Origin of the sequence: Natronomonas sp., assembly GCF_047616845.1 — an archaeon.
In the GTDB taxonomy this organism is placed as follows: domain Archaea; phylum Halobacteriota; class Halobacteria; order Halobacteriales; family Haloarculaceae; genus Natronomonas.
Genome location: NZ_JBLGBY010000009.1, coordinates 1 through 53,134, shown reverse-complemented (window position 1 = coordinate 53,134; position 53,134 = coordinate 1). Strand labels below are relative to the sequence as shown.

The window sequence follows — 53,134 nt, the reverse complement described above, 5'->3', positions numbered from 1 at the left end:
CGCCTGGCTCGAAAAAATGCCTGTCGCTCGCGGAGTAGCGTCAGCAGAAACGTCCGGACGGCGGTTCACGCGAGCGCAGCGAGCGTGAGCCTCGTTCGGACCAAACGAAGTAAACGTCCGGACGGCGATTTGAACGGCCGATAGACGGTCGCTCCCTTCGGTCGCGCTGCGTCTATCGTGCTCAAATCTCGTCGGGCCGCCTTCGACGAACTGGCGCCTCGCTGTCGCTCGGCGCATTGTTCGTCGAAGAACGTCCGGACGGCGATTTGAACGCCGGTCCCTGGCTCCGCAAGCCAAGAGGATAGTCCACTACCCTATCCGGACTCATCTGTTTATACCCCGGTTCGACGTATAGGGGTTACGATTCGACCCGCCACCCGTCGCGGCGGTTATCCGATATTTTATTACCGATAAGCGTGGAATCAAAATGAAATGGCCGCGGGTGACGCCGCCGGGGAGTCGACAGAGCGACTAACGGGGGGCAGCCTCGAGGGGGCATCGAACGTGTTGGTGCTTGCCCCCACGATGAGCGATCGCGCTCGTCGGTCGTACTTCGAGACGCTGCTTCCGGATAACCCAGCCGCACTGGACGTGTTGTCCGTCAACTATCGCAGCAGTCCCGACCAGTGGCTGGACGAGTGGCAACGATACGCGGGCGACCGGCCGCGACGGTGTGCAATCGTCAGCATCGAGGAATCAGCGGGTTCCGGCGCCGACGCCGGTAAGACACGGAGCGACTCCAACACGGTCATCCAGGCCAACAGCCCGACCGACCTGACGGGGCTGGGAATCACCATCAGTCAGTATCTCGACGGCAACGGCGGCCCCCAGACCGTCATCACGCTGGAATCGCTGACGATTCTCCTGCAGTACGTCGACCTCCAGCGGGCTTTCCGGTTCCTGCACGTGCTCGCGAACCGGACGATCGAAAGCGGTTCGGTCACCCACTATCACATGGATCCGACCGCCCACGACGAACAGACGGTGGTGACCCTGGAATCGCTGTTCGATGCCGTCGCCGAGTTCGACGACGGCGAGTGGATAGTCCGATGCCGGTAACGAGGGTTTTTGTCGGAAGGCGCGGCCACGAGCAGTATGCCGACACACGTCGTACAGCGCCGTTCGTACCGACAACGACAACGCTTTTCGGGTGGCCGCACTTGCCCTCCATAGCAATGGGCGCCATCGAGGATATCTATGCGGAACTCGAGGCCGACGTCGCCGAAGGCGAGTTTCGGGAGGCCGTCGAGCAGAAGGTCGAACAGATGGGTGGGTTGGCGGACGAGGAGACCGCCGCGATGCTCATCGCACACGACCTCGACGGCGGTGAAGTCGAGACCATCGCCGACATCAAACCCGGACTGGAGGAGGCGAAGTTCCTCGGCAAGGTGAGGAGCATCGGCGAGATGCGCACCTTCGAACGCGACGGTGAAGACGAGGACGGCTGCGTGCTCAATCTCGAAGTGGCCGACGAATCCGGCTCGGTTCGCGTCGCGCTGTGGGACGACGACGCCGTCGCAGCCGACGAGGAACTCGAAATCGGGCAGGTGCTACGCGTGAAGGGCCGCCCGAAGGACGGCTACAACGGCGTCGAGGTGAGCGCAGACCGCATCGAACCCGAGCCTGACGCCGACATCGAGGTCGACATCGGCGGCGAAGTGACAGCCGATTCGCTGTCGCTCGGCCAATCGGACGTGAACCTTCGCGGCGTCGTCCTCGATACCGATTCGATACGGACGTTCGACCGCGACGACGGCTCGGAAGGGAAGGTATCGAACGTGACGCTCGGCGACGAGACGGGCCGCGTCCGCGTCACGCTGTGGGACGAACAGGCCGACCTCGCGAACGAACTGGAAGCGGGCCAAAGCGTCGAAATCGTCGACGGCTACGTCCGGGAGCGTGACGGCTCGCTCGAACTGCACGTCGGTGACCGCGGCGCGGTCGAGGAACTCGATGAGGCAATCGAGTTCTCCCCCGACGCGACAGACATCGACAGCCTGGAACTCGACCAGACGGCCGACATCGCGGGCGTCATTCGGTCTGCCGACCCGAAGCGCACCTTCGACCGCGACGACGGCTCGGAGGGCCAAGTGCGGAACATCCGCGTCCAGGATAAGACGGGCGACATCCGTGTCGCGCTGTGGGGTGACAAGGCCGACCGTGACCTCGGCCCCGGCGACGAGGTGTTCTGTGCCGACGTCGAGATTCAGGAGGGCTGGCAGGACGACCTCGAAGCCTCGGCCGGGTGGCAATCGACCGTGACTCTCATTGACGGCGCCGAGCCGGATCGTGGTGAGGAATCCGCCGGCCTCGACCAGTTCGCCAACGGCTCCTCGCCAGCCGCAAGCGACGACGGCGGCGAGTCAGACGAGGATGACGCGGATGCGAGCGCGGACGCCGAGAGCAGTGGAGACGGCGACGACGAACCGGAAACGTTCACGGGAACCGTCGTCCAACCGGGCGACCCGGTCATTCTCGACAGCGGCGAGGAGACGCTCCACGTCGAAACCGATGCGGACGTCCACCTCGGCCAGGACGTAACGGTGCGGGGGCGCCGCGACGGCGAGACGTTTATCGCGGATGACGTGTTCTAGGCGGCAGTCGGCGCCGAAATCCGGTTTCGGGGGCGAAGACCACAAGCCAACGGAGCAACAGCACCGTCCCAACGCTGTAACCATCCTGTGTGTGGCGGTGCCTCGCAAAGATTAAGGCCGACTCGGCCCGCGTTGGGGATATGAGCGTCGAGTTACCGTTCGCTCCGGTCGATTCGGTCATCCGCCGCAACGCCGGGCAGTTGCGGGTCAGTGCCGAAGCGGCAGAGGAGCTCGCACGCCGGATCCAGGAACGCGGTGCCGAGTTGGCGGAGACGGCGGCCGAAGAAGCCACAGCGGACGGTCGAAAGACGCTGATGGCCGAGGATTTCGACGCCCCGGTCGTCGACAAGGACTTACTGGAGTTGCCCGTCGCGCCGATCGACCGTATCGCTCGCCTCAATATCGACGACCGCTATCGGGTGTCGATGGACGCACGCATCGCCCTGGCGGGCGTGTTGGAATCGTACGCGGACACCGTCGCCGCCGCGGCGGCCATCCTCGCCCGACACGCCGACCGTCGAACGATCAAGGCTGAAGATATCGAGACCTACTACGAACTCGAACCGTACTTCGAATGAGGTTCGGCTACCGCAAGGCCTGTCTCGAGCACGATACTGGCTCCCGACATCCGGAGACGGCCGACCGGCTTCGTGCCATTCGTCGCGGACTCTCGAAACGCCACGGCGTGGAGTATCGGGAGGGTCGCCTCGCGGAACGGGATGCCATCGAAGCGGTACACGACGCCGAGTACGTCGAAAACATCGAGACGTTCTGTGCGGATGGCGGCGGGACGTGGGACGCAGACACCGTTGCCGTCGAGGAGACGTGGGAGGCCGCCCGCGCCTCGGCCGGCCTGGCCTGCTGGGCCGTCGACGAATCCATCGACGGCGCCGACGGCCGCGACACCCCCTTCTCCATCGGGCGGCCGCCGGGCCATCACGCCGAACACGACGAGGCGATGGGGTTCTGTTTCTTCAATAACGCCGCCGTCGCCGCCCAGCAGGCCATCGACAGCGGTGATGTCGACAGCGCCGTCATCTTCGATTGGGACGTCCACCATGGCAACGGAACGCAGGACATCTTCTACGACAGCGACGACGTGCTGTACGCTTCGATACACGAGCGCGGACTGTTCCCGGGAACCGGCGACATCCTCGAAACGGGCGGCCAGAGCGCCCGGAAGACGACGCTCAACGTCCCGCTTCCGGGCGGCAGCGGCGATGTCGAATACACCGCCGCCGTCGAGGAACTCCTCGGCCCCGCCCTCGAACGGTTCGACCCTGACCTGTTCGTGGTGAGCGCGGGCTTCGACGCCCACCATCACGACCCGATTTCGCGGATGTGCGTCTCGACGGAGGGGTACGGCCATCTCACCAAGCGCGCACGTGAACTCGCCGACCGCCACGACGCGCCGCTTTCGTTCGTGCTGGAAGGTGGCTACGGCCTCGACGCCCTCGCGGATTCTGTCGGGATGGTACACGAGGTGTTCGACGGCCGCGACCCCATCGAACCGGACGGAGACGTCAACTCGAAGGCAAAACGCGTCATCGACGACGTGCGGGACGCCCACGAACTGTAGCGTCGACGGCTACGGCTTCGGGTCGAAATACGCAGCCAGTTCGACGCCGAACTCCGTGGCCAGTTCGGCAATCCCATCACCGACCAACAGCTCGTAGTCCTCGGTCAGCGCCGACTCGACGTGCGTCCCGAGGGAGACGTCGAACAGTTCCGATTGGACGAGGGCGTCGGGTGTCCGAGCATCGCGCGGGCGCTCGACGACGTAGTGGCCCGCCTCGTCGATGAACGGGCCAGTAACGTCCGCATCGTCGGCATAGGTGTCGTAAAAGCCCTCGGCGTGGTTCCGAACACCGACCGGCGGCCCGCGGTGCCGAGCGATTTTCGGGAGTTCCGTGACAGCACACTCCACGAAGAGGACGGCCGTCTCGTCTGCGAGCCGGGCGCTCCGAACCGGGTCGAATCCCGCTCGGTCGAGGGCACCCTCGACGCCGTCGAGTGATTTGTCGAGCTGGGGATACAGCTGGTCATCGACGATGTCGGGCGCCTCGAAACGGATGGCGACCGGCGTCGTGCTTCGGGCCGCGATGCGGTCGCGAACGTCGGCCGCCGAGAGGGGGTCTGGCGTGTGTTCCTCGAACAGCTCGATTCGAGAGTCATCGAGCAGTTCACGGGCGTAGTGGATCAGTCGGGCGACGTGTCGCGCCGAGCACACCGCCGCGACGTTGCGCTCGGGGTCGGTCGGGTCGATGACGACGAGCGGGTCGTCGAACGATTCCCGGGCGTGGGCTTCGGGGTCGAGCGAGACGGGCGGATTCCAGTCGGCTGCCGCCTCGATGAATTCGCGGAAGCCACCGTATTCGAGGACGAGCAGTTCGGTCAGAAAGCCCGAGAACCCCTTCGTCCGGAGGTCGCTGCCGTAGGCTCCGATGGCGGTCAGGAACGCTTTCGCGAGCCGAACGTCCTCAGTCAGGGGGTCGATGCGGCCCTCCAGATACTCGGTGTGGAACGGCGTGCGGTCGACCGCAGAGCGGATGTCTGTCGCATCGTCGAGCGCATAGCAGGGGACACAATCCACGTCGAAGCCGCGGTGTTGGCCCTTCACGTAGGGATGTTCGGCGTATTCCTCGTGGCCCTCGGGAAGGACGGTGTGGCCGACCTCCAGCCCGTAGCGTTCCAGGTGCTCGCGGGGGAGGTCTTCGGGAAAGCGAACGAAGAGGTCGACGTCGCGGTCGCCGGCCAGCCACGTCCCGCGGGCCGTCGACCCGACGAGCTTCGTGTCGGCGTCGACGGGCAGGTCGTCGATGGCTGCCTCAGCGCGCGCGGTGAGGTCGTCGACGACGGCTTCGAGGTCGGCCTCCTCCGATTCCTCGGGGACGACTCGGTCGCGAACCTCGCGGACGACCGACTCGAATGACATACTCGCGGTTGCGCCGTCGGCTGGTAAAGCGTGTCGGTGCGGGTTCGAAGCGAAAGCCCTATTTGTCGAATCGGATTATGAACGGGTGCAGAGGGCCGCCGTAGCTCAGTTGGTAGAGCACCTCGCTGTTAACGAGGTTGTCCCAGGTTCGAGTCCTGGCGGTGGCGCTTTCCGCTCGAACTCACGTCGACCAGCGTCGGCGCCGCAAAAATCGCGGCCGGCTACGTCCCGCTCGGCGTCGATTCGCCGCCCGCCGATTCCTCTCGAAGCAGTCCCAGCGCTCTGGCGACGTCGTTCGTCGTCGGAACGTCCAACGACTCCAGTTCCTCGAGCGCCTCGTTGGCTGACTGCTGTCTGTCCCGCGCTCGGCGTCGGTCGCCGTTCACTATCGCCTCGGCGGCCGCCCGCATATCGTCGGCAGCGCTGACGAGCAGGTCTGTCGCGGTTCGAGTCGTCTCGACGCATCCATGAAGACGTTCGCGGTCGACCGTGTCGGGCCGTTTCATCTCCTCGAACGCACGGGCGCCCTCCTCGGCGGCCGTCATCGAATCGGCGATGGCACCGTATCGCTCGCTTGCGCGTCCGAACGGCTCGATGGCCCGCTCGTACTCGCCGTCGTTCCAGAGCTGGATGCCCTCGTTGAATGCCTTCGTCCCATCGTTTCGCGTGTCCCAGGCGGCCTCGAAGGCGTCCAGCACCTCAGTTCGCGCCTCGTACTCGGGGAGGCGATCTTCGATGCGGTTCGACATGATGTACGCCGGCTCCGCGCCGTGGTCGAGCCCCAGGAGGTGGCCGATTTCGTGCTGTGTCGTGGTGCGCACGTCACCATAGGGGCGACCCAGCGCGACGACTTCGGCCGTCGCGGGGCGGTCGAGACGGTTCCCCTCATTCAGGAGCGGCGCACAGCCCAGCACGTTCTCCGAGCTGTGCTCCTGACAGCCGTCGAGCTCCTCGCGGCTGTTCAGGAACTCGATTTCAACGTCGGGGTCGGCGCCGACCATCCGGAATTCGACATCGAAGCCGGCGTACTGTTCGGCGTTCTTCGCCCAGAAGTCGAGCGCCTCGTCGGCTATCGCTTCGAGGTCGAGGTCGCTGTCGCTTCGGTCGACGACCTGGATGGTCGTCGTGCCTTCGAGTGGGTGTCCCCGCAGAGACGCCACATCGTCGGCGAAATCCTCGGGCGTAGAGCACCCGGCGAGCGCCGCCGCAGCGCCGACAGCCCCGGCGAGTACCGCACGCCGCCTGAATCCCATACCCACCCATAGCGACCGGACGCTTGAATACTAACTGGCTGTGGCTACCAGGCGTCTCGCAGCACGTCCTCCAGTTCCCGCGCCGTCGGATCGAGCCCCTCCGGACAGTACGGCATGAGGCCGTCAGTGTGGACGTCCTCGGCGATGTCCGGAAGGTCGGATTGCTCCATGTCGTCGATTTCGCGAAGCTGGCTCGGCAGCCCGAGCGCGTCCCGAATCGACACGATGCGGTCGACGACGCGTTCGGCGGTCGTCTCCGGCGTCGCAGCGTCGATGTCGAACCCCTCCGCAAGGAGGTCGCGGCCGCCGTCGACGTGGTCGAAGAGATAGCGGAGCGCATGCGGCGCGATGATGGCGTGGGCGCCGCCCTGCCGAATGTCGTAGCCGCGGGCGATACCGTGGCCGAAGGCGTGGATAAGCGACAGCGTCAGCCCGTCGGCGCGCGAACAGCCGTACTGGGCGAGGATGGTGCCGACGATGGCGTCGTGCATCGTCGCATCGTCACGGGCCCCGGAGCCGAGCGCCGGCAGCCCGCTATCGAGCAATCGAAGCGCCCGGACGGCCGTCCCGTCGGTAATCGGCGTCGCCGTGTTCGCATACAGCGTCTCGACGGCCTTGTCAAATCCGTTCATCGCCGACGCACAGAGCACGCCCTGCGGTGTCGTCCGGAACAGCTCGGGGTCGTAGAACAGCGCGGACGGCATGAGCCGCTCATCGTAGGCGCCACCGCGAACGAGCCCCTCGCGTCGGGCGGTGACGCCGGCTATCATCGAGAGGTCGGCGCCGGCCAGCGTCGTCGGCACCGCAACGACCGGGGGTAACTCACCGTCCGGGACGGCGATGGAACCGCTCTCCTCGAACGTCTCCCGAACCTCGTCGTGGGGCTGCTCTGATGCCGCGAGCACGCTGATAGCCTTCGCGATGTCGAGGCTGCTGCCGCCACCGAGTGCGACCAGGACATCGGCGTCGGTTTCGGCGACGCGGTCGGCGCCGTCGAAGGCCGTTTCGAGCGTCTTGTCGGGCGTCGTCTCCGCAAAGACATCGACCAGATACTCGCCGAGCCCCTCACGAACCGGGTCGATGACTTCCGGCGTCGTGCCGGTCGTCTGTCCGGCCACCACGAGTGCACGCTCCGTGCCCAGCGCGTCGAGTTCCTGGGCGAGGGCGTCGACGCAGTCCTCGCCGTAGCGGATGGTGCCGGGTTCGTATCCGAATCTGAACATACCGGGACATCGGCCGGCAGCGACATGTGTGTTGGTGTCTGGAGACGCCTTGTCGTACACACCCCGATTCGACGCGTACCGTTCGAGCGTCGCTGTCGGCCCCCGTTACGGCACTGTACACTCATACTTTAATCCGCAAGCGTGTCCAGATGTGCTCACGTAGCGGGTATTCTTCCTCACCATCTGCAGCAGAATTTTTCAGGCGATTCGAAACATCTCAGAATCGGCCGCTACAGCCACAATCGAAATTCAGTCTGTACGATTCTTCGAGGGGATTGCTGGGGAACACGCAGCGCGTGGTGAGTCACGATGGGTGAGTTCCACGGCAATCAGTAGCCCGTACGCGGATAGAAAGCGATACCCGGCAAACCTAAGAGGGGGGAGCGGATATGCGGGTATACAAGGGCCCTTAGCTTAGTCTGGTCTCAAAGCTCCCGGCTCATATTCCTGTCAGTAATAACGGGCTGGTGCCCGCAGGATGGGACACCGGGCGAGCGCTGGTTCAAATCCGGCAGGGCCCATTCAGTTTTGACACGGTGTAGCCTTCGAAAATGGACGTCTGAGTTCGTCTATTCAATCTTAAAGACGGTCGCACGCTCGTTCGTCGCAACGCCGTATCGCGCCTCCTCGGTAGTGGGTGGGCCATCGCCGCCGTACCGCGATTCGAGGCTCGTCCGAACGGCCTCGCGGACGCAGGCCCTGGCGGCAGCCCCGACCACGGTCGCGCTGCCGGCGAACGACGCCGATTCGCCGTCGGGAGCGGAGCCGACGACGACGGCATCGCTCGTGGTGCCCGGCACGCCTGCGACTGCCAGCAGCGTCGCGGATTTGGCTTCGACGGCCGTCGCGAGCAACCCTGTGAGAGCGCTCTCATTCAGAGCGCGCGTCGTGCCGACGAAGACGTTCACCGTTCCGGGGCGCCACTCCTCTCGCCCCCCGCGTTCGCCCGCCATTTCGGGTCGAGCCCCCGTCTCTATCGGCAGTTCGGCCGGGTTCGAGAGGCCGGCCGTGGCGACGGCTTCGACCGGCCCGCGACGGGCACCGCGAGCGTGTCGCTGGCTGACGCCGGTGAGAAGCGTCGGGCCCGGCGGCGCCTCGGGCAATCGCTCCTCGGCGTAGGCCGCGAGGTCGGTGCGGTCGAACCCCTCCGGAACGGTGAGATTGTGGGCAGCGTCGGCGCGACGGTAGCCACCGCCGACGCCGTTCGAGAGCCACCGTGTGTCCGGCCGGTGGAGCGTCAGGCGGTCGTCCGTGCGGTCGTACTCGAACATCATAGCACCTCGTCGAGCACGGCGAGCAGTTCCTCGGTTGCCTCGCGGCTCCGGACTGCGATTCGAATGTGGCTGTCCAGCCCCCGGAACGTGGTCGCATCCCGGAGGACGACGCCGCGCTCGGCGCAGGCCGACAGGAGAGCCGACGGGTCGTCGCCGACATCACAAAGCAGGAACGGCGCCTCGGAGGGGTGGACATCGAAGCCCCGCGCTTGCAGTTCCTCGCGGAGATGCTCGCCTTCGCGGGCGACGCGGTCGCGGGTCGCATCGATGAACGCCGAATCGCGCATGGCGTGGGCACCGACGGCAGCGGCGGGGCCGCCGAGCGACCACGCGGGACGGGCCGTCTGCAGTCGTGAGAGCAGGTCGCCCTCAGCGACGGCGAAGCCCGCGCGGAGTCCAGGCAGGCCGAACAGTTTGGTGAGCGAGCGGGCGACGATGACGCCCGGCCGACCGGCCAGCGACGCGCGGTCAGTGAAGCCGAGGAAGGCCTCGTCCGCGAGCAGGACGGTATCGCCGGCAGCACAGCGGTCGGCAAAGGCCGCGAGCGCGTCGGCGTCGTAACAGTCGCCGGTCGGGTTGTTCGGCGTGCAGACGATGGCCATCGCGTGGTCGCTTGGGTCGCGGTCGGGCAGGTCGTCGTGGGAGACGAACACCGGGTCGCCACCTGCGAGTTCGACCTCGCGGGCGTACTCGCCGAAGGAGGGGAACGGAACGAGGACGCTGTCGCCGGGCGAGACGGTGACGCCGATAGCGAGTCGCATAGCCGCGAGGCCGCCCGCGGTCGGGACGATGTGGTCTGCCACACTGTCGACGTATTCGGCGGCCGCGTTCCGGAACACTGGGTAGGCGTCGTTCGGATACGAGCGGGCCTCGTCGAACGCTGCCTCGTAAACGTCGCGGGTACCGTCGGGGACTTCGGGATTGATGTTCGCGCTCAGATCCAGCACGTCCGCGCGGTCGCTGGAGCCGTGTGGGACGCGGTCGATGTCGTCGATGCCATCAGGGTGCATCGGCCAGCACCTCGGCGACTTCGGCGTCACTCGGGCGATTGACGTTGACCGCGAGGCGGGCATCGTGGCTGATGTCGAGCGCCTCATCGCTCGTCTCGCCGACGACGTTCAGACCCGTTGGGGAGAGTTCGTAGCCGCCGTGGGCGCGGGTCGTATCGGCGCTGACGCCCAGCGCCCGCTTCAGCGCCGTGGGAACGCAGACGGTGAGCGAGCCGTCGTCGTGGGCGTCCAGCGCCCTATCGACCACGTCGCCAGCCAGGAGCGGGAGGTCGGAGACCACCGTGAGAACAGGCGGGTCGACGCGGTCGAGGGCGGTCGCGAGGTCGGCGACGTAGCCCTCGCCGGCGGTTTGGATGACCGGGACGCGATCCTCCAGATGGGCGGTCGTCTCGGGGGTGTGCGGCGAGGTGACGGCGTGAACCGTCTCGATGCGACTGGCGAGCAGGGCCTCGAGCACGCGGTCGACCATCGGTTCGCCGCCGACCTCGAAGAGGGGTTTCTCGCCGCGGTCGAGCCGCGTCCCCCTCCCGCCGCACATCAGAACTGCGTCCACGTGACCACCCCCGTATGGAGCGCGACGACGCGACCGAGTTCGTTGACGGCACCGAAGACGTCGCCGTTGACGCCACCGAGGTTCTCCTCGGCCCAGGAGACGACGCCGACGGCGACGAGCGGGCCGGCGAGGACGGCGACCAGCGCGGCCGGCGAAAAGCCCGTCAAGAGGGCTGCCGGGATGGCCGCGACGGCCGGCCCGGCGAGCAGCGCGGGACTGGCGTTTCGGGTGAACTGCGAACCGAGCCCTTCGTGACTCGCTGTGCCGATGCAGGCGACCGTCGCCATGCCGAGTTTCGCGCCGACCTCGCTGGCGATGACGATGCCGACAGCGGTGAGCGTGGGCAGCCCAGCGAGGCCGAGCGCAGCCAGGGTGAGGCCCGCGAAGACGACCGCGACGGCGACGATAGCGCCGACGCCGGTCGTGGTGTCTTTCAGCACCTCACGGCGCCCGTCGGCGTCGTGGACGACGACCGCATCGCCGAGGTCTGCGACGCCGTCGAGATGTGCGATACCGACGAGGGCCACGACGGCGAGCAGGTAGGCGAACGCCGCGCTCGTGCCCGAGAGGACGAAGAACGGAATCGAAACGGCCGCGCCGATGAGGTAGGCGACGAGCGGGAAGGCGGCGGGGAACTCCTGGAAGCGCAGCCAGTCGCGTTCGGTCGTCTCCACCGGCAATCGGGTGAGGAAGGCGACGCCGCCGCGGAGACCGCTTCCGAGGTCGCTCAGAGCCACAGTATCACCCCGAGCAGTGCAACGGCGGCGTAGGCGGCCAGCCCGGCCGCCCGAATCGCCGCCAGGGCGTCCTCGCCGTCCGAAACTGTCGGGAGGTCGGCCACCTCGTTGAGGACGTACTCGTCGGGCTTTTCGAGCCGGACGTTCAGCGCCGCGGCCAGGGCGCCCATCGGCCAGCCGGCGTTCGGCGACGGCGTCGTGACCGCATAGCGGCGCGCCCGGAACGGGGCCTCGGGGTCGCCTGCAGCGACGCCGAGCAAGAGGGCCGTCACCCGCGCGGGGACGAACATGACGAGGTCATCGAGCCGGGCGCTACCCCAGCCGAAGGGGCCGGGATAGCCGAGCATCGAATCCAGCGTGTTGACGGCCTTGACGAACGCCGCCGCGGCCGCCGCGGCCGGCACCGAGACGAACGCGAAGAGCGCGAAGGCCGAAAGCGGCGCGACGAGCCCATCGGAGAGGTTCTCCGCGAGGCTCTCGACGGCCGCACTGCGGATTTCGGCCGGCGAGAGGTCGTCCGTGTCGCGACCGACGAGCGCCACCAGTGCCTCACGGGCGGCCTCGGGGGCGGCCTCGCTGTCCGCGATGACCTGGCCACCGATGTCGAGCAACAGGTACAGACTCGACGACGACCAGAGAACGAGCCCGGCAAGGACAGCGACGATGACGCCCGGAAATGGCGTCACGAGCGAGAGCGCGCCGTAAACGAGGAGCGCAACGAGAGCGGGCAGCGCAACGGCGAGGACGGCACCGGCGAGCTTGGGTAACGGATACTCACGGTTCGCGGCGTGATCGACCGCACGGCCGAACAGCGTGACGGGATGGTACTCAGCGGGCGGCTCCCGGAACGCTCGGTCGAGGCCGGCAGCGAGCAGGACGGCGACGGTGATGGCCAGCGGGACGCGGGTCACAGTATCGCCTCCAGGCGGCCTGACAACGACGGCAGCGGCGTTTCGGCTATGTCGACGTACTCGGCGCTGACCGCTGTCGCGCCGCCGTCGGTGGCTGCCTCGTCGCCGACGTGGACGGCGAGGTCGGTGTCGAGGCGCCGTGCGACTGTCTCGAAGGCGCGGGCGTCGGGCTTGCGCCAGCCGCAGCCGACGCTCGTGACGACGGCGTCGAAAGCATCCGTGAGGTCGGCCCGGACGAGCGTCCGGCGGACGAGTTCGGGAACGCTGCAGTTCGAGCAGAGGCCGACTGGGCCGTGGTCGGCAGCGGCCTCGATAGCCCGGCGGGCACCCTCGCGACGGTTGATGTCGGGGTCGAACGCGGCGACGACAGCGCGACGAGAAGCGTTGTTCGGCGCGTCAACGCCGCGGGAGCTGAGTGCGGCCGAGACGTGGGCTGGAAGCGGTACCTCGGCGCCATCGGGTGCGTCGATGTGTACCTCCCGGTAGGCGGCCCCGAAATCGTCGGGCACGGCGACGCCGCGCTCGCGAAGCTCCCGAGCGACGGCCGCCGCGGGGTCGTCCGGCGTGTCGGCGTCGACGAGGGTTCCGAAGAGGTCGAACGATACTGCCACTGTCGGCTCCTATCGCCGGAGCCGACTTGAATCACGCGGGCCGATACGGCGGAGGGGTGGATGCGCAATCCTTAACAACACTCGGAGCTGTCTTAATATATGACAGTCGTCAGCGTCTCGATGCCGGAGGCATTGCTGGAGCGGCTCGACGAATTCGCCGACGAGCACGGCTACACGGGCCGCAGCGAGGTCGTTCGTGAGGCCTCCCGGGATCTGCTCGGAGAGTTCGAGGAGCGAAAGCTGGAGGGCCGCGACCTCATGGGCGTCGTGACCGTCGTCTTCGACCACGATACCTCAAGCGCCGAAGAGCGGATGATCGAAGTGCGACACGAATACGAAGACACCGTCGTCTCGAACGTCCACAACCACGTCGGTGACCACTACTGTATGGAGCTTTTCGTCCTCGAAGGGCAACTGGAGGAGGTTTCGGCGTTCGTCGGCAAGATTCGGGCGACGACCGACGTGCTCTCGGCCGATTACTCCGTCATCCCGGTCGACGACTTCGCCGCCGGCATCGAGGAGTAGCGCGATGCTCCACACCGAAGCGCTCGGCCTCCTCATCGGTGCCATCGCCCTCGGGGCCGTCCACGGCATCGAACCGGGCCACGGCTGGCCGGTCGCAGCCACCTACGCCCTCGATAAGCGCCACAAGTGGCTCTCGGGGTTCGCCGCGAGTCTCACTATCGGCGTCGGCCACCTCATCAGCAGCATCGCGATGGTCGCCGTCTTCTTCTACGCGAAGGCGTATTTCAACCTCACACAGGTCAACGACCCCATTCAGGCCGGTGGGGTCGCCATCGGCGGCCCGGTCAGTATCGTCGCCGGCATCCTCCTCATCGCGCTCGGCGTCCGGGAGTACAGACACGGGCACGGACATGGCCACTCGCATGGGGAGGAACACAAACACGACCACGAGCATGCACACGACCAGGCGCACAGTGACTCGGCCGAAGGCGGCCTGTTCGCCCGATTGAAGACGGCGCTTCCCTTCAGCGGTGATAGCCGCACATCGCACGGCCAACCGACCGACGAGCGCGGCTTTCTCGGCATCGCGTGGTTCGCGTTCCTGCTCGGATTCGCCCACGAGGAGGAGTTCGAGATCATCGCGCTGTGTGTCGGCTCGGTGCACTGTCTCGAACTGATGACCGCCTACGCCATCACGGTCATCGTCGGCATCGTCGGACTCACGATGCTTCTCATCGCCGGCTATGAGCGCTTCGAGGATGAAGTCGAGCAGTACACGCCGTATCTGCCGGCCTTCTCGGCGGCCGTCCTGGTCGTGATGGGCACCGGGTTCATCATCGGGCTGTTCTGACCCCGACAGCGCCTTGTCGGGGGAGCCACAATCGATGGCCATGACAGCGGAGACACCGGGCAAGGGCCACACGCCAGAAGCCCGCGATATCGAACCGGCAGCACCCGAGGAGTTCGGCCTCACGCAGGTGTGGTGGGGCGACGGAAAGGGCAAGACGACGGCGACGCTCGGGATGGCCTTCCGCGCGGCCGGCCACGGCTTCCGCGTGCACGTCCTCCAGTTCATGAAAGGCGGCGCCGCAAGCGTCGAGGACATCCGCGGCGAGTACAACGCGATGGCCGCCATGCCCGGCCTCACATACGAGAACCTCGGCCACTACGGCTGGCACGCGATGAACGACGGCACCGACGAGCGCGACCACGAAGCAGAGGCCGAAGCAGGCGTCGAACGCGCCCGTGAACTCCTCGACGGCGCTCACGACGCCGACCTCTCGGAACCAATACCGCTCGGTTCTGAACCAGAGGAAGGAATGCACATGCTCGTCCTCGATGAGCTGCTGTACGCGGCCGACCGTGGACTCGTCGCCCCCGAGACCGTCGTCGAGTTCGTCGAGTCGAAGCCCGACGGCCTCGAACTCGTCATTTCGGGGAGCCACGAGCGCCCGGAGTATCTCATCGAGCACGCTGACCTCGTCACGAACGTCCGCAAGGAGAAACACCCCATCGACGCCGGCCAGCGCGCCCGGAAAGGCACCGAATTCTGACCGGCAAAATCGCACGCAAGCGGCGACAGACAACCGTCCGACGCGTGACGGACAACGGCACAAAACACATAACGGCCCCCCTCCGAACGATGGGTGGAGGATGGGTGGGCGCACGCTCCGTCCCCCTTTGCGCTCCCCCCTTTCGGAACCGGATCGCGCTGTCGCTACCCGGTCGATAAAATAAGAGAACAGCCGACGGCCAGCGCCGGGTCGTCAGTCCTCGCGCGCGTCGACGACGAGGACGGGCACGCGCGTCTCCCGAAGCGTGCGTTCGGTGACGCTACCGAGCAGCGCGCGCTTGATGCCCGAGCGGCCGTGCGACCCCATTACGACGAGGTCGATGTCGTTGTTCTCGGCGTACGTCGCGACCATCTCGTGTGGTCGGCCCGAGGAGATGTGTTCGACGACCTCGATGCCGCGGTCGCGGCCGTGCTCTGCGACGTAGCCGGTCGCCGCGTCGGCTTTGGCCTTCACCTCCTCCATCTGGTCGAACTGCCCTTGCTCGATGCGGTCGAGCTGTTCGGCGCCGAGCGCCAGGCTCATCGAATCGATGTCGACGACGTAGAGGGCGTGCAGCTCCGCCCCGTACTTGTCGGCGAGGTCGAGCGCGTGCTCGACGGCTTGCTCGGCGGTGTCGCTTCCATCAGTCGGGACGAGGATTTTGTCATACATGGGTCAGTCGTCCGCGGGGGTCTCGCCCCCGTCGGATGCAACGACGTCTTCTGCGGTCTGCTGTTGGCCCATCGGCTCCGGGCTGTGACACTGCCGAACCAGCCGCTTGGTTTCAAGCGGCGGTTCGGGCGTGGCAAGCGAAACGGCGATGGTCACGATGAACACCAGCGGCGTGCCGACGAGCGCTGCGCCAATCGGCGGCACGTACTGTGCGTAGATGGGCACGATTGCGCCACCCTCGCCGGCGACGGCCGCCAGCGAGTCGATGTAGTTCGGCAGCACGCTGTTGATAATCGACGTGATCCAGAGCAGCAGGCCGACGGTCATGCCGGCCAGGGCACCCTGCCGGTTCGTGTTCTCCCACCAGAGACCGAGGAAGAACATCGGGAACAGGACGACGCCGGCCAGCGAGAACGCATACCCGACGAGTTCGCCGATAAGTGCCGGCGGGTTGAACGCCGTAACCGTCACCAGCGCGCCGATGGCGATAATCGTTAGACGGCCGATAAGGATCTGCTGGCGCTGGCTCGCGTCGGGGTTGATCAGTTCCGTGTAGATGTCGTGGGCGACCGCCGAGGAGGCCGTGATGAACAGGCCTGCGGTGGTCGCAATCGCGGCAGCCATCGCGCCGGCCGCGACCAATCCGACGAACCACGTCGGCAGATTGGCGAACTGCGCGGCCAACACGACGATGACGTCACCTTCCGCACCGGACATGCCGCCCTCGGCAGCGTAGGCGCTGACACCCTGCGTCTGCTCGAAGAGGTTGACGCCGAACGCCGCCATCGCGGGCGCAGCCCAGTACAGGAGCAGGATGAAGAACAGGCCCCAGACGGTCGACCAGCGAGCGGTTCGCTCGCTTTTGACCGTGTAGAACCGCACCAGGACGTGCGGGAGGCCACAGGTACCGAAGATGAGCGAGAACGCCGTCGCGACCCACAGGTAGTAGCTCGCACCCCGGAACGGCTCGGAGAACTCGCGCCCGAGGTCGTTGATGAGCGCACCGTATTCGATCTGCGGCAGAACCGTCGAGTAGCCCTGCGTGAAGCCGACGACGTAGACGCCGGCGAGGAACGCGACGATGAGGATGACGTACTGGACGGCCATGTTCTTCGTCGCACCCAGCATGCCGGACAGCGCCAGGTAGCCGACGGTGATGGTCATCATCACGACGATCATCGGGACGATGTCGAGGCCGAAGACGTACTGGCCGACGAGCCCCATCCCACGGGCCTGACCGACCGAGTAGACGTACGCGATGAGCAGCGTCGTAAAGGCTGCGAGCGCGCGTGCAGTCGAGGAGTTGAATCGGTCACCGACGAAGTCGGGTGCAGTGTACTTCCCGAACCGACGCATCTGTGCGGCCAGGAAGATGAGCAGGATGAAGTAGCCGGTCGTCCAGCCGACGATGAAGGCCAGCCCGTAGAAGCCGGCGAGGGCGACGAGCCCCGCCAGGCCGAGATACGATGCGGCCGACATCCAGTTGGCACCGATAGCCATCCCGTTCTCGATGTTACCGATGCCACGCCCGGCGACCCACATCCCTTCGGTGTCTGCCACCTTGAAGACGTAGCCGATGACGAGGAACGACGCCATCATCAGGAACACGAGGATGGCGGGCAGGAGCTTGAATGAGATGTCGAGCGCCTCGGCCTGCAGCGGAATCATTCGTCGACACCTCCGTCAGTTGCGGTTGCGTCGGCGGCGGCGCCCTCGCTGCCGACGGTGCCGTGTTCGATGCCGTACTTCTCGTCGAGTTTGTCCCGCTGGCGGGCGTAGAAGGCGGCCAGCACGAGCGCGCCGGTCGGCGCGCCGAACGCGACGAGGAAGTAATGCAGCGGGAAGCCCAACGCAGGCATCGTCGCCGTCATCGTATCCGGCGCGACCTGCGTCAGGGTCACCGGCCCGAAGACGATGAGCGCCCACACGACGAACGTCCCCCAGACGAGTTTGAGGTGGTCGCGCATGAACGGCGTACTCGGGCTCAGCAGGTTCACTTCCGAGCTGAGATAATCGGTTTGTTGGTGATCCTGTGCAGCCTGTGAGACGGTGCCGCCGTCCGTTCCAACGTCCTTGGCGGACGTATCGGCGGTTTGGCTCGGTTCGTGTGAGTTATTGTCTGTCATAGTTCGTGGTCGTGTTGGCGTGTCTCCGTCGTCACTCTGGAAAACGGGGGATGCTCTAGTCGCCCCGAACCTTCTTCGCGATGTCTTCGACGACCTCGGGGTTCCGCAGCGTGCTCGTATTCCCGAGCTCCTCGCCGTTGGCGATATCCTCAAGCAGTCGGCGCATGATCTTCCCGGACCGAGTCTTCGGAAGTTCTGGGGTGAAGATAACTTTCTCGGGCCGGGCGATGGGGCCGATGGCCTCCTCGACGCCCTCGATGATGCTTTGGGCCATCTCCTCGCCTTCCTCGTAGCCGTCCTCGAGGATGACGTAGGTGTAGACGGCCTCGCCTTTCATCTCGTGGTCGCCGCCGACCGCCGCGGCCTCAGCGACGCCTTCGACGCCGACGACGGCGGATTCGATCTCCATCGTCCCGAGGCGGTGCCCGGAGACGTTGATGACGTCGTCGACGCGACCCAGGATGGTGATGTAGCCATCGTCGTCGATCTTCGCGCCGTCCTCGGGGAAGTACACCCAGTCGTCCGCGTCGGGGTCGGAGTACTCCTGCCAGTACTCGTTGATGAACCGCTCGTCGTTCTTATAGAGCGTCCGCAGCATGCCCGGCCACGGCTTGTTGACCGTCACGTAGCCGGCCTCGCCGGGGGCGACCTCGTCGCCGGATTCGTCGACGACGCGGGCATCGATGCCCGGCAGCGGCGGCCCTGCAGAGCCCGGCTTCATCGTCCCGATGCCGGGCAGCGTCGTAATCATCATCCCGCCCGTTTCGGTCTGCCACCAGGTGTCGACGATGGGGCAGGACTCGTTACCGATGTGTTTGTAGTACCACTTCCACGCCTTGGGGTTGATCGGTTCACCGACCGTCCCGAGCAGGCGCAACGAGGAGAGGTCGTGCTGTTCGGGGTACTGGCTGCCCCACTTCATGAACGCCCGAATCGCCGTCGGCGCCGTGTACAGTTGGTTGACGTCGTAGCTCTCGACGATGTCCCACAGGCGGTCTTTGTCGGGATAATCCGGCGTCCCCTCGTACATCACGCTCGTCGTGCCGAGCGCGAGCGGCCCGTACACGATGTAGGAGTGGCCCGTAATCCAGCCGATGTCGGCGGCACACCAGTAGGTGTCGTCGGGCTTTACGTCCAACACCGCGTGTGACGTCCACGCGGCGTAGGAGAGATACCCGGCTGTCGTGTGCTTGACGCCCTTCGGCTTGCCCGTCGTCCCGGACGTGTACATGAGGAACAGCATGTCCTCGGCGTCGCGGGTGACCGGCTCGACTTCGGCGCCGACGTGCTCGGTGACGAGGTCGTCGTAGTCGTGTTGGTCGTCCGTGAGTTCGTGTTCGAGTTCGTCACCCAGCCGGTCGACGACGACCGTCGAGGTGTCGTGGTCGACGCCGCCGAGGCCCTCGTTGGCCTTCGAGAGGTGGTCGAGGGCGTCGCCGCGGCGATAGTAGCCGTCACAGGTGACGAGATACTCGGACTCCGCGGAGTTCATCCGCGTGGCGAGTGCGTCCGCCGAGAAGCCGGCGAACACCACTGAGTGCGGTGCGCCGATGCGAGCACACGCAAGCATCGCAATCGGCAGCTCCGGAATCATCGGCATGTACATCGTCACGACGTCGTCTTCCTCGACGCCGAGGTCGCGCAGCGCCGCCGCGAACTCGTTGACCTCGCGGTGGAGCTCCGCGTAGGTGAATTCGCGGGTCTCGCCGAGTTCGCCCTCCCACTGAATCGCCGTCTCGTCGCCACGGTCGTCGAGATGCCGGTCGAGACAGTTCGCCGAGGCGTTGAGCTCGCCGTTCGTGAACCACTCGTAGAACGGCTCGTCGTCGTCGTTCAGTACCTCGTCGTAGTCGGACTCCCAATCGAGCAGCTCCGCGGCCGCCTCCCAACACTCCGGCCAGTTCTCCTCGAACTCCTCGTAGATGGAGGGATCCGAGACGTTCGCCTGTTCGACGAACTCCTCGGGCGGCTCGAAGGCCTCCTGCTCTGCGAGCCGTGCCTCCAGTTGTGTCTCCTCTGGGTCGGACATTCCATTCAGTGAACTGTCTGGCCCACTAATAAGCGGGGAATCTAAGCATGACAAACGCCGGGTGACATCGGCCGGCTGCCAAGCCCCGGATCGGGGCGTACAGCCGCCGAAACGGGGGTGAGCCGACCCCAATCATCAATCGTCAAGGACGTGTCGGCCCCGTTTTGACCTCTGGAAGAGCACACAACAGCCGCGGTTCGACGCCGATTCGAACTGTTTAGTCTATGGTCGGAACGCCGGCACCGATGTGGTCGCGCGTGTGTTCGAAGAACGACGACAGCAGTTTCCGTTCGGCTTTCCGGAGGTGGTTGTGCAGCGTCGGGGAGGAGACGCCCATCGATTCGGCGACCTCCTCGGCCGTCGACCCGCGGGGCCAATCGAAGTAGCCGGCGAAGTACGCCGCCCGCAGCGCCGCCCGCTGTTTGTCGGTGAGGTTCTCGTCGAGGGAGTCTTTGAACTCCGCGACGGTCTCGACCGGCTGGTCGACGGCCTGTTTCGCGCGCAGCGACGTGTCGGGAAACGCCGCCTGCAACCCCTCGACAACGCCGCGAACGTCGGCCTCGCCGGCGATTTCGGCCCGAATCGTCGCCTCGCCGCCCTCGAACACTGCCGCCCGGATGGTCGCGCCGAAATCGGTCAGCGACAGCGACGGCGAGTTCCCCTCGACGGTGAACTCAAGCAGCGAGCGGTCGCCGTGTTCGCGGATGTATCGGGCGTCGGCGACGCCGTCGAACGCCATCGCCGTGTCGAGAACGGCATCGGGCGGGGCGCCCGACAGCGTCACGTAGAACAACAGCGACCCCTCAGAGACGGGGACGACAGCCTCCAGCGTACAGGTACAGCCGTGGTCGCGGGTGGCCGCAACGAGGAACGCGTCATCGTCGGTACAGCCGAATTCGAGTTCGACGACGGTGTCGGCAAGGAGGAGGTTCCGGCGCTCGATGGCCGTCACCGCGTGGCCGATGCGGTCGCCGAGGTCGGACAGCAGCGTCCGTTCGCGGTCGCCGAAGGCGGTCGTGCGGTCGGTGAAAACGACGAGGGCACCGTAGGTCGTCTCACCGTACGCCAGCGGGACGACGCCGGCGGAGTGGGCGCCGGCGACCGCACTCGCTTCGAAGGGGCCGACGACCTCCGGGTCGAACTCACCGCCCGACACGCGTGGGGCGCCAGCCTCAAGCGCCGTTTGCAGCGCCGTCCCATCGATGTCGACAGCGCCGGGCGTGTCGGCTGCCGGGCCGGCCCACTCGCGCGGTCGGATACGGGGGTCACCAGGGTCGGTACCGCCGATCCACGCACCGAGATAGGCATCACTGTCAGCGAGCGACTCACAGACAGCAGCCTCGATTTCCGCCCGCGTCGACGCCTCGATGAGCTCCCGGCCCGCGGCGTTGATGTCGGCGACGAGCGCCTCCAGCCCCTCCAGGGTTTCACATCGGCGCGCGAGCGCGCGCTCCCGCCGGACGCGGTCGGTGACGTCGGTCGCGGTGGCGACGACGAAGGCGACCTCGTCGCCGTCGCTGATTGGCGCGACGGTCTGTCGGACGTGGACGCGCTCGCCGCTCTTCCGGCGGGTGGTCAGCTGCCCCGTCCACGTCTCGCCGTCCAGCACCGTCTCGCGCAGTTCCTCGTAGAAGGCGTCGGTGCTTTCGCCGGCGCTGAGGAGGTCGCCGGCCGTCCGGCCGACCGCCTCGCCGCGAGTGTAGCCCGTCAACTCCTCGAACGCGGCGTTGGCGTACTGAATCTCGCCGGAGACGGCCGCGAAACAGATAGGCTGGCCGGCGGCCTCGACGGCGCGCTGGAAGGCGCCGGCCGCGAGGTTCCCGTCGGCGTCGGGTCGCCGGATGACGACCGTGAATCCGTCGAGCGTGTCGCCGTCTCGGAGCGCACAGACGAGTGCGGAGAGTCGGACGCGCTCGCCGTTGGCCCGCTCGAACCAGCAGTCGGCGACGACGACGTCGTCGCGGCCGGCGTCGGCCAGCAGTTCTTTCGGGCGGGCGCGTTCCCGCGCGTCGTCGGTGAACAGCCGCCCGAATGACGTGCCCGTGAGCGCGCTGGGGTCGTAGCCGAGCAGTTCTTCGACGGCGCCGACACAGCCGACGATTCGACCGTCGGCATCGAGGTCGACCGACCCGGCACCGGTTGCGCCGTCGAACGATGACGGGGCATCGGGGCGCCCGCCCGCGGCGTCGGAGAAGGCGGCCGCAACGTCGCTGTCGTCGGCCGGTTCGACGTAGGGGTCGAGGGCGGCCAACCGCTCCCAGCCGCCCACCTCCCGGACGACGCGTGGATCAACGTCCTCCTCGACGAGCAGTCGGCGGGCGAAGTACCGGCGGAGGTCTTCGCTTGATAGCCCCTCGAAGCGGTCGTCGCCGGTGTGTTCGGCCACCCGTGTGGACACCTCCGAGACGAGCATCTGGACGCGCCGCGGCGTCACATCGATGAGTCGAGCGTCGGGGTCGGTGCCGGTCGTCGCCGCGTATTCGTCGATTTTGTGTGCCAGATTCGCGGGCAGGTGGGTGCGGCGGGCCGTGGAACCGTCCTCGTCGCGGACGGCGAGAAAGTGGGTGACGGCGCCCTCGAAGTGCCGGCGGTCGACATCGCTCGGGCGGAGTTGCACCTGCTCGGCCGGCCGGACGCCCGCCTCGGCAGCCAACCGCACCACGAGTCGCTCGCGGGTCGTCGTTGCGGCCTCCCGAAGCCGGTCGTACGCCCGTTCGTCCAGCACGTCCATTTCGCAGTACGAATGAATCGCGAAAACTTAGCCCTTTGGGAACCAGGAACGTGATTCGGGGCATCACCCAGAATCCTGGAATGGCCGCTTCGGGCGCGCTTTCTGCCGAATCAGTGGGAATCCACAGCCAGCCGTCTTGGTTTCGTAATCGAATCCTGCTACGAAATCAGTCATGCTATTCGAGGTACGACCGCGTCTCACCGGCGAGCCGGGCCCGGAGTTCGCCGATAACCTCGGGGTTCCGGAGCGCGCTGATATCGCCGAGTTCCTCGCCGGTCGCGATGTCCTCAAGCAGCCGGCGCATAATCTTCCCCGAGCGGGTCTTCGGGAGTTCGGGCGTGAAGACGACGTGGTCGGGGACGGCTATCTCGCCGATAGCGTCTTCGATGCCGTCGATGACCGCCCGACGTAGGTTCGCGTCGCCGGCCCGGTCGCGCTCGGTGCTGACGTAGGCGATGAGGTCGCCGTCGGCGCCGACGACCGCGGCCTCGGCGACGCCATCGACGGCCACGATTGCGGATTCGACCTCCATCGTCCCGATGCGGTGGTCGCCGACGCTGATGACGTCGTCGACGCGGCCCAGCAGCGTGACGTAGCCGTCCTCGTCGACCGTAGCGCCGTCGCCGGGGAAATACGTCCATTCGTCGGCCTCGGAGTTGGAGTAGGCGGTCCAGTACTCCGTTTCGAACCGGTCGTCGTCGTCACCCGCCAGCCCGCGGAGCATCCCCGGCCAGGGTTTCTCGACGACCAGATAGCCGGCCTCGCCGGGGTCGACCTCCGCACCCGAGTCGTCGATGACGCGGGCGTCGATGCCCGGCAGCGGCGGCCCCGCAGAGCCCGGCTTCATCGTCGAAACCCCCGGCAAGGTCGTTATCATCATGCCGCCCGTTTCGGCCTGCCACCAGGTGTCGACGATGGGACAGGACTCGTCGCCGATGTGTTTGTAGTACCACTTCCAGGCGCGCGGATTGATGGGTTCGCCGACCGTCCCGAGCAGGCGCAACGAGGAGAGGTCGTGCTCCGCTGGGTGGTCGGCGCCCCACTTCATGAACGCACGCACGGCCGTCGGCGCGGTGTAGAACACGTCGACGCCGTAGCGTTCGACTAGCTCCCAGATACGGTCTTTTTCGGGATAATCCGGCGTCCCCTCGTACATCATCGTCGTCGCACCCAGTGCAAGCGGCCCGTACACGATGTAGGAGTGGCCCGTAATCCAGCCGATGTCGGCCGAACACCAGTAGGTGTCCGACGGTTTGATGTCCAGTACCGCGTGGGACGTCCAGGCGGTATGAGAGAGGTAGCCGCCCGTCGTGTGGCGGACGGCCTTCGGCTCGCCGGTCGTCCCGGAGGTGTACATCACGAAGAGGTCGTCCTCGCTGTCGCGGGCGACCGGCTCGACGGTCGCGTTGCGGTGGGCCTCCACGAGTGCGTCGTAGTCGTGTTGGTCGTCGGCCAGCGAGTGGGGCAGGCCACCGCCGAGGCGGTCGACAACGACGGTTTCGACATCGTGGTTGACGCGCCGCACCGCGCGGTCGGCCTTGCCCTTGTGGTTCAGGGCGTCACCGCGACGGTAGTAGCCGTCACACGTGACGAGATACTCCGAATCGGCGTTCTCCATCCGCGCCGCGAGCGCGTCCGCCGAGAAGCCGGCGAAGACGACCGAGTGTGGCGCCCCGAGGCGGGCGCACGCAAGCATCGCAATCGGCAGTTCCGGAATCATCGGCAGATACAGCGTGACGATGTCGTCTTCGCCGACGCCAAGGTCGCGGAGCGCGGCCGCGAACTCCTCGGTTTCGCGTTTGAGGTCGCCGTAGGTGTACGTCTCCGTCTCGCCGCGCTTGCCGACCCAGCGGAGCGCGGCGTGGTTCTTCCGCCCCGTCTCGACGTGTCTGTCGATGCAGTTGTGGGCGGCGTTGAGCTGGCCGTCGACGAACCACCGGTATCGCGGCGCCGACGAGGAATCGAGCACGTCGTCCCAGCGGCGCTCCCAATCGAGGCGTTCGGCCGCTCGCTCCCAGCAGTGAGGCCAGTTCTCCTCGAACGTCCGGTAGATATCGAGGTCGGTGATGTTCGCCTGTTCGACGAACTCCTCGGGTGGTTCGAACTGTTCTCGGCGTTCGAGCCACGCTTCCAGTTCGACGTCGACCCCGTCGTCCATCGTCCGTTTCTGGGGGAGTCATCCGGATAAACGTTCCTCCCGCATCGGGTTTACACCGGCCACGTCGGGCCACCCGCACGTTCAGCTCCAGAGATACCTACCAAAATAGGCATAGGCCTCTTTATTATATCGCGGGTCTCTCCGTTCAGCGAGTCAACATGAGCACCAAACAGACCCCCTCGAACACCGAATCGCTCCGTGACCTGTTCGTCGAAGTGACCGGCGACAAGTCGGTCACCGACGAACAGGAAGGCGACGACCGCCGCGAGGCCAGCGACGAGGCAGAGTCACTGGCCGGCCGCACCGAACAGGAGAGTCTCGACGCGACCATCGAGATGCCCGACGAATCGTTCTGATTCTCATGTAACCGTCCAACCCAGGGGTGGGGTAGCCCCTCGGACGCGTAAGCGGTATGTCCACGCCGCGCCGAGACGGAGAGCGTGACGCGTGCCCGAACGCTTCTCGTCGCCGGCACCGCAAGCCACGTCGGCAAGTCCACCGTCGCAGCCGGGCTCTGCCGACTGTTGGCCGACCGCGGCATCGATGTCGCGCCGTTCAAGGCCCAGAACATGTCGAACAACGCGCGTGCGGTCGCACGCGCCAACGGCGAGGGGTTCGGCGAGATCGGCATCGCCCAGTACGTCCAGGCCCGTGCCGCCCACATTCCGGCGACGACCGACCACAACCCAGCCCTCCTGAAACCCCGCGGTGAGGGCGAGTCACAGCTCGTCATCGACGGCGAAGCAGTCGGCCATTTCGCGGCGGGCGATTACTACGAAACCCACTGGGACGACGCCCGCCGCGCCGCCGTGGCCGCCCACGAGCGGCTAGCGGCAGACCACGACGTAATCATCGCCGAGGGCGCGGGCTCTATCGCCGAAATCAATCTCCAGCACCGCGACCTGGCGAACCTCGAAACTGCACGCTTTGCGGATGCCGACGTGCTGCTCGTCGCCGATATCGAACGCGGCGGGGTGTTCGCCTCCCTCGTCGGAACCCTCGAATTGCTGCCCGATGACGTCCGCGACCGGGTCGTCGGGTGCGTCATCACGAAGTTCCGCGGCGACGTTTCGCTTCTGAAATCCGGCCTCGAAACGTTCGAGGAACGAACTGGCGTGCCCATCCTCGGCGTCCTGCCGTACGACGACCCCGGCCTGCCCGAGGAGGACAGCGTCTCGCTCCCCGCATCCGGCGAGACGACCGTCTGGGGCGCCGACGACGGCGTGCTGGAAGCCCAATCGGTCACCATCGCCGTCCCGCGCTTCCCACGGGCCTCGAACGTCACCGACGTCGAACCCCTCTCACGCGTGCCCGGCGTCCGCGTCCGGTTCGTCCCACTCGATACTCGCCTCCGGGAGGCCGATGCGGTCGTCCTCACGGGCACGAAAAACACCGTCGACGACGCCCTCGCGTCCCGCGACGCCGGCCTCTACGAGACGCTCCGGGCGTTCGACGGCCCCATCGTCGGCCTCTGCGGCGGCTACCAGCTCCTCGGCGAGCGACTCACCAACGCCGCCGTCGAAGGAACGGGTGAGGAGGACGCCATGCCGGGCGTCGGACTCCTTCCCGTCGAAACGCGCTTTTCACCGGCCAAGACCGTCGAGCCAGTCGACCGAGAACTCCGTGGCTGTGGCCCGCTCGCCGGCGCCGACGGCGCCGTCTCCGGCTACGAGATTCACATGGGCGACACGCGCCTGCTCGACGACATCGACCGCCCGTTTCTGGCCGGCGGCGCGGCCGTCGACGGCATCATCGGTACCTACCTCCACGGACTCTTCGAGAACCGCAGCCCCCGCGAGGCCTTCGTCGACTCCGTCTACGAATCTGCGGAACGAGTTCGACCCGAAACGGGGGGCGAAAACGGGTCGCCGTACGACCGCGCCGCCGCGCTCGTCTCGGAACTCGACCTCGACCCACTCGGATTCTGACGCGTCCCTGCCCATGCCATCTGGCCGCCTCCCACAACTCTTTGCGCTTGCGTGAGAACCCCCGGATATGTCCGAGCAGTTCGGCAACGAGAAAGTCAACCGCGTGTACCGCGAGGGGATGCACGAGGGCAAATCGCCCGACCACCCCGTCAGCTACGAAGACCTCCGTGAGGCCGCCCACGAGGCGATGGACGAGACAGCCCGCGCGTACATCCACGGCGGCGCCGGCGCCGAAGAGACGTTCCGCAAAGAGCAGGACTTCTCGGAGTGGCGCATCGTCCCGCGGATGTTGCAGGGCGTCTCCGAGCGCGACCTCACGACCGAGGTGCTCGGCCAGGAGATCGACTACCCCGCGATGGTGACGCCGCTCGGCGTCCAGTCGCTCGTCCACGAGGACGGCGAACTCGCCACGGCCGCCGCCTGCGACGAGCTGAACGTCCCGTTCATCCTCTCGTCGCTGTCCTCGACTTCGATGGAGGATGTCGCAGAGGAGCTCGGTGACACGCCGAAGTGGTTCCAGTTCTACTGGTCGTCCGACGAGGACATCGCGCGGTCGTTCCTCCAGCGCGCCGAGGACGCCGGCTACGACGCCATCGTCGTCACCGTCGACGCGCCGACGCTGGGCTGGCGCGAACGCCTTATCGAGCGCGGCTACTACCCCTTCCTTGAGGGCGAGGGCGTCGCCAACTACTTCTCCGACCCCGAGTTCCGCAGCCAGCTCGACGAGCCGCCGGAGGACGACCCCGAGGCCGCCGTCGACCACTTCCTTGACGTCTTCGGCGACTCCTCGCTGACCTGGGACGACCTCGAGTTCGTCTTCGAGAACACCGACCTGCCCGTCCACATCAAGGGCGTGCTCCATCCCGAGGACGCCCGGCTCGCGGTCGAACACGGCGCCGAAGGCGTCGGCGTCTCGACACACGGCGGCCGTCAGGTCGACGGCTCCATCACGGCGCTTGAGGCACTGCCCGCCATCGTCGACGAGGTCGGCGACGAGGCGACCATCACCTTCGATTCGGGCATCCGTCGCGGGTCGGACATCTACAAGGCGCTCGCGCTCGGGGCCGACGCCTGTCTCATCGGCCGGCCGTTCATCTACGGGCTGGCGCTGGGCGGCCAGGACGGCGTCCACCACGTCCTCGAGAACCTCATCGCTGATTTCGACCTGACGATGGGGCTGTCCGGCCGCGACAACACCCAGTCGGTCAACCGCAACACGCTGCGCCACGAGACGGAGCTGCGGCGATAGCGGTTCTATCGACACGGCCGACGGCCCCCGCACAGCCGCCGCAGAACGGTATCTCAGACCTCGCCGACGACGACGTAGAAGGGGACGACTTCCCGGCGGCGATACGCCTCCTGTTGTACCTGCCGTACCGCCTCCCGACCCATTTCGCGCCACTCCGAACGGAGTTCATCGAGTTCGGCCTCGCTGCCCGCCATCGTCTCGCGGCGCTCACGGAGGCCCGCGCCGCTCGCTTTCCGGCCGACCGCCTGCACGTCGGCCTCGCTGTACGGCGGTTCGACCACGAGCGTCTGGTCGTAGCGCGTCGTCGTGACGTCTGAAAGGCCGACCGACCGGAAGACGCCGGCCGCGTCGGCGCCCAGTGCCACGTCGGTGTCGATGCCGCGGAGATACAGCTCTCTGGCGCGGGCCGCGAGCGCGCCCTCGGCACTGACCGTTGACTGCACCGAGACGGCGCTGTTGTCCGGTTCGATGCAGGCGATGCGGTCTTCGGCGACGCGGGCGAACTCCCGCACCGCCCGTTCCGGGTCGGGGAGGTTGATGAGCAGCGCCTGACACACGACGAGGTCGAAACTGTCGTCGGGGAACGGTAATCGATGGGCGTCACCCTGCACCGCCGGCGCGTCGAGTTCGGCCAGCAGGTCGGCATCGCGGTCACAGCCGACCACCTCGCCGGGGCACTCCTCGGCGAGGACGCGGGTGAGCGCACCCTCGCCACAGCCCACGTCGAGGACGCGCTCGCAGGTGTCGAGGTCGAGCGGGTCGAGCGCCTCGCGGCTATCGGCCCACATGCCGCGACGCGTCTCCCGCAGGTAGTCGGCGGAGAACTGCCGCATTATCCGTCGTAGGACGCTACGGGATTAAAAAGACACGAACCGACCTAGTCGCCGGTGGCTCGCACCGCGTCACGGGTCAATCGGACGATACCGTCGAGTCGGTGCTGGCCCTCAGCGCGGACGGCGATGACGATGCCACGCTGGGGGCCGACTCTGACGTCGACGTCGACGACCGTCTCGTAGACGCGAATGGTGCTCGTCAGTTCCTCGTCGTGGATGTCCCGGTAGGCGCCGCTGCCGAGACTCGCCAGAAGCGACGTTTCGAGCGGCCCCTTGCCGCTGCGTTTCTCTTCGAACTCCTCGGAGACGTACACCGAACCGGTTCGGTTCTCGTCGCGGCCGTCGTACCACCCCACCGCGAGTACTGTGTCGCCGATCTCCTCTCGAAGGGAGTCGGCGGCAGCAGCGGCTGCATCACCGAACAAAGGGATTCCGGCCTACGCCTCGTGGAGCTCGCGAACGCGCTCGATGTTCCAGGCGAAGGACTTGCCATCCTCCGTCGGCGTCTCCAAGACGAGCGGCACGTCGGCGACCGCATCGTGGTTGATGAACGCGCGCATCCCTTCCTCGCCGATGAGTCCCTCGCCGATGTGGGCGTGTTCGTCCTTGTTCGTCCCGCAGCCGTGTTTCGAATCGTTGAGGTGGACGCATTCGAGGTGTTCGAGGCCGACCTGGTCGTCGAAAGCCGCGAACGTCTCGTCGACACCCGCCGCCGTCGACAGGTCATAGCCCGCCGCAAACATGTGGGCCGTGTCCAGACAGACATCGAGCGGCTGGTCACAGCGGTCGAGCACGCCCGCCAGTTCGTCGAACGTGCCGCCGAGTTTCGTGCCGCTGCCGGCGTCCGATTCGATGAGCACCGTCACGCCGTCGGGAATGTCGAGTGCCTCCAGAGCGGACGCGGCGTTGTCCAGACCCCCATCGACGCCCGCGCCGGTGTGGGCGCCGAGGTGGACGTTGACGTACGGAACCCCGAGTGTCGCGGCCGCGTCGACCTCCTTCTGCATCGAATCGATGGATTTCTCGCGGAGGTCGTCTTTCGGCGTACAGAGGTTCACCAGATACGAACTGTGGATGACCCACGGCCCGACCCCGTGTTCGGTGGACAGCGAGCGGAACTCTCCGGCCTCCTCGTCGCCGATGTTCGGGTCTTGCCAGACCCGCGGCGAGTGGGAGAATATCTGCCCACAGTTGCCGTCGTACTCCAGTTGCTCCTCGACGGCGTTGTAGACGCCGCCCGCGATTGACGTGTGTGCGCCGACTCTCAGCATTGTCACGCTCTCAGCACAGCACGGGCATAGTGGCTTCGACTCGCCGCAGCGACGCCCAGCTCACTTCAGTGGGTCGTTACGGTTCCGAACCCACTCGTCGTTGCCGTATTTCTGGTCGCAGATCTCGCGAGCGCGCTCCTGTTCGGTGTCCGTCCACTCGGAGTCACCGCCCCGGTCGACTTCGGCGCCGGCCCACTCAGCGAGCGACTCTTCGAGGGCGGCGACCAGCTGTGAGCGCTCCATATCGTAGCCACCGAACACGCCAAGGGCGCTTTCGACGGCTTCGTCGTACTCGGCGGTCTCGACGGTGCCACAGACCCGGTCTTCGAACGCCTCGGGCGTCACCGGCGGGTCGTCGAAACAGCCCAGGTGCGTCTCGGCGTCGACATCGAACGTCAACGAGCCGTGCTGAACGACGGCATCGCGGGTGCGATACTGAGCATTGCCGGCGATTTTCCGGCCGTCGGGGCCGACGAGGTCGTGGGCAGGGTCGACATCGCGGAGATAACAGAGCGGTTCCCAGAGGGCTGGCTGCTCCTGGGATGCGAAATCGACGTCGACGCCGACCGCTTCGAAGGCGTCCAAAATCGGCTGGAGGAACTCCCGGTAGCAGTCGGTCACGTCGCTCGGGAACTCGTCTGCGGGCGCGATGATGGAGTAGGACACATCGCCGGCCGTGTCGTGATAGATGGCGCCGCCGCCCGTCGGTCGGCGCGTGACGCTGATGTTTCGCTCCTCGCAGAACTCCCAGTCGACGATGGAGGCATCGTTGCCGTAGCCGAGCGAGACGGTGCTCGGGAGCCACCGATAGAGCCGGACGGTCGCGGGGCCGCCTGCGGCGACGGTCTCGGCGGCGACTTCGTCGAACGCCATCGCCATCGGGCCATCGAGCATCTCCTCGGGGATGAGCCGCCAGTCCATACCCACCCTACTGCCGGGCGTGGGAAATCGGTTGCGCTCAGGGGAGCAGTTCGCGGTCGAGCCGCTCGACCGTGCTGTCGGCGACGGTTACGAGGTTAACCGTGTCCTCGCGGTTGTACGAGACGAGCGTCTCCAGGGAACCGTCGACGCCGCGTTCGTGTTCGCGCCACAGCCGGACGGCGTCCTTGCCGGAGATGTCCGGGCGGTCGCGCTCGACGCCGACTTCGGGTTCGATGGCCTTCAGTCCGCCCGTCAGCCCAACGCGACGGCAGGGGTACATGAGGTCGAGATGCGGCGCGTCGATGGAGACGTCGAACGATTCCTCGAGGAACGGGACGTCGAAGCGGGCGCCGTTGAACGAGACGAGAAGCGGCGCATCGAGCAGGTGCCTGACGTTCTCCCGCGTGAGGTCGTCGCCACTGACGAGCGTCTCCGTGTCGCCGCCTCGGTGAAAGCTGACGCACGTGACCGTATCGTGGGTCTGGTTCAGCCCGGTCGTCTCGATATCGAAAAAGCAGGCGTCCTCGCGGAAATCCTCGTAGAGTCGCCATCGCTCGGCGGAGGGCAACGCCCGGTCGAAGAAGGCGGAATCGCCCGATTCGAGCCGCGGGCGGGCGGCTTCGATGAACGATTCGATGCGGTCTGCGGTCGTCGACCCACAGAGCGATGGGTCGAACTCCGCCCACGTCCGCGCGCCCCGTTCCCAGAGCTTGCGCTCCGTGGTCTCGCCAACCCCGTCGACCCCGATGTATGAGTTCTCCAGTCGCACAGGGGTACTCCGACGCCGAGACTCCTAAATCGCTCGTTCGTACGCCAGTTCGTGAGCGACCTGCTCGGCGATCTCCGCGCCGCACTCCGCCTCAACGATGTGTAACGCGAGGTCGAACCCCGAGGTGATGCCGGCGGCGGTGAGGATATCGCCATCATCGACGAGCCGGCGTTCCTGTCCGTTCGCGCCCGTCTCGCGGAGGTCGTCGGGTGTGTCGTGGCCGGTCGACCATGGAGCAGGCCGGCTTTCGCGAGCAGCAGCGCGCCCGTACAGACCGATGCGATTCGGGCGTCTGCATCGTATCCGTCAGCAATTGCATCGGGTATGGAGCCCCGGTCGTACTCCCGGCGGACGCCCGCGACGAGGAGCGGCCGCTCACCGGGCAGCTGTTGGCGTATCCGATTACCGACCACGCGCTCGACACCGACTCGTACCGGGAACACGGCGACGGCCGCTGCTCACGCGGGCGGAGCGTGGTTCTGGGAGCAGTACTGTTCCGACGTCGACCGGTACAATCCACTCGCTGCGCCGCTGCGGGCACGACGCTGGAAGGCGTCGCACCCGCAGTCGTCGTCACGGCGGGCCACGACCCATTACACTCGGAGGGGGAGGCGTACGCGGAGCGACTCGCTGCTGCCGGTGTGACGGTCGAACACCACCACGCGCCGTCGCTCTGCCACGGCTTCCTCTCGCTTTCCGACCGCGTTCCGGCCGCAGCGGGCGTCTTCGACGCTGTTGCCGCCGATACGGCAGCGCTGTTCGAATAGCCAATCGGAGAGATTCTATATCGTCGTAATTGGTTTATCACAGGAGCATCGGTCGCACGCGAGGCGCTTTTGCGTGTTCGTCTCCTATCCCGAGTAAGATGGTACAGAACGTCGCTGGGCAGATGGCCGAGTTGGAGGGGAAGGATTTCCATCTACTCTCGGGTATCGAGCACGGCATGCGGTTCTCACGGTGGGTTGCGACGGGGAAGATTCCGGAGTTCTCCCGGCTCGACGAGGAGGAGGTCGAGTACCGGGTCGACCGCTGTATGGATCGCGAGCTCGTCGAGCGGAAGACGATACAGTACACCGGCTACCGGCTCACGTTCGAGGGGTACGACGCCCTGGCGCTGCACACCTTCGCTGAGCGAGACACCGTCGACGGCGTCGGCGCCCCGCTCGGCGTCGGCAAGGAAAGCGACGTGTACGAAGCCCGGTCGTTCCAACCGCTCGCGCTGAAGTACCACCGCGAGGGGTACACCAACTTCCGAGAAGTCCAGAAAGAGCGGGAGTATACCGCCGAAAAGGAGCACCGCTCGTGGCTCTACACCGCGCGTAAAGCGGCCGAACAGGAGTACGAGGCGCTCGAGACGCTGTATCCGGACGTCCGCGTCCCCCAGCCGGTCGACCAGAACCGCCACGCTATCGTGATGGAGAAGATCGACGGCGTCGAACTCTCGCGGGCGAAACTCGAACCCGAACAGGTCGTCGGCGTGCTCGATCTGGTTCTGGATGAGATGGCGGCCGCCTATGAGGAAGGCTACGTCCACGCCGACATGAGCGAGTATAACGTCTTCGTCGCAAGCGACGGCGTAACGGTGTTCGACTGGCCACAGGCCGTCTCGACCGAACACGAAAACAGCGAGGAGCTGCTGGCACGCGACGTCGAGAATATCGTCGGACACTTCACGCAGCGATACCCCCAGGCGACGCCCGACATCGACCGGTCGGCGCTCGCCGACGCGCTCGTCGATGAGACGTTCGAAGGCGTTAGGGGCCTCGAATAGCCCGTTTTTCCGCTTCTCGTGAGGAGCGTGCCGTTCTCAGAGATAGCCGCCGCCAGACATCCATAAACCACTGAGCGCGATACGAAATCGGGGTTCGTGTAGAACAGCCGCACACGATAATCATTCGAAGATGTCTTCGCCAGAAAGTCACCCTACTGCTCTTGTACTCATTCTCAATCTGCCAGCGGCGACTGTATCGTCGACAGATCGCCTTTGCTTCGTCTGGGCCGGCTCGGAGATTCGTTGCGAATACTGTCGTTCCCTCCACCGCTCGTCGGCGGGACATACAGAACCTGCATCGAGTGTGATCCCGACTCAACGTGAACGGATGCCGATTCGACAGCGATCTCCTGATCATCTTCTCTCATCTGCTCGATAACATCCCTGTGTTGTGGATACAATCATTGGATCCTCACGTCAGAATACCAGTACAGCGAAGGAGTAGGCATAATTTGTGTCAGATCGCTTGAAAACAGAGAGTCTGTGGAATGATATCGATCTGTGAAGTTCGGAGTACTCTCACACATCTATCTGTAGATAGAAACCGGAGACATTATGATATTTTAGGCTGGCCTAAAACACATGTCGGAAGACGATATGGCACGTGAAGCACCAACGCGGTGAGACTACATCAAGTACAGCGGGGCAGTTATCGGCGGAGGACTACTCGCTGGCTGTACTGGCAGTGGCAGTGGTTCTAAAACGACCAGTTCGACCGAAGATAGTTCATACTCCGCGACAATCGTGCCGACTGGCGAAGTGACGTTCGAATCAGTTCCGGAGACGTGGGTTGCTGAGAACGCGAGCTGGGCCGATATGGGTGTCGCGCTCGGACTCGGCAAGCCGAGTGCCGTTGTGCTCACTGGTGAGTATCGAACGTGGCACTATGAGGACATTCCGGGGCTGTCGACGAGCAAGGACGATATGGTCTCAGTCTGGCAGGGCGGGATCTCGAAGGAGCTATTCTTTGAAATCGATGCCGGCGTCCACTTTATCGATCCAAATTACATGATCAACCTGATCCCGGACTGGGAGCGGTCGGACGTTGAAGAGATGAGCGAACGGGTCGCTCCGTTCTGTGGGAATGCGAGTTTCTCAACCTATTCGTGGCACGAGGAGTACCCCTACTACAGCTTGTATGAGGCGACTGAAAAGGTTGCACAGGTGTTCCAGCGAACGGATCGATACGAAGCGCTCGTCGAGTTACACGACACGTTCCTAAGTAGGGTGCAGGAACAGCTTCCTCCGGAAAGTGACCGACCAGCGATCGCGCTTCTCTCACCCGCCTCGACTGAGCCCGAGACGTTCTATCCCTACCGGCTCGGCGACACGACCGCGTACAAGCATTGGCACGATCTCGGGGTGGGTGATGCACTGGAGGGGTCAAACATTCAGAGCTTCACGTCCGACCGTGGCACGATCGATTACGAATCCCTGTTGGAGATCGACCCAGAGGTGTTGATGTTCTACACCGACAAGCACTGGACACGGTCGGAATTTCGGAACCAGTTCCTCACATTCCTGCAGGAACACAACACCGCAAGTCAGCTCACGGCGGTTCAGAACGGCGACGTCTACCCAGCAGGGGGCATGTATCAAGGACCGATTATCAACTTCTCGAAAACCGAACGCGCAGCAAAGCAATTGTTCCCCGAGGAGTTCGACGCGGACGAATACCTGTATGACCGCCAGAAGATAGCTGACATCCGGGCCGGGGACATTTAGACATGGAGTACACGACACTCGGTGACACCGGGCTGAGCGTCAGCCGGATCTGTCTCGGCTGTCTGGGCTTCGGCGACGGGAAGAATGGATGATTGACGCCGATGAGAGCCGGGCGATCATCGACCGGGCGATCGACCTCGGCTTCTTCGACACGGCAAACGTCTACTCGGACGGCGGCAGCGAAGAGATCCTGGGGGAGACGATCAGTGGATACGATCGCGACAGCCTAGTGCTTGCGACGAAGGTATTCGGTGAGATGGACGAATCGACCCCGAAGCGCTCGCCTTGCACCGCCTGTGAAGTACCTCGGGGGCAAGCCCCGAGGCTTCACCGTTTTGACCGCACGACCCAAACCGGGCCGTGGGGTCGCAGGCGAATGTAATTCCCCTCGACCTTCCCACGTTGGGTCGGCTGGAATTCACACCCGAACGCCCGGTGCGTCCGTGAGGGTCGGCGACTCCACCTCGCCCGACAACACCCGTCGCACCACGCCGAAGACGCGGATTTTGAGAGGTGTCGCATTCCTCCGCAACTGCCGGCAGTTGCTTCGGAGTAAGGTCTTTAACCCACGTCGCAACTGTAGCCAGTGCTACGGTGGCCTGGGTGTTATACCCTCGCCATCCACGGTGAAAGTGAAGAAGCGGACGGCCTTCACCCTCGGGGGCAAGTCGTTCGAGAGACACAGTCTCTCGTGATCACGAACATCTCCGATTTTCGGACGACCCCGAGGCACCTCGGCCTGCTCCGCCTGTAGATGCCCGTCCAGTTCGAGCGTCGATAGTTGGTCGAACGTATCCTTAAATAAATCATATCCCACCTTATATCGCCATCCCGTCCAGCGAGGTCGGGCGAATTGTTCGTGTTTGTCAACGGCCACCGTTAATAGGTGGTAGTGTATCCAGATAATCAGCGAAGATGGACTCAAACATCTCAAAGGAACTCGAATCAATGGACAGTTTCGATATATTTGAACCGGGGGGTGGACAGCCGGGCAGCGTCGAGGGGGCGTCGCCATGAGCCTCGTGAAGATGACCAAATGGCGGACGCTCGTTCTCGCGACTGTCGGCTTCAATTTCTCGTTTCTCATCTGGTTCTCGTTTGCGCCCTTCACGGGGCCGATATCGGATGAGTTCGGGCTCACGCTCGCCGAAATCGGTGTGCTCGCGAGCGCGGCCATCTGGCTCGCACCGTTCGGCCGCATCCTGACGGGCTGGCTCTCCGATAAGTTCGGGGCGCCGACCGTCTTCGCCATCGTCCTCGCGTACGTGGGCGTGTTCTCGATGGCGAGTGCGTTCGCGGAGTCGTACACGGTGTTCTTCATCGAGCGGCTCATCGTCGCGACGGCCGGCATCACGTTCGTCATCGGCATCCAGCACGTCTCCGAGTGGTTCGAGGAAGAACAGCTCGGCACCGCCGAAGGCATCTACGCCGGTGTCGGCAACGCCGGCGCCGCAGGCGGGGCACTCATCCTCCCACGGGTGTTCGGCACCGGCTGGAGCGGGCCGTTGTTCGAGACGAGCTGGCGGGCCGCCTTCTTCTACACCGGCATCGTCTCCATCCTGCTCGGCATCACCTACTACACCATCGGTGTGGCCGCAAAAAGCGAGGAGCGCCGGCAGGCGACCGCAGAGAGCGCAACCCTCAAACAGTGGGTGTACACCGCAACGCGCTACGGAACGGTCGTCCTCGCGCTCGCGTACGTGATGAGCTTCGGCCTCGAACTCTCGATGAACGGGTGGCTTGCGACCTACTACCGTGAGGGCTTCGCGACCGACAACCTGGTGGTGGCGAGTACGTTCGCCGCGACGTTCTCGGTCGCCGCCGGCCTGCTGCGTCCCCTCGGCGGCTACATGAGCGACCGCCTCGCACGCAACGAGACGAACATCCTGCCGTTCTTCACGGGCCGGTACCGCGAGCAGTGGACGTTCCTGTCGCTGTGTTTCATCGTCGTCGCGATGCTCGGAATGACGGTGGCTGGGCTCAGCGGCCGCGTCCTGCTCGCCGTCGGCGCCGGCTTCATCGTCGGCATGGCGTGTGCATTCACCGAGGGTGCCATCTTCGCACAGGTGCCCGCGATGTTCCCGAACAGTTCGGGTACGGTCGCCGGCGTCGTCGGCGGGGTTGGCACGGTCGGTGGCATCGTCTACCCGCTCGTGTACGCCGCGCCGCTGTTGCCGAACCTCCACACGGGCTACTCGGTCGTCGCCGTCTCGATGGTGCCCATCGTCCTGCTTGCGGCGTGGGTGTTCCAGCCACACGTCGCCGAGGAGGCGACGACGAGCGGCGTCATCGGCGAGGCGCCAAGCGACGACTGACCTCGAGCACGGGGTTTCGAAGCCCTTAACCGATATCGTGGAGAAGTAGCGATAACTCGCTGGGAGACGGGCACCAGTGGGCACCTGTCTACGCAGGTCGGGATGTGATTCGCGCACGGGTCGGCCGCGCGGGAATTGAACCACGCAACGCCCGTGGTGAACAATCATGGCACGAAGCTTCTATTCGCACATTCGCGAGGCGTGGAAAACGCCGAAGGAAGGAAAGCTCGCAGAACTGCAATGGCAGCGCCAGCAGGACTGGCGCGACCAGGGCGCTATCGAACGCGTCGACCGCCCCACGCGCCTCGACCGGGCCCGCTCGCTCGGCTACAAGGCCAAGCAGGGCGTCGTCGTCGCTCGCGTCTCCGTCCGCAAGGGCAGCGCGCGCAAACAGCGCTTCAAGGCCGGTCGCCGCTCGAAGCGGCAGGGTGTCAACAAGATCACCCGCCGGAAGAACCTCCAGCGCATCGCCGAGGAGCGCGCAAGCCGGAAGTTCCGCAACCTCCGGACGCTCAACAGCTACTGGGTCGGTGAAGACGGCTCGCAGAAGTGGTTCGAAGTGATCCTCCTCGACCCCGAGCATGGCGCCATCCAGAACGACGACGACCTCGGTTGGATCTGTGACGACAGCCAGAAGGGCCGAGCGTTCCGCGGTCGAACCTCCGCCGGCCAGCGTGGCCGCGGCCAGCAGAAGCGCGGCAAAGGCACGGAGCACACCCGTCCGAGCATCCGCGCCGAGAACAACCGCGGCAAGTAACGCGCCGCTCATCCGTTTTTTGTTGCCGCCCCGATAGCGCCGCGAGACACCGGCTTCGACTCCGGAAGGTACAACCACGAGGAAGAGTACTGATACCGTAATGAGTGGGGACACAACGGTTGTAGTCGCCGAAGACGACGACGACGTCCGAGAGCTGGTCGAACACACCCTCGAAGGGTTCTACGAAGTCGAGGGCATCGCCGACGGGACGGCCTGCTGGGAGCGATTGCAGGAGCAGCCACGACCTGACGCAGTCATCCTCGACGTGATGTTGCCGGGTATCGACGGCGCGGAACTGCTCGAACGCATCCGCACCGACGAGCGATTGGCCGACCTGCCGGTCGTCATTCTGACCGGCCGAAGCCGCGAGGACATCGATATCGAGGAGTACGACATCGGTGTGACGGAGTACGTGGGCAAGCCGTTCAGCCCCAACGCGCTTCGTGAACTGCTCGACGACCTGATGTGATCGGTCACTGGTATTAAGTGACATATATCAATTTTGGGTGAGTTCTGAGATGGGCGGGAACAAGCCTCACATCCATTGGCTCGGCCATTTCACTTTTGTTTGATATTTCTGGTGAACTTTTATCTCCGCTCCCGTCGACTATCGAAAGTATGGCACAGAAAAAAGTGGATGATAACACGCTCGTGTCGTTTGTACCGCGACCGCGGCAGTGAGTGGCGCTGGCGGCTCGTTCACGACAACGGCAACGTGCTCGCGGACTCCGGCGAAGGGTATTCGAGCCGGCAGAAGGCCCGACAGGGCCTCGACAGCGTCCGCGACAACGCTGCCGACGACGAGGAGTAGTAATGCCAGAAAATTAATACGATAACACACCCCATAATACAAACCATGAGTGACGCAACCTTCGAACTGTACGAGGACGACGCAGGAGACTACCGCTGGCGGCTGGTTCACGACAACGGCAACATCATCGCCGACTCCGGCGAGGGCTACGCCAGCCCGCAGAAAGCCGAGCAGGGCATCGACAGCGTAAAAGAGAACGCCCCGGGCGCAGCGGTCGAACGACACCTATGAGCGCGACGGGAGATAGCGGTTCCGGACGGCTACCCGTAGCTGGCGGTGGTTCGTACCTGATCATCCGGGTGACGCACATCTCGACGCCCGTGGCGTGAAGTACCTTGGGGACGTCTCGACCGCGCCGCCGAGGTTTAACACCGAAAACGCGACCACCCCGGCGCATGGGCCATCGGACGCTCGTCGCCTACGACCGCGACGGCTACGACGTACATTACGCACACTGGGGTATCGACCGCGACGCGATTACCGCCGACAACCCATTCGGCGGCCCGCCGGACAACGAGTGGGCGCGAAACCGTGCCACTGAACTGCTCGACCCCGCAGGCGGTGAGTTGACCGCAGACCGCAAAACAGCGGTCAACCCCGACCCCATCGCGACGAACTGCTCGTTCGCCGATGTGTGTGCACACCTTGACCCACTGGAACACGAGGCGCTGTACGTCGTCGGCCCTGAGTTCTCGATTCGGGCGTTCCTCGTCTTCGCCATCGAGGCCGGCGGCACGCGACCCGCCGTGGCCCTCGTCGGCTACGACGGCGCGGCCGACGCCGCGTATCTCCGGGGCTGGCTGGCCGGCGCCCGCTCGGTTCGAGACGTCTGTGCCGTCAACGGTGACGCCATCGTCCGGGCGCTTCGGTGGCTCGACCCCCAACGCGGCACGGTCGTCTGGGCGGCCGGCGAGCGCGACGCTTAAACGGCCGACGGCGCTACCACGGAACGTGACAGAAGAGTCGGCGTCGACGGCGGACGGTGCGCGAACGCTGCTCGACCCCACCGCAAGCGCCGCCGCCGCCCTCGTCAGCGACGGCATCGAGCGCGGTGCGCTCGTGACGCTTTTCGGCCGCTGTACGGTCGAGTACGAGGGGCGTGCGGCGTCGGAACTCGGCCCCGGCGACCGCCACATCATGCTGAAACCCGACGGCGCCGCGCTCGTCCACACCGACGAGGGCCAGAAGCCGGTCAACTGGCAGCCGCCGGGCTGTGACCACAGCTGTCGGGTCGCGGATGGCGACCTGGTGGTCGAAAGCCAGCGCACGGCGCCCGAGGAATCGCTCGTCGTCCGGCTGTCGTCGGTCGTCCACACCGCCGCCTTCTCGATGTCCGACCCAGAATCCCTGGAGGTCGTCGGCACCGAAGCCGACCTCAAAGAGCGCATCCTCACGGCGCCGGAGCTGGTCGAGCCGGGGTTCACACCGCTTGCGACCGAGCGGGAAACGCCCGCCGGCGCGGTCGACATCTACGGCGAGGACGACGCAGGGCGGACGGTCGTGCTGGAGTTGAAACGCCGGCGTGTCGGCCCCGACGCCGTCGGCCAGCTCAACCGATACGTCGAGGCGCTGCGGCGAGACCTCCACGCCGATGCGGAGGTACGCGGCATCCTCGTCGCTCCCTCCATCACTGAGCGGGCCGCGGCGCTTCTGGACGAGGAGAACCTGGAATTCGTCTCGCTGACCCCCGAGGACGAGTAACGGCGGTCATATGAGCGCGGCGGCGGCTACGAACAACACGACGAGCAGAACCGCTGCCGCGCCGGCGGTGAGATATGGGTTCTCCATCGCTTTCTGGTGGGGCGGCATGGCCTCGTACTCCTCGCGGAACGTCGCGGCGTTCTCCTCGTCGAAGAAGTGCTTGGTGGCAAGGAGGAAGTCCTCGGTGACGGCACAGCCGGTACAGACCGGCTCACCGGTGAGCCGCTCGGTTTTCGTGTGCGTCTCACAGCTAATGGCCCCGCAGTTCTCACAGTAGGTGTACGTCGCCGCGTCGGCGCCCGCCGTCTCACAGTGGACACAGCGGCGAATCCCGTCATCGCGGACGACGTGGCGATTGCCGGCGGCATCGTACTCGTAGCCGTGGGTGTATTCGCCGAGTTCGACCTCGGCCTCGATGCGCGGGACGTACAGTGGTTCGACCGACCGCAAGTCCACGTCGCCCGGCGAGGGACGACACTCCTGTGTGTAATCGACGTTGTTGTCACCGGTGTAGGAGACGGTCGTCGCCAGGCGGTCACACAGCGCCGTTTTCGCCCACTCACGATACGCCGATTCGGACTGGCCGAACCGTTCGGCCCCGCCGCCGAACGTCGCCTGCGCCTCGATCAGCGATATCGGTTCGACGCCGACGAGGTCGACGAGGCCACCCGGCGCGAGCCGCGGCCCCGAGCGGTCGGCCTCGATGACGACGTGGTCGCGACGGTCGATACGGTGGATGACGCCGACGCTCGTTTCGAAGGTCGACCGCGTGAACGCCTGCACGTCGACGATTGGCTTGTAGTGGACGTCTACGTCCGGGTCGGGAAGGTCGCCTCGGGAGGGGGCGTTCTCGACGTCCTCGACGGCATCGACGAGGACGCGTTCGGGGTCGCCGACCGGCAGCGTCTCCTCGCAGACGATTTCGATGCGGCCGTTGTAGAGATCCATGCCGACCGCCTCGCCCAGCTCCCGGAGGTCGGTGCCGTCGATAAGGTCGATCGGGTATGGGTCGTCGTTGCGGCGGAGCCGTTCTGCGTACTCTTCTGCGGGCGTCGTGAAGCGTCCGGAGGTGACGACCATGCCGCGTTTCGGGCCGTCGTACTCGTAGGTCGCAACCGCAGAATGGAGTTTCTGGACGACGGGTCGTGAGACGGTATCGGTGTGTTTGCACTCGACGACAACGGCCGTCTCACCGTCACGCATCGTGACGTCGCGACCCTCGTCGGCGATGCGGACGGCCGTCTGTACGTCCTCGTAGCCGTGGGCGCGGAACAGCGAGGCGACGGCATCCTCGAACTCGAAGCCGGAGAGGTCGTCCAGAAGCGTCACTGCCGGCGTATGTGACGGCGACCGGCAAAAAGGCGCCGGGGGGCTCGAGATTCGAGTCGGCGGCGCCGGGCCAAGCGCGAACTGGGCTAACTCACTCAACGCGCTTCTGGAGCCGTGAGAGCAGGTTCAAGGCCTCCAACGGCGTCGTATCCGCGAGGTCGACCGCCCGAAGCTCTGCGAGGAGGGCTTCGGGGAGTTCGCCACCGTCCGTCGAAGCGGTCGCTGGGGACTGTGTGACCTCCGCATCGGCGATCTCGTCGTCGAGCAGCGCCTCGGCGCGCTGGACGACCGGCGCCGGAACGCCCGCGGTTTCGGCGACCTCAACGCCATAGGAGGCCGTCGCCGCACCCGTCCGAAGGTCGTGTTCGAAGCTGACGCCGCCGGCTTCACGCTCGGCGGAGAAGTGGTAGTTCCGCGCCCGCGGGAGGTCGGCCGCCACGCCGGTCAGTTCGTGATGGTGGGTCGCAAAGAGGGTGTAAGCGCCGACTTCGTCGTGGAGGAACTCCGTCGCGGCCTGTGCGATGGCGTAGCCGTCGGCCGTCGAGGTGCCGCGGCCCACCTCGTCCAGAACGACAAGGGAGTTCTCGTCGGCATCTTCGAGAATGGCGGCGAGTTCGGTCATCTCGACCATGAACGTCGAGCGGCCGCCGGCGATGTCGTCGGAGGCGCCGACGCGGGTGAACACGCGGTCGACGACCGGCAGCGCGGCGCGTTCGGCGGGGACGAAACTCCCCAGTTGGCCCAGCACGCAGATGAGCGCGACCTGGCGCATGTACGTCGATTTTCCGGACATGTTCGGCCCGGTGATGACCGCCATCGGGCGCTCGCGGGGCAGGTCGGTCGGGTTCGGGACGAACGCCTCCTCGGTGCGCTCGACGACCGGATGGCGACCGCCCTCGATGTCGATTCCGTCGGACGCAGCCGCGTCCGACGACGGTCGGCTCGCGCTGCTCGACTCCCTTCCGTCTGCGCCGACCTCGGGGCGGCAGTAGTCGTACTGGGCTGCCACAGTCGCGAGCGAGCAGAGGGCGTCCAGCTCCGCGACCGCGCGGGCGGTCTCCTGTATCCGTTCGGTCGCCTCCGCGACGTCGCGTCGCACCTCCCGGAAGAGGTCGTACTCGCGGTCGTCGGCGCGCGTCTCCGCGTTGATGATCTCCTCTTCGCGTTCCTTCAGTTCCGGCGTGTAGAACCGCTCGCTGTTCTTCAGGGTCTGCCGGCGCGTGTAGTCGTCGGGCACCGAATCGAGGTTCGGGTTCGTCACCTCGATGTAGTAGCCGTGGACGGAGTTGTGCCCGACAGAGAGCGAATCGATGCCCGTCCGCTCGCGTTCCTCGGTTTCGAGGTCGTCAATCCAGGCTTTCCCCTCGCGTTCGGTCGCCCGGAGGTCATCGAGCGTCTCGTCGTAGCCCTCACGGATGACGCCGCCTTCGGTGATTTCGACCGGCGGCGATTCGGCGATAGCGCGGTCGATGAGGTCGCGAACCTCGGGGCAGTCGTCGAGACGGTCGTGGATAGCAGCGAGTTTCTCGCTGTCGTCGGTCACCTCAGCGATGCAGTCCCGAAGGTCTGGAACGACAGAGAGCGTCGATTCGAGCGCCCGGAGGTCACGGGCGTCGGCGCGGCCGCGGGAAACTCCGGCGACGAGTCGCTCAAGGTCGTACACGTCCGCAAGTAACTCACCGGCGCGTTCGCGTTCGCCGACGGCGCCGACGAGCGCTTCGACCGCGTCGAGTCGGGCCTCGATGCGGTCGGTATCGAGCAGCGGCCGGCGAACCCAATCGCGGAGCTCCCGCCCACCCAGGGCGCTCGCGGTCTCATCGAGCGTTTCGACCAGCGCGGCCCCTTCCAGCCCGTGGACGTGCCGCGGTTCGAACACCTCCAGCGAGCGGAGGGCGACGGCGTCGAGCAACATGTACTCGCGGGGGTCGTAGCGCGTCAGGTGGTTCAGGTAATCGAGCTGTTCGATGTCGCCGTCCGTCGTCCCGCCGCGTGCGTACTCGGCGTACGCCAACAGCGCCCCGCAGGCCCGCATCTCGGCGTCGCTGGCCAGCGATGTCGTTCCGAAGTAGGCCTCGACCTTCTCGCGAGCGTTCTCGAGGTCGAACGCCGACCGCTCGTAAGGCGTCACCATACAGCCCGACGCGAAGGGTTCGGTCGGGGCGTCCGGCCCGACGACTGCCTCGGCGGGGTCGAACCGTTCGAGTTCGTCCGCGACCGCATCCAGGCGGTCGAGTCGCGTCGCGTAGAAATCGCCCGTCGAGACGTCGAGTAAGGCGAGGCCGTACCCCTCCGTCAGGCAGGCGACGAAGTTGTTGTCGGCGTCCTCGAGCAGTTCCGTCTCGGTGAGGGTGCCCGGCGTGACGACCCGCGTGACCGCGCGGTCGACGAGCCCGGAGGTCTCCTCGGGGGCTTGCACCTGGTCGGCGACGGCGACGCGGTAGCCGGCCTCCAGCAGCGTCTCGATGTACGACTCCGCGGAGTCGATGGGAATGCCGGCCATCGGATACGTCCCCGTCGAATCCTCCCGCTGGGTGAGCGTGATTTCGAGCACCCGGGCAGTGGCCTCGGCGGCCGAGCAGAACGTCTCGTAGAAATCTCCAACCTGGAACAGCACCAAGGCGTCGTCGTAGCGCTCACAAAGCTCCAGATACTGCGATAGCATCGGCGTGAGTTCCTCGGCTTTCTCGGCCATCGCGGGCGGCGGCCCCAGCGCCTCGTCCATGTCCGGAGGTGCGTCTCGTCGGGCAAATACTCTCCGAACCGCGCCCCGGTCGCTCATACTGCCGGCTGTAATTCCGTACCGATCGGTTCGAGATATTCGGATTACGTGGGGCTGGAACGCGGAATTTCGGACGGTATCGCTTCAGATAGTTACAGCCGGCAGTATCAGTCCCGGCCGAACGAGCCGGGCAGCGAAATCGGCTCGGGCGCCTCCGGGAGGAGCCACGCGGGGACGACGCGCGTCAGGACGACCATCCCGGAGAGTTCGACGAGCGTCTGCGTGACGACGACTGCGGGCGCGAGCTCGAAGCCTGCGGGGAGTGCCAGCGCCAGCGGCAGGATGACGAGTGAGTTCCGGGTGACGGACGTGAACACGAGCGCACGGCCCTCACCAGCGTCCATGCCGGCGAGCGCGGCGGCCACCCGAGCCAGAAGCGGCATGATGACGAGGAACGCGACGTACACCGGAACGACGGCCGCGATTCGGCCGATTGAGTCGAACACGCGGGGGAGCTGTGAGGCGATGACGACGAAAAGCGTCAGCGCCATCATCGGAACGGGGAGCCACCCCATCGCCGCCTGAAAGCGCTGACCCGAGGGGCTGCGTTCGGCCCACGCCTCCGTAAGCCACGCAAGCATCAACGGCAGCGCGATGATGAGTACGAACGCCTCGATGAACGGCCCAGGGTCGATTAATCGGGCGATTCGGCTCCCCATGAACAGCCACAGATACGCCGGGAGCAGAGCCAACTGGAGCAACATGAGCGCGGGCGTCGCGGCCGTAATCAGCTCCGAATCCCCGCCGGCGAGTTCGGCAAACGTGATGACGTAGTCGATACACGGCGTCAAAAGCACCATGAACGCGCCGATGAGGATGACCGGCTCCTGGGGCAGAAAGCGGGTGAGCGCGTAGACGACGACCGGAACGACGAGGAAGTTCATCCCCAGCGCCGCGGCTATGAATCGCCCGTTCGTGAACGCCCGGCGAAGCCGGACGAACGGGATTTCGAGGAAGGTGACGTACAGCAGGACGACCAACACGGGGTTGATGAACCGTTCGACGAGCGTCGCCGCGCCGGGGCGTGCGAGCCCGGCGAAAATTGCAAGCGCGACCGCAACCGCGTAGACGGCCACCTGTCGGCGCTGGAGCCACGCTTTCGAGCGCATCTGTCCAGGCTTCGTGGCGAAAACGTAAACGACCGTCGCAACGAGCGGCGGCCGGCCGCGACCGACGGCGGCCGCGGCTTATTTATCCACGCCTCGAAACGCTCAGACATGGCCGACGACGAACCACGACCACTTCTCGACCCGCGGCTGTTCACGCCGAGTGAGTTCATCGGCGACGACATGGATCACAACGTCGACGTAACGGGCGATCCCAGCGTCGAAGTGAACCACACGATCGACCTCGAAGTACCGCGGCGCCGCATCGAGATCGGTGCCATCATCTTCGCCGTGCTGGTCGCGCTTCTGGGAACGTTCACGCCGGTCGGGCCGACCGTCCAGGCGAGTATCGCAGCGAGCGTCGTCCTCGTTGGAAACGTCCTCCACCGACGGTTCGCCGTGTAGCGGCCGACGGACGGCACCACGGGACGCTGAAAGCAGCCTTTATACGCGAACCGACACACGATAGGACATGGACGCCCGCCACGAGGTCTGGCGAATCTATCGGGAATCCATCGCCATCCTCGGCATCAGCCTCCTCGGTGGGCTGTTCGCGGGCACGGTACTCGGCAGCGCAGGGATGCGAGCGGCGTTCACCGACTTCCCCGGGCTCCTGTTGCTGTTGCCGGCCTTCCTCGCCACTCGGGGCAACGTCTACGGCGCCTTCGGCGCGCGCATCTCCTCGGGGCTCCACCAGGGGCTCATCGAACCGGAGTTCGAACTCGACCCGCGGCTCGTCAACGCCATCACCGCGTCGTTCATCAACGGCATCGGCATCTCCGTGCTCATCGGTGCACTGTCGTGGGGCATCCTGCGAGTGCTCGGCCGCGAATCGGCGCGGCTGCTCGAACTCGTCGGCATCACGTTCATCTCCGGCGTCCTCACGTCGGTCGTGCTCGTGTTCGGGTTGCTCGCCTTGGTGTTCGGGAGCTACCAGTTCGGGCTCGACCCCGACAACCTCATCGGCCCCATCGTCACCATGCTCGGCGACGTCTTCGGCGTCGTCTTCCTGTACGTCGCCATCGTCATCGTGGGGGTGGTGCTCTGATGGCCACCGGCCTCGGAACGTGGCGCACCCGAACCATCGTTGCGACGATGTTCCCCCTGCTCGTCGTGCTGTCGATGCTGGAGATGGGGTCGGGCTACATCCTCGAAACGCTCGAAGCGACGTATCTCGACAATCCGACGCTTCTGATTCTCGTACCCGTGATGATCGGGATGGGCGGGAATCTCGGCGCGATTCTCTCCTCGCGGCTATCGACGCGGCTCCACCTCGGGACGCTGTCGTTCGACCCGCGCGATGAACTGCTGTTGGCGAACATCGCCGCCATCCTGCTTTTGGCGGCGACCGTGTTCACCGCCCTCGGCTTCGCGGCATGGATCGTCGGCGTCACCATCGCCAAGCCGATGGCGCTCGTCGACCTGCTTCTCATCTCGATCATCAGCGGCCTCCTGCTCGCAGTGCTTGCCATCATCCTCTCGATTTCGGCGACGTACGTCTCCTATCGCCAGGGGCTCGACCCCGACGACACGACGATTCCGGTGGTCACGAACGTCTGTGACATCCTCGGCGTCATCGTCCTCTCGGCGGTCGCGATTCTCGTCCTTTAGTAACCGATATCCACTTTTCGTAGTGTGTCCATGTGGCGATAGCTGAAGGCGAGGAAATCCTTACTTTACTGCGCCGGTTGTACTTGGGTAAGGTGACCAGTTTGGCTGAAATCGAGGGGGAGGTGGTTCGCGTTCTCTACGTGGACTCCGACGAGGAGTCCTTCGAGTCGACCCGAACCGGACTCGAAGGGGTAGGGTTCGACATCGAGTGGCGCTCCGTCGCGAGCATGGAGGGCGCACTGGAAGCGCTGTCCGCAGAACGGCCGGATTGCGTCGTGACGGCCTATTCGCTCTCCGAAAGAACGGGGATTCAACTCATCGAAGCAGTCAGGCGGCAGAATACCGAGCTTCCCGTCATCCTGTTCACCGATCAGGGAAGCGAAGAGATCGCTGGAGAGGCGATTCGGGCTGGGTGTTCCGACTACGTTCCGATTCAGGGCGACCGTGAGGACTTCGAGTTGCTCGCCCGTCGTATCGAGTCGCTTGCGGGGAAGCCGCGAAGCGAAACGGCGCATCGAAACGCCCCCAGACGGCGACTCAAGCGGGCAAACCGACAGCTCACGGCACTCATCGAGAACACCTCCGAATACGTCTATATCAAAGACCGCCAAGGCCACTACCGCCGCATGAACGAGGCTGCGGCCGAACTGTTCGGCATCGACCCCGAAGAGGCGGTGGGGAAACACGACCGCGAGCTGTTCGATACGGAGAGTGCAGCCGAGATTCGCGAGGTGGATCAGCGAATCATAAAGCACGGCGAGCCGGAGACAGAGGAGGTGGTTCGGTACATCGACGGCGAGAAGCACACTTTGCTCGATAACAAGTATCCCTACCGCGATGCGGACGGGAACATCGTCGGCATCATGGGCATCAGCCGGGACATCAGCGAGCGAACGCAGCGCGAGAACGAACTCAAGCAAACGAACAAGCGCCTTGAATCGCTCATCGACGCCGCACCACTCACGATTATGGAGATCGACGGCGACGGCGAGATCCTCCTCTGGAACCGCGGGGCAGAGGAGATGTTCGGGTGGTCGCGCGAGGCGGTCGTCGGCGAGTTCAATCCGATAGTGCCGGAGGACAAACAGTCGGAGTTCGAAGAGCACAGACGGAGAGCGCTGAACGGGGAGCGAATTCGACGCAAAGAGATTCAACGCGAGACGAAAGACGGCGAGCAACTGACGCTGTCCCTGTCGGTCGCTCCGGTCACGGATTCGGACGGTACGGTGTCGAGAATTATGGCGGTGCTCGAAGACATCACCGAACAGAAACAGCTGGAGAACCGCCTTCGATCGCTGCAAGAAACCGCACGACAGCTCAGTGCCGCCCGGTCAGCCGAGGAAATCGCCACTATCGCCGTCGACGCAGCAGTCGAGATACTCGGGTTCGAAATCACGGGTGTCTGGGAGCACGACGAGCACGAAAACGCACTCGTCCCGGTGACGGAGACCGCGGCGGCGAGGGAACTGTTCGGTGATGGGCCATGGTTCAGGCCGGGCAGCAGTCTCGCCTGGGAAGCCTTCGAGTCGGGAGAGCTTCGCGTGTACGACGATATTCGAACCGAAGAGCCGCTGCACAATTCGAACACGCAAATCAGAAGCGAGATTCTCGTTCCATTGGGCGAGTACGGACTACTCACTACGGGCTCGACGTCGAAGCAGGTCTTCTCGGAGACGGACGTGGATCTGTTCCGGATACTCGGGGCGACCGTCGAGGCGGCCCTAGCGCGGGCGAGTCGCGAGGAGAAACTGCAACAACAAAACGAGCGTCTCGACCAGTTCACAAGCGTCGTGGCCCACGACCTGCGGAACCCACTCTCCGTCGCGAGGGGCTTCTTGGAGGTCGCGGAGGAGACCGGCGAACAGAGCCACTTCGAGCGGATCGAGTCAGCACACGCCCGCATCGAGCGGCTCATCGACGACCTGCTGACGCTTGCCCGAACCGAGGCGGACATCGAGAACGCCGAACAGGTGCATCTGGGGGATATCGCGGCGGATGCCTGGGAGCACGTCGACACCGGCGAGGCGACACTCTGCGTCCCTGATGAGATTCCGGTGGTGGCCGGCGCCCCAGGGCGGCTGACACAGCTCTTCGAAAACCTGTTCCGGAACGCGGTCGAGCACGGCGGCGCCGACGTGACGGTCACGCTGGGACGACTGGACGATGGAGCGGGGTTCTACGTGGAGGATGACGGCAGCGGAATTCCGCCGGAGAAGCGCGAAAGCGTGTTCGACCACGGCGTCAACGCGGATGGCGGCCAGACCAGCTTCGGCCTCTCTATCGTGGCCGACATCGCGAAAGTACACGGGTGGGACGTCTGCGTGACGGAGGGAGACGACGGCGGCGCCCGCTTCGAATTCAACAGGAACCGATAATCCGGGTTCCAACCGAGACGCCAACTCTTCTCGACGCAGTACCGAATGGGCACGATGCGGGAGCCGACCGCCGGAAACGGTCGTTTGCCTTCGACGAGGATGCCGGCGAGGTGCAGCGAGTCGAGTTCTTCGCCCTCGATGAGTTCGCCGGAGGCGAGCGTCTGTCGCACGTAGACGAGATACAGCACGACGAGGATGGCCGCGATGGCGAGACGAACCACGCGGGTTCTGACGAACGCGGCGCCGACTGCGAGCACGTAGCCGACGATGAAATACGAGAGGTCACGCCGCGCTGCAACCACGTCGACCTCGAAACCCGCGCCCAGCAACAGCAGGCCGAACGCGCCGACCAACAGCACGAGGTTCGGTAGCGACCCCGAAACGACGCCGGCGAGCGGATACATGATCGGGGGTTCAAACGGGGGGAAGTGAACGCTTCCTCGCAAGGCCGGCGGTCTCAGAACCGTGGGACACCGGAGTGCGGCTAAAATATTGGGCATTGAGCATACGGCCGTCGGCGGTCTAGTACCGTTATGAACGACTACTCACGCCGAACATACCTCCACGGAACCGCGGTGACGCTCGGGCTCGCGGTCGCCGGCGCCGGCAGCGCCATGGAGCGACGCGGACACGGCGACGAGTGGCAGCGCGTCTCGACACCGACGAACCGGACGCTCACCGATGTCGTCTTTGCGGCCGACGGTGCGTTCGCGGTCGGCGACGGCGGCGTCGTGCTGTCGCGCACCGATGACGGCTGGGAGACGGTACTGAAGAACGGCCCCAGCGGGAACGGCCGCAATCTCACGAGCGCTGCCGCGGCGGCCGACGGGAAGCGTCTCTGGATGGCCGGCGCGAGCGGCGCGCTCGCCGAATACGACGTGGAAAGCGGCACGCTCGTTGGCCACTCGGAGCCGGACGGCGTGACTGCGAACCTCACCGACGTTGCTGTCACCGGCACGGCTGACGGAGCGGGCGTGTATCTCGCCGACGCGTCCGGGGTCATCCATGCCTCGGCCGCCAACGGCGACGGCAGCTCGTGGACACACCAGACGCCCGGCTCCGGTGCGACGGTTCACGACCTCGCGTTCGACGGCGCCGGCTCAGGCGTCTTCGTCGACGGGAACCAGGGCGTCTTCGAGACGTCCGATGGGGCGTCGTGGAGGCGAATCGGCATCGAGACGGCCGACCACAGCCTGTACGCACTGGCGACCGATGGCGCAGGGACGACCCGGGTCGTCGGTGGGGCGGTCTACACCCGAGCGGACGGCGAGTGGACGGTCGTCGACCCATCGGATAAAGCGCTGAATGATGTCGCCGTCGGGGAGTGTGGCTGCGTCCACGCCGTCGGTGGGGGCGGGGCGGTTCTCCACCGACCCGGGCACGACATGGCTGGGGTTCGGACTGCCGCCGAGCGACTCGAGCTGTGGTCGCAAGCGAACCCGACCGGGGAGAACCTCCACGGCATCGCACTTGGGCCGCCACACGTCGCTGTCGGCGACTCCGGAACGGTTCTGGAGCGCTAACCGGCCGGTAGAGGGGCCGAGGGGAGACTCCATCCTCAGAGCCGTTGCCGCCCGAACTTTTATATTAGCATACCCTAATATTAGCATATACTAAGATGGGTGAGCACACGACCGAAAACGAGGGAACCGCAACGCGGAACGAGGGAGCCTGCTGTACCACGTCAGGGCATTCGCTGACGGAGCAGGAGGTCGCGACCGACGTGCAGATGCTCTCGACGCTCGGCAACGACACCCGATACGAGACGCTGCGGCTCATCGCGGAGGCCGACGAAGACGTCTGTGTCTGCGAGATAGAGCCGTCGCTCGGCGTCAGCCAGAGCGCGGTGAGTCAGGCGCTTTCGCGGCTGTTCAGCGCCGGATTGGTCGAGCGGCGGAAGGAGGGTCGGTGGCGCTACTACACCGCGACGCCGCGAGCAGAGCGACTGCTCGACGTGCTCGACGAAACGAGGGCGCTCGCCGATGGCTGATACGGAGTGATTTCACGATGCACAAACCACCCGCACCACGAGATCGTCCCGCCTGGAACCACCCAACCTGGAGCGGCATCCTGGTCGGCTATGCGATGATCACGGCGTTCCTGCTGTCGCTCTGGGTCGTGAGCCACCCGGTAATGGGCACCCTGAGCATTGCAGCCGTCGCTGGCCTCGCAATCGGGGCACGCCGGCTCTATCGTGTGGTTCCCAGCATCTCGACGTGCCGGCGATTCACCTTCTGCCCGAGTCGTGACGTACAGGTAACCGTCACGGTGTGTGTATGAGCCAGGACTCAATCACCCTTCAGCGGGCGACCGAAGACACGCTCGACCGCGTCGAGAGGCTGCTCGAGCGCAACGACCTGCCGACACAGGACGTGCGAGCGGGGCCGGGTCGATTCTTCCTCGCGGACGCCGACGGCTCGCTCGTCGGCGTCGGCAGTGTCGAGATGTACGGCTCGGACGGCCTCCTCCGGTCACTCGTGGTCGGGGAACCGCACCGGGGCGAGGGATACGGAGCCGAGCTGTGTGACGCACTCGAAGACGAGGCTCGAGAGAGCGGCGGCGAGACGCTGTATCTGCTGACGACGACGGCAGCGGCGTTCTTCGAGCGCCGCGGATACGACGAAATCGAGCGGGCAGCCGTTGCACCGAGCGTTCGAGAGATGACTCAGTTCACGGAGTTGTGCCCGGCGTCGGCGACCTGTATGCAGAAACCGATTCGCTAAGCGACGCGGTGTGTCGGCTGGAATGGCCGCACTCACTCCGCGTGTTCGGCGTCGATTTTCTCGCTATCCGAATTCCGGATGCAGATGAGGAGTTGGCGCGCTTCTCGGAGGTTCTGACGGGCCTGTTCCTCGTCGACGTCCTGGAGGGCAGCGTCTAGTTTCGTATCGATTTTGTTCAGTAGTTCATCCTGCACGTTTGAGCCTGTCATAGAAAGCGTCACGTGCGAAGCAGCAGGGTTTGGAAACTGTGTCCAGCAGCTCCAAAGCCCTGCAAAACGTAGCTTCGGTCAACGAGTTCTTGAATGCAGCGGCTACCGAGACAGTT

Annotated in this window: 51 protein-coding genes, 3 tRNA genes and 5 pseudogenes; 33 read left to right on the top strand and 26 right to left on the bottom strand. The window is 65.5% G+C overall.

The annotated features are described in order from the left end of the window. Positions 1-251: 251 nt before the first annotated feature. Positions 252-324, bottom strand: a tRNA-Arg gene (locus tag ACI8UR_RS03430). Between the two features lie 201 nt (positions 325-525). Between ACI8UR_RS03430 and ACI8UR_RS03425 the strand changes: the two genes are divergently transcribed. The 4 genes from ACI8UR_RS03425 to ACI8UR_RS03410 all read left to right on the top strand — a co-directional run bounded on the left by ACI8UR_RS03425 (position 526) and on the right by ACI8UR_RS03410 (position 4,173). Then, entirely contained in the window at positions 526-1,059 is a 534-nt protein-coding gene (locus ACI8UR_RS03425; RefSeq protein ID WP_415087557.1) for a hypothetical protein, read from the top strand. A 116-nt stretch (positions 1,060-1,175) separates the two neighbouring features. Next, on the top strand, positions 1,176-2,594 hold the full coding sequence (locus tag ACI8UR_RS03420; protein ID WP_411715941.1) for a single-stranded DNA binding protein: 1,419 nt from the start codon (positions 1,176-1,178) through the stop codon (positions 2,592-2,594). A gap of 140 nt (positions 2,595-2,734) precedes the next feature. Continuing rightward, complete coding sequence (locus ACI8UR_RS03415; RefSeq protein WP_411715942.1) at positions 2,735-3,172, top strand: histone; 438 nt, start codon at positions 2,735-2,737, stop codon at positions 3,170-3,172. Continuing rightward, positions 3,169-4,173: a histone deacetylase family protein gene (locus ACI8UR_RS03410; RefSeq protein ID WP_411715943.1), complete on the top strand. Its 1,005-nt coding sequence runs from the start codon at positions 3,169-3,171 to the stop codon at positions 4,171-4,173. Before ACI8UR_RS03415 ends, ACI8UR_RS03410 begins: the two co-directional genes overlap by 4 nt. A 9-nt stretch (positions 4,174-4,182) precedes the next feature. Here ACI8UR_RS03410 and cca read toward each other — a convergent pair whose 3' ends face one another. Then, the gene (gene cca / locus ACI8UR_RS03405; protein ID WP_415087556.1) at positions 4,183-5,529 is read right to left on the bottom strand and encodes a CCA tRNA nucleotidyltransferase; all 1,347 of its coding nucleotides are present in this window, start codon (positions 5,527-5,529) and stop codon (positions 4,183-4,185) included. 94 nt (positions 5,530-5,623) lie between these two features. On the opposite strand from cca, the gene ACI8UR_RS03400 reads away from it, so the two are divergent. Further along, a tRNA-Asn gene (locus ACI8UR_RS03400) sits at positions 5,624-5,696 on the top strand. A gap of 54 nt (positions 5,697-5,750) precedes the next feature. Here the strand turns inward: ACI8UR_RS03400 and ACI8UR_RS03395 are convergent. After that, positions 5,751-6,782 carry a matrixin family metalloprotease gene (locus ACI8UR_RS03395; RefSeq protein ID WP_411715945.1) on the bottom strand — a complete coding sequence of 344 codons (1,032 nt, stop codon included), beginning with the start codon at positions 6,780-6,782 and terminating at the stop codon, positions 5,751-5,753. A gap of 44 nt (positions 6,783-6,826) precedes the next feature. Next, on the bottom strand, positions 6,827-8,005 hold the full coding sequence (locus ACI8UR_RS03390; protein WP_415087555.1) for an iron-containing alcohol dehydrogenase family protein: 1,179 nt from the start codon (positions 8,003-8,005) through the stop codon (positions 6,827-6,829). Between the two features lie 403 nt (positions 8,006-8,408). On the opposite strand from ACI8UR_RS03390, the gene ACI8UR_RS03385 reads away from it, so the two are divergent. Beyond that, positions 8,409-8,526 (top strand) — tRNA-Ile (locus tag ACI8UR_RS03385). A gap of 48 nt (positions 8,527-8,574) precedes the next feature. On the opposite strand, the gene ACI8UR_RS03380 is transcribed toward ACI8UR_RS03385, so the two are convergent. From ACI8UR_RS03380 to ACI8UR_RS03355, 6 genes are read right to left on the bottom strand one after another with little or no spacing between them, the layout of a single operon-like run. Next, positions 8,575-9,276, bottom strand: coding sequence for an adenosylcobinamide amidohydrolase (locus ACI8UR_RS03380; RefSeq protein ID WP_411713958.1), 702 nt, complete (start codon positions 9,274-9,276; stop codon positions 8,575-8,577). Continuing rightward, positions 9,276-10,289: a threonine-phosphate decarboxylase CobD gene (gene cobD / locus ACI8UR_RS03375; protein WP_411713951.1), complete on the bottom strand. Its 1,014-nt coding sequence runs from the start codon at positions 10,287-10,289 to the stop codon at positions 9,276-9,278. The genes ACI8UR_RS03380 and cobD overlap by 1 nt, the downstream gene beginning before the upstream one ends. Then, entirely contained in the window at positions 10,279-10,827 is a 549-nt protein-coding gene (locus ACI8UR_RS03370) for an NTP transferase domain-containing protein (RefSeq protein ID WP_411713957.1), read from the bottom strand. The genes cobD and ACI8UR_RS03370 overlap by 11 nt, the downstream gene beginning before the upstream one ends. Beyond that, entirely contained in the window at positions 10,827-11,579 is a 753-nt protein-coding gene (cobS, locus tag ACI8UR_RS03365) for an adenosylcobinamide-GDP ribazoletransferase (protein WP_411713950.1), read from the bottom strand. Before cobS ends, ACI8UR_RS03370 begins: the two co-directional genes overlap by 1 nt. Further along, complete coding sequence (gene cbiB, locus ACI8UR_RS03360) at positions 11,570-12,490, bottom strand: adenosylcobinamide-phosphate synthase CbiB (protein ID WP_415087554.1); 921 nt, start codon at positions 12,488-12,490, stop codon at positions 11,570-11,572. Before cbiB ends, cobS begins: the two co-directional genes overlap by 10 nt. Then, entirely contained in the window at positions 12,487-13,101 is a 615-nt protein-coding gene (locus tag ACI8UR_RS03355) for an HAD family hydrolase (RefSeq protein ID WP_411713948.1), read from the bottom strand. The genes cbiB and ACI8UR_RS03355 overlap by 4 nt, the downstream gene beginning before the upstream one ends. Positions 13,102-13,200: 99 nt before the next feature. Here ACI8UR_RS03355 and nikR point away from each other — a divergent pair, with 99 nt between their 5' ends. Genes nikR through ACI8UR_RS03340 form a run of 3 tightly spaced genes read left to right on the top strand, consistent with a single transcriptional unit; the run spans position 13,201 to position 15,119 of the window. Next, positions 13,201-13,626, top strand: coding sequence for a nickel-responsive transcriptional regulator NikR (nikR, locus tag ACI8UR_RS03350; RefSeq protein WP_411713947.1), 426 nt, complete (start codon positions 13,201-13,203; stop codon positions 13,624-13,626). Positions 13,627-13,630: 4 nt separating this feature from the next. Next, positions 13,631-14,416, top strand: coding sequence for a hypothetical protein (locus ACI8UR_RS03345; RefSeq protein WP_411713946.1), 786 nt, complete (start codon positions 13,631-13,633; stop codon positions 14,414-14,416). A gap of 40 nt (positions 14,417-14,456) precedes the next feature. Next, entirely contained in the window at positions 14,457-15,119 is a 663-nt protein-coding gene (locus ACI8UR_RS03340; protein WP_411713945.1) for a cob(I)yrinic acid a,c-diamide adenosyltransferase, read from the top strand. A 213-nt stretch (positions 15,120-15,332) separates the two neighbouring features. Here the strand turns inward: ACI8UR_RS03340 and ACI8UR_RS03335 are convergent, their stop codons facing one another. From ACI8UR_RS03335 to acs (ACI8UR_RS03310), 6 genes are all read right to left on the bottom strand, one after another. After that, positions 15,333-15,791, bottom strand: coding sequence for a universal stress protein (locus tag ACI8UR_RS03335; RefSeq protein ID WP_411713944.1), 459 nt, complete (start codon positions 15,789-15,791; stop codon positions 15,333-15,335). Positions 15,792-15,794: 3 nt separating this feature from the next. After that, positions 15,795-17,459, bottom strand: coding sequence for a VC_2705 family sodium/solute symporter (locus ACI8UR_RS03330; protein WP_411713943.1), 1,665 nt, complete (start codon positions 17,457-17,459; stop codon positions 15,795-15,797). Next, positions 17,456-17,917 (bottom strand): DUF4212 domain-containing protein, encoded by a 462-nt coding sequence (locus ACI8UR_RS03325; protein ID WP_411713942.1) that lies wholly within the window; start codon positions 17,915-17,917, stop codon positions 17,456-17,458. Before ACI8UR_RS03325 ends, ACI8UR_RS03330 begins: the two co-directional genes overlap by 4 nt. Before the next feature lie 55 nt (positions 17,918-17,972). After that, positions 17,973-19,946: an acetate--CoA ligase gene (gene acs, locus ACI8UR_RS03320; RefSeq protein WP_411713941.1), complete on the bottom strand. Its 1,974-nt coding sequence runs from the start codon at positions 19,944-19,946 to the stop codon at positions 17,973-17,975. Positions 19,947-20,163: 217 nt separating this feature from the next. Further along, positions 20,164-22,677, bottom strand: coding sequence for a bacterio-opsin activator domain-containing protein (locus tag ACI8UR_RS03315; RefSeq protein ID WP_415087553.1), 2,514 nt, complete (start codon positions 22,675-22,677; stop codon positions 20,164-20,166). 175 nt (positions 22,678-22,852) lie between these two features. Further along, positions 22,853-24,835, bottom strand: coding sequence for an acetate--CoA ligase (gene acs / locus ACI8UR_RS03310; protein WP_415087552.1), 1,983 nt, complete (start codon positions 24,833-24,835; stop codon positions 22,853-22,855). 158 nt (positions 24,836-24,993) lie between these two features. Here acs (ACI8UR_RS03310) and ACI8UR_RS03305 point away from each other — a divergent pair, with 158 nt between their 5' ends. The 3 genes from ACI8UR_RS03305 to ACI8UR_RS03295 all read left to right on the top strand — a co-directional run bounded on the left by ACI8UR_RS03305 (position 24,994) and on the right by ACI8UR_RS03295 (position 28,012). Continuing rightward, positions 24,994-25,191: a hypothetical protein gene (locus tag ACI8UR_RS03305; RefSeq protein WP_411713938.1), complete on the top strand. Its 198-nt coding sequence runs from the start codon at positions 24,994-24,996 to the stop codon at positions 25,189-25,191. Between the two features lie 84 nt (positions 25,192-25,275). After that, positions 25,276-26,763, top strand: coding sequence for a cobyric acid synthase (locus ACI8UR_RS03300; RefSeq protein ID WP_411713937.1), 1,488 nt, complete (start codon positions 25,276-25,278; stop codon positions 26,761-26,763). Positions 26,764-26,830: 67 nt separating this feature from the next. Then, positions 26,831-28,012: a lactate 2-monooxygenase gene (locus tag ACI8UR_RS03295; RefSeq protein WP_411713936.1), complete on the top strand. Its 1,182-nt coding sequence runs from the start codon at positions 26,831-26,833 to the stop codon at positions 28,010-28,012. Positions 28,013-28,065: 53 nt separating this feature from the next. Here the strand turns inward: ACI8UR_RS03295 and ACI8UR_RS03290 are convergent, their stop codons facing one another. The 5 genes from ACI8UR_RS03290 to ACI8UR_RS03270 form a co-directional block, all read right to left on the bottom strand. Continuing rightward, a complete protein-coding gene (locus tag ACI8UR_RS03290) occupies positions 28,066-28,845 on the bottom strand; it encodes a class I SAM-dependent methyltransferase (RefSeq protein WP_411713935.1) in 780 nt (259 codons plus the stop codon). Positions 28,846-28,889: 44 nt separating this feature from the next. Next, on the bottom strand, positions 28,890-29,270 hold the full coding sequence (locus tag ACI8UR_RS03285) for a hypothetical protein (protein ID WP_411713934.1): 381 nt from the start codon (positions 29,268-29,270) through the stop codon (positions 28,890-28,892). Positions 29,271-29,282: 12 nt separating this feature from the next. After that, complete coding sequence (locus ACI8UR_RS03280) at positions 29,283-30,113, bottom strand: deoxyribonuclease IV (protein WP_411713956.1); 831 nt, start codon at positions 30,111-30,113, stop codon at positions 29,283-29,285. Between the two features lie 63 nt (positions 30,114-30,176). Then, positions 30,177-31,037 carry a biotin/lipoate A/B protein ligase family protein gene (locus ACI8UR_RS03275; protein WP_411713933.1) on the bottom strand — a complete coding sequence of 287 codons (861 nt, stop codon included), beginning with the start codon at positions 31,035-31,037 and terminating at the stop codon, positions 30,177-30,179. 37 nt (positions 31,038-31,074) lie between these two features. Further along, positions 31,075-31,806, bottom strand: coding sequence for a ribonuclease H-like domain-containing protein (locus tag ACI8UR_RS03270; protein ID WP_415087551.1), 732 nt, complete (start codon positions 31,804-31,806; stop codon positions 31,075-31,077). Between the two features lie 230 nt (positions 31,807-32,036). On the opposite strand from ACI8UR_RS03270, the gene ACI8UR_RS03265 reads away from it, so the two are divergent. Further along, entirely contained in the window at positions 32,037-32,573 is a 537-nt protein-coding gene (locus ACI8UR_RS03265; RefSeq protein ID WP_411713931.1) for an alpha/beta hydrolase fold domain-containing protein, read from the top strand. A 98-nt stretch (positions 32,574-32,671) separates the two neighbouring features. After that, positions 32,672-33,577 carry a serine/threonine-protein kinase RIO2 gene (locus ACI8UR_RS03260; protein ID WP_411713930.1) on the top strand — a complete coding sequence of 302 codons (906 nt, stop codon included), beginning with the start codon at positions 32,672-32,674 and terminating at the stop codon, positions 33,575-33,577. Positions 33,578-33,675: 98 nt separating this feature from the next. Here ACI8UR_RS03260 and ACI8UR_RS03255 read toward each other — a convergent pair. Next, positions 33,676-33,963 (bottom strand): annotated as a pseudogene (locus ACI8UR_RS03255) (transposase); the annotation flags it as partial. 244 nt (positions 33,964-34,207) lie between these two features. On the opposite strand from ACI8UR_RS03255, the gene ACI8UR_RS03250 reads away from it, so the two are divergent. The 9 genes and pseudogenes from ACI8UR_RS03250 (at position 34,208) to nucS (ending at position 40,886) form a co-directional block, all read left to right on the top strand. After that, positions 34,208-35,302: an ABC transporter substrate-binding protein gene (locus ACI8UR_RS03250; protein WP_411713955.1), complete on the top strand. Its 1,095-nt coding sequence runs from the start codon at positions 34,208-34,210 to the stop codon at positions 35,300-35,302. 2 nt (positions 35,303-35,304) lie between these two features. Next, a pseudogene (locus ACI8UR_RS03245) lies at positions 35,305-35,576 on the top strand (aldo/keto reductase); the annotation flags it as partial. Positions 35,577-36,330: 754 nt separating this feature from the next. Beyond that, positions 36,331-37,617: an MFS transporter gene (locus ACI8UR_RS03240; RefSeq protein WP_411713954.1), complete on the top strand. Its 1,287-nt coding sequence runs from the start codon at positions 36,331-36,333 to the stop codon at positions 37,615-37,617. 166 nt (positions 37,618-37,783) lie between these two features. Beyond that, the gene (locus ACI8UR_RS03235; protein ID WP_411713929.1) at positions 37,784-38,374 is read left to right on the top strand and encodes a 50S ribosomal protein L15e; all 591 of its coding nucleotides are present in this window, start codon (positions 37,784-37,786) and stop codon (positions 38,372-38,374) included. Between the two features lie 100 nt (positions 38,375-38,474). Beyond that, the gene (locus tag ACI8UR_RS03230) at positions 38,475-38,843 is read left to right on the top strand and encodes a response regulator (RefSeq protein WP_411713928.1); all 369 of its coding nucleotides are present in this window, start codon (positions 38,475-38,477) and stop codon (positions 38,841-38,843) included. A gap of 207 nt (positions 38,844-39,050) precedes the next feature. Further along, positions 39,051-39,185 (top strand): annotated as a pseudogene (locus ACI8UR_RS03225) (YegP family protein); the annotation flags it as partial. 45 nt (positions 39,186-39,230) lie between these two features. Then, complete coding sequence (locus ACI8UR_RS03220; RefSeq protein WP_415087550.1) at positions 39,231-39,416, top strand: HVO_2922 family protein; 186 nt, start codon at positions 39,231-39,233, stop codon at positions 39,414-39,416. A 164-nt stretch (positions 39,417-39,580) separates the two neighbouring features. Then, positions 39,581-40,111, top strand: coding sequence for a DUF6735 family protein (locus ACI8UR_RS03215; protein ID WP_411713927.1), 531 nt, complete (start codon positions 39,581-39,583; stop codon positions 40,109-40,111). 67 nt (positions 40,112-40,178) lie between these two features. Continuing rightward, entirely contained in the window at positions 40,179-40,886 is a 708-nt protein-coding gene (gene nucS, locus ACI8UR_RS03210) for an endonuclease NucS (protein ID WP_411713953.1), read from the top strand. Positions 40,887-40,892: 6 nt separating this feature from the next. Here nucS and ACI8UR_RS03205 read toward each other — a convergent pair whose 3' ends face one another. The 3 genes from ACI8UR_RS03205 to ACI8UR_RS03195 all read right to left on the bottom strand — a co-directional run bounded on the left by ACI8UR_RS03205 (position 40,893) and on the right by ACI8UR_RS03195 (position 46,103). After that, positions 40,893-42,215: a restriction endonuclease gene (locus tag ACI8UR_RS03205; protein WP_415087549.1), complete on the bottom strand. Its 1,323-nt coding sequence runs from the start codon at positions 42,213-42,215 to the stop codon at positions 40,893-40,895. A 91-nt stretch (positions 42,216-42,306) separates the two neighbouring features. Further along, positions 42,307-44,937, bottom strand: coding sequence for a DNA mismatch repair protein MutS (gene mutS, locus ACI8UR_RS03200; RefSeq protein ID WP_415087548.1), 2,631 nt, complete (start codon positions 44,935-44,937; stop codon positions 42,307-42,309). 164 nt (positions 44,938-45,101) lie between these two features. Further along, positions 45,102-46,103, bottom strand: coding sequence for an arsenic resistance protein (locus ACI8UR_RS03195; protein ID WP_415087547.1), 1,002 nt, complete (start codon positions 46,101-46,103; stop codon positions 45,102-45,104). Positions 46,104-46,211: 108 nt separating this feature from the next. Between ACI8UR_RS03195 and ACI8UR_RS03190 the strand changes: the two genes are divergently transcribed. The 10 genes and pseudogenes from ACI8UR_RS03190 (at position 46,212) to arsN2 (ending at position 52,809) form a co-directional block, all read left to right on the top strand. Continuing rightward, on the top strand, positions 46,212-46,505 hold the full coding sequence (locus ACI8UR_RS03190; RefSeq protein WP_411715010.1) for a hypothetical protein: 294 nt from the start codon (positions 46,212-46,214) through the stop codon (positions 46,503-46,505). 67 nt (positions 46,506-46,572) lie between these two features. Then, positions 46,573-47,148, top strand: coding sequence for a magnesium transporter (locus ACI8UR_RS03185; protein WP_411715011.1), 576 nt, complete (start codon positions 46,573-46,575; stop codon positions 47,146-47,148). Next, positions 47,148-47,711 carry a magnesium transporter gene (locus ACI8UR_RS03180; RefSeq protein ID WP_411715012.1) on the top strand — a complete coding sequence of 188 codons (564 nt, stop codon included), beginning with the start codon at positions 47,148-47,150 and terminating at the stop codon, positions 47,709-47,711. Before ACI8UR_RS03185 ends, ACI8UR_RS03180 begins: the two co-directional genes overlap by 1 nt. A gap of 32 nt (positions 47,712-47,743) precedes the next feature. Next, positions 47,744-48,130, top strand: a pseudogene (locus ACI8UR_RS03175) (response regulator); the annotation flags it as partial. An 84-nt stretch (positions 48,131-48,214) separates the two neighbouring features. Next, positions 48,215-50,086: pseudogene (locus tag ACI8UR_RS03170) on the top strand (PAS domain-containing sensor histidine kinase); the annotation flags it as partial. Between the two features lie 110 nt (positions 50,087-50,196). Continuing rightward, a complete protein-coding gene (locus ACI8UR_RS03165; RefSeq protein WP_411715013.1) occupies positions 50,197-50,457 on the top strand; it encodes a hypothetical protein in 261 nt (86 codons plus the stop codon). 162 nt (positions 50,458-50,619) lie between these two features. Then, positions 50,620-51,609, top strand: coding sequence for a hypothetical protein (locus ACI8UR_RS03160; protein WP_411715014.1), 990 nt, complete (start codon positions 50,620-50,622; stop codon positions 51,607-51,609). A 95-nt stretch (positions 51,610-51,704) separates the two neighbouring features. Beyond that, entirely contained in the window at positions 51,705-52,076 is a 372-nt protein-coding gene (locus ACI8UR_RS03155; protein ID WP_411715015.1) for an ArsR/SmtB family transcription factor, read from the top strand. A gap of 17 nt (positions 52,077-52,093) precedes the next feature. Continuing rightward, entirely contained in the window at positions 52,094-52,366 is a 273-nt protein-coding gene (locus ACI8UR_RS03150; RefSeq protein ID WP_411715016.1) for a hypothetical protein, read from the top strand. Continuing rightward, entirely contained in the window at positions 52,363-52,809 is a 447-nt protein-coding gene (gene arsN2 / locus ACI8UR_RS03145; protein WP_411715017.1) for an arsenic resistance N-acetyltransferase ArsN2, read from the top strand. The genes ACI8UR_RS03150 and arsN2 overlap by 4 nt, the downstream gene beginning before the upstream one ends. A gap of 32 nt (positions 52,810-52,841) precedes the next feature. Here the strand turns inward: arsN2 and ACI8UR_RS03140 are convergent, their stop codons facing one another. Continuing rightward, positions 52,842-53,018, bottom strand: coding sequence for a hypothetical protein (locus ACI8UR_RS03140; RefSeq protein ID WP_415087546.1), 177 nt, complete (start codon positions 53,016-53,018; stop codon positions 52,842-52,844). Between the last annotated feature and the right edge of the window lie 116 nt (positions 53,019-53,134).

Coding starts and splice junctions, on each gene's coding strand:
- ACI8UR_RS03425 (WP_415087557.1), top strand. CDS start 526: ATGAGCGATCGCGCTCGTCGGTCGTACTTCGAGACGCTGCTTCCGGAT.
- ACI8UR_RS03420 (WP_411715941.1), top strand. CDS start 1,176: ATGGGCGCCATCGAGGATATCTATGCGGAACTCGAGGCCGACGTCGCC.
- ACI8UR_RS03415 (WP_411715942.1), top strand. CDS start 2,735: ATGAGCGTCGAGTTACCGTTCGCTCCGGTCGATTCGGTCATCCGCCGC.
- ACI8UR_RS03410 (WP_411715943.1), top strand. CDS start 3,169: ATGAGGTTCGGCTACCGCAAGGCCTGTCTCGAGCACGATACTGGCTCC.
- cca (WP_415087556.1), bottom strand. CDS start 5,529: ATGTCATTCGAGTCGGTCGTCCGCGAGGTTCGCGACCGAGTCGTCCCC.
- ACI8UR_RS03395 (WP_411715945.1), bottom strand. CDS start 6,782: ATGGGATTCAGGCGGCGTGCGGTACTCGCCGGGGCTGTCGGCGCTGCG.
- ACI8UR_RS03390 (WP_415087555.1), bottom strand. CDS start 8,005: ATGTTCAGATTCGGATACGAACCCGGCACCATCCGCTACGGCGAGGAC.
- ACI8UR_RS03380 (WP_411713958.1), bottom strand. CDS start 9,276: ATGTTCGAGTACGACCGCACGGACGACCGCCTGACGCTCCACCGGCCG.
- cobD (WP_411713951.1), bottom strand. CDS start 10,289: ATGCACCCTGATGGCATCGACGACATCGACCGCGTCCCACACGGCTCC.
- ACI8UR_RS03370 (WP_411713957.1), bottom strand. CDS start 10,827: ATGTGCGGCGGGAGGGGGACGCGGCTCGACCGCGGCGAGAAACCCCTC.
- nikR (WP_411713947.1), top strand. CDS start 13,201: ATGACAGTCGTCAGCGTCTCGATGCCGGAGGCATTGCTGGAGCGGCTC.
- ACI8UR_RS03345 (WP_411713946.1), top strand. CDS start 13,631: ATGCTCCACACCGAAGCGCTCGGCCTCCTCATCGGTGCCATCGCCCTC.
- ACI8UR_RS03340 (WP_411713945.1), top strand. CDS start 14,457: ATGACAGCGGAGACACCGGGCAAGGGCCACACGCCAGAAGCCCGCGAT.
- ACI8UR_RS03335 (WP_411713944.1), bottom strand. CDS start 15,791: ATGTATGACAAAATCCTCGTCCCGACTGATGGAAGCGACACCGCCGAG.
- ACI8UR_RS03330 (WP_411713943.1), bottom strand. CDS start 17,459: ATGATTCCGCTGCAGGCCGAGGCGCTCGACATCTCATTCAAGCTCCTG.
- ACI8UR_RS03325 (WP_411713942.1), bottom strand. CDS start 17,917: ATGACAGACAATAACTCACACGAACCGAGCCAAACCGCCGATACGTCC.
- acs (WP_411713941.1), bottom strand. CDS start 19,946: ATGTCCGACCCAGAGGAGACACAACTGGAGGCACGGCTCGCAGAGCAG.
- ACI8UR_RS03315 (WP_415087553.1), bottom strand. CDS start 22,677: ATGGACGTGCTGGACGAACGGGCGTACGACCGGCTTCGGGAGGCCGCA.
- acs (WP_415087552.1), bottom strand. CDS start 24,835: ATGGACGACGGGGTCGACGTCGAACTGGAAGCGTGGCTCGAACGCCGA.
- ACI8UR_RS03305 (WP_411713938.1), top strand. CDS start 24,994: ATGAGCACCAAACAGACCCCCTCGAACACCGAATCGCTCCGTGACCTG.
- ACI8UR_RS03295 (WP_411713936.1), top strand. CDS start 26,831: ATGTCCGAGCAGTTCGGCAACGAGAAAGTCAACCGCGTGTACCGCGAG.
- ACI8UR_RS03290 (WP_411713935.1), bottom strand. CDS start 28,845: ATGCGGCAGTTCTCCGCCGACTACCTGCGGGAGACGCGTCGCGGCATG.
- ACI8UR_RS03275 (WP_411713933.1), bottom strand. CDS start 31,037: ATGGACTGGCGGCTCATCCCCGAGGAGATGCTCGATGGCCCGATGGCG.
- ACI8UR_RS03265 (WP_411713931.1), top strand. CDS start 32,037: ATGGAGCAGGCCGGCTTTCGCGAGCAGCAGCGCGCCCGTACAGACCGA.
- ACI8UR_RS03260 (WP_411713930.1), top strand. CDS start 32,672: ATGGTACAGAACGTCGCTGGGCAGATGGCCGAGTTGGAGGGGAAGGAT.
- ACI8UR_RS03240 (WP_411713954.1), top strand. CDS start 36,331: ATGACCAAATGGCGGACGCTCGTTCTCGCGACTGTCGGCTTCAATTTC.
- ACI8UR_RS03235 (WP_411713929.1), top strand. CDS start 37,784: ATGGCACGAAGCTTCTATTCGCACATTCGCGAGGCGTGGAAAACGCCG.
- ACI8UR_RS03230 (WP_411713928.1), top strand. CDS start 38,475: ATGAGTGGGGACACAACGGTTGTAGTCGCCGAAGACGACGACGACGTC.
- ACI8UR_RS03220 (WP_415087550.1), top strand. CDS start 39,231: ATGAGTGACGCAACCTTCGAACTGTACGAGGACGACGCAGGAGACTAC.
- ACI8UR_RS03215 (WP_411713927.1), top strand. CDS start 39,581: ATGGGCCATCGGACGCTCGTCGCCTACGACCGCGACGGCTACGACGTA.
- mutS (WP_415087548.1), bottom strand. CDS start 44,937: ATGGACGAGGCGCTGGGGCCGCCGCCCGCGATGGCCGAGAAAGCCGAG.
- ACI8UR_RS03195 (WP_415087547.1), bottom strand. CDS start 46,103: ATGCGCTCGAAAGCGTGGCTCCAGCGCCGACAGGTGGCCGTCTACGCG.
- ACI8UR_RS03190 (WP_411715010.1), top strand. CDS start 46,212: ATGGCCGACGACGAACCACGACCACTTCTCGACCCGCGGCTGTTCACG.
- ACI8UR_RS03185 (WP_411715011.1), top strand. CDS start 46,573: ATGGACGCCCGCCACGAGGTCTGGCGAATCTATCGGGAATCCATCGCC.
- ACI8UR_RS03180 (WP_411715012.1), top strand. CDS start 47,148: ATGGCCACCGGCCTCGGAACGTGGCGCACCCGAACCATCGTTGCGACG.
- ACI8UR_RS03160 (WP_411715014.1), top strand. CDS start 50,620: ATGAACGACTACTCACGCCGAACATACCTCCACGGAACCGCGGTGACG.
- ACI8UR_RS03155 (WP_411715015.1), top strand. CDS start 51,705: ATGGGTGAGCACACGACCGAAAACGAGGGAACCGCAACGCGGAACGAG.
- ACI8UR_RS03150 (WP_411715016.1), top strand. CDS start 52,094: ATGCACAAACCACCCGCACCACGAGATCGTCCCGCCTGGAACCACCCA.
- arsN2 (WP_411715017.1), top strand. CDS start 52,363: ATGAGCCAGGACTCAATCACCCTTCAGCGGGCGACCGAAGACACGCTC.
- ACI8UR_RS03140 (WP_415087546.1), bottom strand. CDS start 53,018: ATGACAGGCTCAAACGTGCAGGATGAACTACTGAACAAAATCGATACG.